50 protein-coding genes and 2 tRNA genes (1 of these 52 running past the window's edge) are annotated in these 57,671 nt (G+C 40.4%); 47 read left to right on the forward strand and 5 right to left on the reverse strand.

Translation table 11 applies throughout. The features are described from left to right. The first annotated feature begins 393 nt into the window (after nucleotides 1-393). The 14 genes from Q0H92_RS11060 to Q0H92_RS11125 all read left to right on the forward strand — a co-directional run bounded on the left by Q0H92_RS11060 (nucleotide 394) and on the right by Q0H92_RS11125 (nucleotide 13,509). Nucleotides 394-1,158, forward strand: a complete 765-nt coding sequence (locus tag Q0H92_RS11060; RefSeq protein WP_296015020.1) for a hypothetical protein — start codon at nucleotides 394-396, stop codon at nucleotides 1,156-1,158. Continuing rightward, complete coding sequence (locus tag Q0H92_RS11065) at nucleotides 1,159-1,764, forward strand: penicillin-binding protein activator LpoB (RefSeq protein ID WP_296015022.1); 606 nt, start codon at nucleotides 1,159-1,161, stop codon at nucleotides 1,762-1,764. Nucleotides 1,765-1,831: 67 nt separating this feature from the next. Continuing rightward, the gene (locus Q0H92_RS11070) at nucleotides 1,832-3,238 is read left to right on the forward strand and encodes a hypothetical protein (protein WP_296015024.1); all 1,407 of its coding nucleotides are present in this window, start codon (nucleotides 1,832-1,834) and stop codon (nucleotides 3,236-3,238) included. Continuing rightward, on the forward strand, nucleotides 3,226-4,260 hold the full coding sequence (locus Q0H92_RS11075; RefSeq protein ID WP_296015027.1) for a hypothetical protein: 1,035 nt from the start codon (nucleotides 3,226-3,228) through the stop codon (nucleotides 4,258-4,260). Before Q0H92_RS11070 ends, Q0H92_RS11075 begins: the two co-directional genes overlap by 13 nt. A gap of 47 nt (nucleotides 4,261-4,307) precedes the next feature. Then, nucleotides 4,308-4,380, forward strand: a tRNA-Asn gene (locus Q0H92_RS11080). A gap of 180 nt (nucleotides 4,381-4,560) precedes the next feature. After that, nucleotides 4,561-6,531 carry a molecular chaperone HtpG gene (gene htpG, locus Q0H92_RS11085; protein WP_296015031.1) on the forward strand — a complete coding sequence of 657 codons (1,971 nt, stop codon included), beginning with the start codon at nucleotides 4,561-4,563 and terminating at the stop codon, nucleotides 6,529-6,531. A 99-nt stretch (nucleotides 6,532-6,630) separates the two neighbouring features. Beyond that, nucleotides 6,631-7,362, forward strand: a complete 732-nt coding sequence (locus tag Q0H92_RS11090) for a GTP pyrophosphokinase family protein (protein ID WP_296015034.1) — start codon at nucleotides 6,631-6,633, stop codon at nucleotides 7,360-7,362. 189 nt (nucleotides 7,363-7,551) lie between these two features. Continuing rightward, nucleotides 7,552-7,926, forward strand: coding sequence for a metal-dependent transcriptional regulator (locus tag Q0H92_RS11095; protein WP_013700694.1), 375 nt, complete (start codon nucleotides 7,552-7,554; stop codon nucleotides 7,924-7,926). 1 nt (nucleotide 7,927) lies between these two features. Next, a complete protein-coding gene (gene argH / locus Q0H92_RS11100) occupies nucleotides 7,928-9,367 on the forward strand; it encodes an argininosuccinate lyase (RefSeq protein WP_296015037.1) in 1,440 nt (479 codons plus the stop codon). Nucleotides 9,368-9,389: 22 nt separating this feature from the next. Continuing rightward, nucleotides 9,390-10,160, forward strand: a complete 771-nt coding sequence (locus Q0H92_RS11105) for an amino acid ABC transporter substrate-binding protein (RefSeq protein WP_296015040.1) — start codon at nucleotides 9,390-9,392, stop codon at nucleotides 10,158-10,160. Between the two features lie 68 nt (nucleotides 10,161-10,228). Further along, nucleotides 10,229-10,903, forward strand: coding sequence for an amino acid ABC transporter permease (locus Q0H92_RS11110; RefSeq protein WP_296015041.1), 675 nt, complete (start codon nucleotides 10,229-10,231; stop codon nucleotides 10,901-10,903). Continuing rightward, nucleotides 10,887-11,645: an amino acid ABC transporter ATP-binding protein gene (locus Q0H92_RS11115; RefSeq protein ID WP_296015044.1), complete on the forward strand. Its 759-nt coding sequence runs from the start codon at nucleotides 10,887-10,889 to the stop codon at nucleotides 11,643-11,645. Before Q0H92_RS11110 ends, Q0H92_RS11115 begins: the two co-directional genes overlap by 17 nt. 69 nt (nucleotides 11,646-11,714) lie before the next feature. Further along, nucleotides 11,715-11,788, forward strand: a tRNA-Asp gene (locus Q0H92_RS11120). Nucleotides 11,789-11,859: 71 nt separating this feature from the next. Then, entirely contained in the window at nucleotides 11,860-13,509 is a 1,650-nt protein-coding gene (locus Q0H92_RS11125; RefSeq protein WP_296015048.1) for a putative manganese-dependent inorganic diphosphatase, read from the forward strand. Between the two features lie 6 nt (nucleotides 13,510-13,515). Here the strand turns inward: Q0H92_RS11125 and Q0H92_RS11130 are convergent, their stop codons facing one another. Then, nucleotides 13,516-13,869 carry a hypothetical protein gene (locus Q0H92_RS11130; protein ID WP_296015053.1) on the reverse strand — a complete coding sequence of 118 codons (354 nt, stop codon included), beginning with the start codon at nucleotides 13,867-13,869 and terminating at the stop codon, nucleotides 13,516-13,518. Nucleotides 13,870-14,015: 146 nt separating this feature from the next. Between Q0H92_RS11130 and Q0H92_RS11135 the strand changes: the two genes are divergently transcribed. The 4 genes from Q0H92_RS11135 to Q0H92_RS11150 are packed head-to-tail and all read left to right on the forward strand — an operon-like array spanning nucleotide 14,016 to nucleotide 18,311. Further along, nucleotides 14,016-14,969, forward strand: a complete 954-nt coding sequence (locus Q0H92_RS11135; RefSeq protein WP_296015054.1) for an ATP-binding cassette domain-containing protein — start codon at nucleotides 14,016-14,018, stop codon at nucleotides 14,967-14,969. Beyond that, nucleotides 14,959-15,681, forward strand: coding sequence for an ABC transporter permease subunit (locus Q0H92_RS11140; protein ID WP_296015058.1), 723 nt, complete (start codon nucleotides 14,959-14,961; stop codon nucleotides 15,679-15,681). The genes Q0H92_RS11135 and Q0H92_RS11140 overlap by 11 nt, the downstream gene beginning before the upstream one ends. A 3-nt stretch (nucleotides 15,682-15,684) precedes the next feature. Continuing rightward, the gene (locus tag Q0H92_RS11145) at nucleotides 15,685-17,748 is read left to right on the forward strand and encodes a Gldg family protein (RefSeq protein WP_296015062.1); all 2,064 of its coding nucleotides are present in this window, start codon (nucleotides 15,685-15,687) and stop codon (nucleotides 17,746-17,748) included. A gap of 20 nt (nucleotides 17,749-17,768) precedes the next feature. Beyond that, a complete protein-coding gene (locus Q0H92_RS11150) occupies nucleotides 17,769-18,311 on the forward strand; it encodes a DUF4340 domain-containing protein (protein WP_296015065.1) in 543 nt (180 codons plus the stop codon). 7 nt (nucleotides 18,312-18,318) lie between these two features. Here the strand turns inward: Q0H92_RS11150 and Q0H92_RS11155 are convergent, their stop codons facing one another. Then, the gene (locus tag Q0H92_RS11155) at nucleotides 18,319-19,086 is read right to left on the reverse strand and encodes an RNA pseudouridine synthase (protein ID WP_296015069.1); all 768 of its coding nucleotides are present in this window, start codon (nucleotides 19,084-19,086) and stop codon (nucleotides 18,319-18,321) included. A gap of 121 nt (nucleotides 19,087-19,207) precedes the next feature. Between Q0H92_RS11155 and Q0H92_RS11160 the strand changes: the two genes are divergently transcribed. The 24 genes from Q0H92_RS11160 (at nucleotide 19,208) to Q0H92_RS11275 (ending at nucleotide 43,228) form a co-directional block, all read left to right on the forward strand. Next, nucleotides 19,208-19,819 (forward strand): Dam family site-specific DNA-(adenine-N6)-methyltransferase, encoded by a 612-nt coding sequence (locus Q0H92_RS11160; RefSeq protein ID WP_296015072.1) that lies wholly within the window; start codon nucleotides 19,208-19,210, stop codon nucleotides 19,817-19,819. Between the two features lie 15 nt (nucleotides 19,820-19,834). Beyond that, nucleotides 19,835-20,578, forward strand: coding sequence for a hypothetical protein (locus tag Q0H92_RS11165; RefSeq protein ID WP_296015075.1), 744 nt, complete (start codon nucleotides 19,835-19,837; stop codon nucleotides 20,576-20,578). 34 nt (nucleotides 20,579-20,612) lie between these two features. Continuing rightward, nucleotides 20,613-21,230 carry a hypothetical protein gene (locus Q0H92_RS11170; protein ID WP_296015077.1) on the forward strand — a complete coding sequence of 206 codons (618 nt, stop codon included), beginning with the start codon at nucleotides 20,613-20,615 and terminating at the stop codon, nucleotides 21,228-21,230. Between the two features lie 162 nt (nucleotides 21,231-21,392). Then, complete coding sequence (locus Q0H92_RS11175; RefSeq protein WP_296015078.1) at nucleotides 21,393-22,112, forward strand: site-specific DNA-methyltransferase; 720 nt, start codon at nucleotides 21,393-21,395, stop codon at nucleotides 22,110-22,112. A 384-nt stretch (nucleotides 22,113-22,496) separates the two neighbouring features. Beyond that, complete coding sequence (gene polA / locus Q0H92_RS11180) at nucleotides 22,497-25,289, forward strand: DNA polymerase I (RefSeq protein WP_296015081.1); 2,793 nt, start codon at nucleotides 22,497-22,499, stop codon at nucleotides 25,287-25,289. Beyond that, the gene (gene coaE, locus Q0H92_RS11185) at nucleotides 25,289-25,885 is read left to right on the forward strand and encodes a dephospho-CoA kinase (RefSeq protein ID WP_296015082.1); all 597 of its coding nucleotides are present in this window, start codon (nucleotides 25,289-25,291) and stop codon (nucleotides 25,883-25,885) included. The genes polA and coaE overlap by 1 nt, the downstream gene beginning before the upstream one ends. A gap of 113 nt (nucleotides 25,886-25,998) precedes the next feature. Continuing rightward, on the forward strand, nucleotides 25,999-26,937 hold the full coding sequence (locus Q0H92_RS11190; RefSeq protein ID WP_296015084.1) for an SPOR domain-containing protein: 939 nt from the start codon (nucleotides 25,999-26,001) through the stop codon (nucleotides 26,935-26,937). A gap of 3 nt (nucleotides 26,938-26,940) precedes the next feature. After that, nucleotides 26,941-27,423, forward strand: coding sequence for a Cys-tRNA(Pro) deacylase (ybaK, locus tag Q0H92_RS11195; protein WP_295796217.1), 483 nt, complete (start codon nucleotides 26,941-26,943; stop codon nucleotides 27,421-27,423). 99 nt (nucleotides 27,424-27,522) lie between these two features. After that, a complete protein-coding gene (rsxC, locus tag Q0H92_RS11200) occupies nucleotides 27,523-28,872 on the forward strand; it encodes an electron transport complex subunit RsxC (protein ID WP_296015085.1) in 1,350 nt (449 codons plus the stop codon). Continuing rightward, nucleotides 28,869-29,900 (forward strand): RnfABCDGE type electron transport complex subunit D, encoded by a 1,032-nt coding sequence (locus Q0H92_RS11205; protein WP_296015088.1) that lies wholly within the window; start codon nucleotides 28,869-28,871, stop codon nucleotides 29,898-29,900. Before rsxC ends, Q0H92_RS11205 begins: the two co-directional genes overlap by 4 nt. Next, complete coding sequence (locus Q0H92_RS11210; protein WP_296015091.1) at nucleotides 29,897-30,499, forward strand: FMN-binding protein; 603 nt, start codon at nucleotides 29,897-29,899, stop codon at nucleotides 30,497-30,499. The genes Q0H92_RS11205 and Q0H92_RS11210 overlap by 4 nt, the downstream gene beginning before the upstream one ends. A 1-nt stretch (nucleotide 30,500) precedes the next feature. Next, nucleotides 30,501-31,118: an electron transport complex subunit RsxE gene (rsxE, locus tag Q0H92_RS11215; protein ID WP_296015092.1), complete on the forward strand. Its 618-nt coding sequence runs from the start codon at nucleotides 30,501-30,503 to the stop codon at nucleotides 31,116-31,118. Beyond that, the gene (locus Q0H92_RS11220; RefSeq protein WP_013700714.1) at nucleotides 31,115-31,693 is read left to right on the forward strand and encodes an RnfABCDGE type electron transport complex subunit A; all 579 of its coding nucleotides are present in this window, start codon (nucleotides 31,115-31,117) and stop codon (nucleotides 31,691-31,693) included. Before rsxE ends, Q0H92_RS11220 begins: the two co-directional genes overlap by 4 nt. Before the next feature lie 17 nt (nucleotides 31,694-31,710). After that, on the forward strand, nucleotides 31,711-32,532 hold the full coding sequence (locus tag Q0H92_RS11225; protein WP_296015098.1) for an RnfABCDGE type electron transport complex subunit B: 822 nt from the start codon (nucleotides 31,711-31,713) through the stop codon (nucleotides 32,530-32,532). 27 nt (nucleotides 32,533-32,559) lie between these two features. Beyond that, nucleotides 32,560-32,724 (forward strand): hypothetical protein, encoded by a 165-nt coding sequence (locus Q0H92_RS11230; protein WP_013700716.1) that lies wholly within the window; start codon nucleotides 32,560-32,562, stop codon nucleotides 32,722-32,724. Next, complete coding sequence (locus tag Q0H92_RS11235) at nucleotides 32,721-34,214, forward strand: Na+/H+ antiporter NhaC family protein (RefSeq protein WP_296015104.1); 1,494 nt, start codon at nucleotides 32,721-32,723, stop codon at nucleotides 34,212-34,214. Before Q0H92_RS11230 ends, Q0H92_RS11235 begins: the two co-directional genes overlap by 4 nt. Before the next feature lie 169 nt (nucleotides 34,215-34,383). Next, the gene (locus tag Q0H92_RS11240) at nucleotides 34,384-35,679 is read left to right on the forward strand and encodes a uracil-xanthine permease family protein (RefSeq protein WP_296015107.1); all 1,296 of its coding nucleotides are present in this window, start codon (nucleotides 34,384-34,386) and stop codon (nucleotides 35,677-35,679) included. Between the two features lie 3 nt (nucleotides 35,680-35,682). Continuing rightward, entirely contained in the window at nucleotides 35,683-36,318 is a 636-nt protein-coding gene (gene upp, locus Q0H92_RS11245) for a uracil phosphoribosyltransferase (RefSeq protein ID WP_013700719.1), read from the forward strand. Between the two features lie 98 nt (nucleotides 36,319-36,416). Then, the gene (locus tag Q0H92_RS11250) at nucleotides 36,417-38,234 is read left to right on the forward strand and encodes an alanine--tRNA ligase (protein ID WP_296015114.1); all 1,818 of its coding nucleotides are present in this window, start codon (nucleotides 36,417-36,419) and stop codon (nucleotides 38,232-38,234) included. 61 nt (nucleotides 38,235-38,295) lie between these two features. Beyond that, nucleotides 38,296-39,375, forward strand: a complete 1,080-nt coding sequence (locus tag Q0H92_RS11255; protein ID WP_296015118.1) for a SurA N-terminal domain-containing protein — start codon at nucleotides 38,296-38,298, stop codon at nucleotides 39,373-39,375. 9 nt (nucleotides 39,376-39,384) lie between these two features. Continuing rightward, nucleotides 39,385-39,870, forward strand: a complete 486-nt coding sequence (gene nusB / locus Q0H92_RS11260; protein WP_296015123.1) for a transcription antitermination factor NusB — start codon at nucleotides 39,385-39,387, stop codon at nucleotides 39,868-39,870. Further along, nucleotides 39,867-41,729 carry a tetratricopeptide repeat protein gene (locus tag Q0H92_RS11265; RefSeq protein WP_296015128.1) on the forward strand — a complete coding sequence of 621 codons (1,863 nt, stop codon included), beginning with the start codon at nucleotides 39,867-39,869 and terminating at the stop codon, nucleotides 41,727-41,729. Before nusB ends, Q0H92_RS11265 begins: the two co-directional genes overlap by 4 nt. A gap of 133 nt (nucleotides 41,730-41,862) precedes the next feature. After that, nucleotides 41,863-42,135, forward strand: a complete 273-nt coding sequence (locus Q0H92_RS11270) for a co-chaperone GroES (RefSeq protein WP_013700724.1) — start codon at nucleotides 41,863-41,865, stop codon at nucleotides 42,133-42,135. Nucleotides 42,136-42,376: 241 nt separating this feature from the next. Further along, complete coding sequence (locus tag Q0H92_RS11275) at nucleotides 42,377-43,228, forward strand: RNA polymerase sigma factor RpoD/SigA (protein WP_296015132.1); 852 nt, start codon at nucleotides 42,377-42,379, stop codon at nucleotides 43,226-43,228. Here the strand turns inward: Q0H92_RS11275 and recG are convergent. Genes recG through dnaE form a run of 3 tightly spaced genes read right to left on the reverse strand, consistent with a single transcriptional unit; the run spans nucleotide 43,209 to nucleotide 49,641 of the window. After that, nucleotides 43,209-45,395: an ATP-dependent DNA helicase RecG gene (gene recG, locus Q0H92_RS11280; RefSeq protein WP_296015134.1), complete on the reverse strand. Its 2,187-nt coding sequence runs from the start codon at nucleotides 45,393-45,395 to the stop codon at nucleotides 43,209-43,211. The genes Q0H92_RS11275 and recG overlap by 20 nt on opposite strands. Then, nucleotides 45,396-45,977, reverse strand: coding sequence for a YggT family protein (locus tag Q0H92_RS11285; protein WP_296015139.1), 582 nt, complete (start codon nucleotides 45,975-45,977; stop codon nucleotides 45,396-45,398). A gap of 22 nt (nucleotides 45,978-45,999) precedes the next feature. Continuing rightward, nucleotides 46,000-49,641: a DNA polymerase III subunit alpha gene (gene dnaE / locus Q0H92_RS11290; RefSeq protein WP_296015144.1), complete on the reverse strand. Its 3,642-nt coding sequence runs from the start codon at nucleotides 49,639-49,641 to the stop codon at nucleotides 46,000-46,002. A gap of 733 nt (nucleotides 49,642-50,374) precedes the next feature. Between dnaE and Q0H92_RS11295 the strand changes: the two genes are divergently transcribed. The 5 genes from Q0H92_RS11295 to murD form a co-directional block, all read left to right on the forward strand. Beyond that, nucleotides 50,375-51,529 (forward strand): formylglycine-generating enzyme family protein, encoded by a 1,155-nt coding sequence (locus tag Q0H92_RS11295; RefSeq protein ID WP_296015148.1) that lies wholly within the window; start codon nucleotides 50,375-50,377, stop codon nucleotides 51,527-51,529. 29 nt (nucleotides 51,530-51,558) lie between these two features. Beyond that, on the forward strand, nucleotides 51,559-53,505 hold the full coding sequence (locus Q0H92_RS11300; protein WP_296015154.1) for an S-layer homology domain-containing protein: 1,947 nt from the start codon (nucleotides 51,559-51,561) through the stop codon (nucleotides 53,503-53,505). Nucleotides 53,506-53,809: 304 nt separating this feature from the next. After that, on the forward strand, nucleotides 53,810-55,516 hold the full coding sequence (gene murE, locus Q0H92_RS11305) for a UDP-N-acetylmuramyl-tripeptide synthetase (RefSeq protein ID WP_296015157.1): 1,707 nt from the start codon (nucleotides 53,810-53,812) through the stop codon (nucleotides 55,514-55,516). Beyond that, nucleotides 55,513-56,643 carry a D-alanine--D-alanine ligase family protein gene (locus Q0H92_RS11310; protein WP_296015163.1) on the forward strand — a complete coding sequence of 377 codons (1,131 nt, stop codon included), beginning with the start codon at nucleotides 55,513-55,515 and terminating at the stop codon, nucleotides 56,641-56,643. The genes murE and Q0H92_RS11310 overlap by 4 nt, the downstream gene beginning before the upstream one ends. Nucleotides 56,644-56,667: 24 nt before the next feature. After that, nucleotides 56,668-57,671, forward strand: the 5' portion of a protein-coding gene (murD, locus tag Q0H92_RS11315; protein ID WP_296015169.1) for a UDP-N-acetylmuramoyl-L-alanine--D-glutamate ligase. 598 nt of this gene lie beyond the right edge of the window; 1,004 of the gene's 1,602 nt are visible here — the first part of the coding sequence; the start codon lies at nucleotides 56,668-56,670; the stop codon falls past the right edge of the window.

Here is a 57,671-nt window from a genome sequence, read left to right on the forward strand (position 1 = left end):
AGCTCCCCTGCGCCGATGATACTGCCAACCGGCGGGAAACTAGGACGCGGCCGGCTTTTTCCATACTCTCTTCATAGAGCCTCCCGCCAAGCGCGGGTGGCTCTTCTTTTTGCTAAGGCATCCTCCTGCACGGAAATCCCTGCCGGATAGAAATGACGCCTTGCTTTCCTATGATAAAGCGGAGTCTCCAGGCGGTTCCTTCGATAAAATAGAGAGGTTCTTGCAAATTTCCATGCGCTATTTGAGCTTCTTTATGAGCTCCTCGATTTCCTTTTCTGTTTTTACTTCAAAGAAAAAAATAGTTTCTATAACTTTTAATCCGTGTTTTACTGTTTTTTTTGATTGACAATATTTCAGTATTTACAGTATTATCTTTAAATTGGAGGTTTTAAATTGAAAAACTTAGTTAAATGTGTAGCTGTTGCTTTTTCAGTAATAGCACTTGCTTCATGCGGAACAACAAAAGAATCTGTAAAAGTTGTAACAGGAGCCTATGAGCGTTTGGATTGGCAGGGAAGAGCTACAGGCGCAGAAGTGCCGAATTGGGTTGTTGCTGTAGGCGACAATAACAAGAGACAAATTGTAAAAGAACTTGATCTTGACGGTTATATGGTTTGGACTTTCAATTCAAATGGACCAGATTTGGATTTTCTCCAGAACTGGACAGACAAAGTTGACCTTCAGAGCAATGTTGCACAGTCAATCAGCACTTCAATTGGACGTGCTACAGAAGCTTCTTTGAAAGCAGAACAGAGCATTGATACAACAAAAAGCGACAAGGCTCTCAAAGATGTTACAACAGTTCTTTCAAATGTACGTGTAAACGGTCTTGAAAAAATTGCTTCATACTGGATTAAGAGCCGCTTCTCTGAATCTGCAAAACCAAAGGCTGATTCTGATTACAAAACAATGTATACATACTATTCAGTATGGGCTTTGAAGAGCGACTTGTATCAGAGACAGATTAATGCAGCAATGCAGGATCTTCCTGAAAACACAGCACAGGATCCTCTTCTTATGAAACTCATCACAAGATCAATCGAAAAGACTATTCTTAATGAGGATTCAGGTTCAGATGCAAATGTAAGTTCTATATCTTATGATGCAGAAACAGACACAGTAAAATATGATGATGAAGAACCTGGAGCTGAATTCTAAATGAAGAAGTTTGCTTTTTTGTTTGCAGCTGTTTTTAGTGGTCTTATGATGGTTTCATGCGGAAGCACAAAGGTTTCCCGCGTTGATGCTGATGAGGTCATTGATTTAGACGGCTACTGGAACGAATCTGATGTCCGCATCGTTTGTGATTCTCTTATTGAAGAATGTATAAATTCTCCTAGAATTGCAAAATTTGAAGGACAGCAGGGACACGCTCCAGTTGTTATAATTGATTCTATACGCAATCAGAGCAGCGAGCATATTGACACTTCAATTGTTGAAAAGAAATTTCAGACTGCGATAATTAATTCTGGTGTTATGGAATTTGTTTCTAGCAGCACAGAAAGACAGGCTCTTAGAGAAGAAAAGGCTGACCAGGCTGACCATTCAACTTACGATACTGCAAAGGAAATGGATCAGGAAACTGGAGCTGACTTCATGCTTAAAGGCTCTGTTAAGACAATTGTGCAGTCCGCTGACGACAAAACAGTAAGAACTTACTATGTTTATGCAGAGTTGCATGACATTAAAACAAATAAAATTGTTTGGATGGCAGAAAACGACAGCATAAAGAAAGTTATTAAACGTCAGAAAGCAAAGCTCTAATTTGCACAAAAAAGGCATCTTCAGAATTTTCTGAGGATGCCATTTACTTTAAATCGGAGACGTTTTTATGAAAAAGCTCTCGCTTCTTTCTTTGCTTTTTGTATTTTTTTTTCTAGTTGGATGCGCTTCTACAAAAGTTGACTTGGAAGCTGAAAAATATTTTTCTGAAGGAAATTATTCAGCGTCTGCATCCGTTATTCAAAAATCAATAAATAAAAAAAATCCGCCGATAGACAAAGCTCTTGATGTGGCGATTCTAAATCATTATTCAAAAAATTATTTGCAGTCTTCAAAGGACTTTAACCAGACTGACCGCCAAATTGAAGATGCTTACACGAAAAGCATTTCAAAGACGACCGGCGCCGCTTCTTTAAATGAAAATATTTCCGATTATACTGGAAATGTTTATGAATATCTTTTGCTAAACGCATTTAATTCCTTGAATTACTACAACTTGGGCGAATTTGATGAAGCTCTTGTTGAAATCAGAAAAATCGAAAATAAACAAAAGGAATATATTTCAAAATACGGCGAACTTGCTTTGCAGGATTTGGATGTAGATACTGAAACTCTTGCCGACTCTGCAAAGACAATGAATGTAAATATGCGTGAAGTTTATAGGCAGACTCCGCGCAAACCTACGGAAAATGACATCTACAAAGATTCTGCGTTTGCGCATTATCTTGCGGCGTTAATGTATATTCAGGATAAAAGCGGAACTCCAGAACTTCATGTCCGAGAGTATGAAGCGATAAACCGCGGTGTAAAATGCGCTTCTTTGCGTGATGACTTAAAAATTCCTTCTGGAATGGGAAGGCTGGATTTTGTTTCGTTAGCTGGAAAAATTATTTGCCGTAAAGAAGGAACTGTTTATTTTCCGAGTTTTGCGGCGAATGGAACTCCAATTTTTTTAACTTCTGTAACGATTGCTGGCATTACAATTCCGGCTTTCAGGCTGAAATATGTTTATCCTTATGTTGAAGCGGATAAAAACGGCAATCTTGTAAAGCCGAGCGATTCAATTTCTTCTATAAAAGCTACGCTTTCTGACGGAAGCACTGCGCGCCTTAACCTTATTGAATGGTTTGATGAGGCTGTTCAAAAAGATGTTGCTTTAAAAGCCCGCAAAGATTTTATAAGAAGTATATTCCGCAGCACAACAAAAAAAGCTGCTGCTGTAACTTCTGCCGCTGTCGCTATACGAGCTACTCCTGAAAAGTTCCGGTCAATTACAGAAATTGCAGTTACAAAAGCTCTTGATGCTGTGGATTTTGCTGAAACTGCGGATATTCGCCAATGCCGTTATTTTCCGAGTTTTGCGGCTGGCGGAGGTTTTACGTTGAAGCCTGGAATTTATTCAGCGAAGGTTGAATATTTTGATACAAATGAAAATCTTGTCGGAACAGAGACTTTTGAGAATTTAGAAGTAACTGCTGGTCGTCCGACTATTGTGGAGTCAATATGTATAAAATAACTAATTTTTTTGTTTTGCTTGTTTGCGGAATTTCAGTTTGTTTTGCTGCCCGTGTAAAAGAGCCTGCCTGGGTAAGTGTTCCGAAGAAAGTTTATGATCCTGAAAAATATATTTCTTATGTTGGAAAAGCAAAAGATAAATCTCAGGCAGAACTCCTTGCGGTTGAAGGAATCGCCTCTGTCTTTGAGCAGAATGTTGCTTCGGCTTCTGTGTCGTCTTCAAGAATGGAACAGGCGAGCAATGAAGGAAAAGTTGCAATTGCAAAGGCTCAGAATTTCAATTCAAAGATAATGCGAAAAGTCGATGTTGATTCTCTTGTTGGCATTGAAATCAAAGAATATTGGACTGATGCTGAAAAAAACATTTATGTTATTGCGGTTCTTGACAAGCCGAAAACTTCGCTTCTTTATTCTAATATGATTGAAAAAAACAATGCGGAAATCAAAAAACTTTTGAATGCCAAAACAGACGATGAATTTTCTTTTGAAAATTATGCGCGGATTGACTTTGCACGCGAAATTTCTGTTTTAAATGAAAAATATCTTTCACGCCTTTCTGTTATAGATTTTGATAAGGCTTCCGAATTAGAAAAACAGACTGAGAGTGCCGCTGATATAAATGCGATGCTTCTTCAGATTGCAAAACAAATTCCTGTTTATGTTTATTTTCAGAATGATCCTGACGGCAGGGCTCGTTCCGCTTATGCAAAAATGCTGAATTCGTTTGGATTCAGAACTTCGCAGGAAAAAAATGAGCGGTATTCATTTACAGGAAGCATGAGTTTTGAACAGAATATTCCAAAGGACAAAAGTTCAGTTCAATGCAGATATACTTTTAAAGCCGATTTGAGGGACTCTGCATTTGTGCAAAATCTTTTTACGCTTTCATTTGACGGAAGAAATTCCAGCAATTCTTATTCTGATGCCCAGAACCGTGCTATGCGTGCTATTGAAGCTCGTGCGGCAGGAAATTCCACAGAAGAATTTAGAAAATTTTTGCAGAATATTGTAGTTCATTATTGACAAATAAATACATTTTCTGTAATATATTTATATATTCGTAACTGAATGCTCCCTTAGCTCAGTCGGTAGAGCAATGGACTGTTAATCCATGTGTCGCTGGTTCAAGCCCAGCAGGGGGCGCATATAAGGCAGCTGTTTTGGCTGTCTTTTTTGTTTTAAATTTGCAGTTAAAATTTGTTTTTTTCTTGAATTTTTATTATATTTATTGGCAATCAAAAAATTTTAAAATGTAGAACTTTTTTCGCTTGATTTCTTATTTTTATTGAAGATTTTCAGCTTGAAAAGTTTTGGAGTAAAATCATGGCAAAGTATCAGTTTCAGACGGAAGTTAATCAGCTTTTAAAACTTATCATCCATTCAATGTATTCAAACAAAGATATTTTTCTGCGTGAAATTGTTTCGAACGCTTCGGATGCGCTGGACAAATTAAAATATCTTACGGTTTCCGATGATAAATATAAGGATGTTGCTTTTAATCCGCGCATAGACATTTCATTTGATGAAGAAAAAAAGATTCTTTCAGTTCAGGATTCAGGAATCGGAATGGACGAAGAGGATCTTACGAATAATTTGGGAACAATCGCGCGTTCTGGAACAAAAGCTTTTATCGATATGCTTTCTGAAAATGGAAGCGGCTCGTCAGATTTGATTGGACAGTTTGGCGTTGGTTTTTACAGCGCATTTATGGCGGCAAGCAAAATTGATGTTTACACAAGAAAGGCTGCCGGCGACGGAAAAGTTTTGCATTGGTCAAGCGACGGAACAAATTCCTATGAAATTGAAGAGCTTACAGAAAAATCAGAAGCCTACTGCCAGTATGGATTTGACAAAGCTGAAACTGTTGGTTCTGTTATTGAAATTCATTTGAACGATGATTCCAAAGATTACGCTTCAAGATGGAAAATTGACGAGCTTATAAAAAAATATTCAAATCATATTGCTTTCCCGATTTATCTTCATTATGTTCAGACAAAATACAACAAGGACGGAAAGGCTGAAGGAACTGAAAATAAAGTTGAGCAGGTGAATTCTGCCAGCGCGCTTTGGAAGCGGAACAAGAGCGAGCTTAAAAAAGAAGATTACAACGATTTTTATAAGACAATCAGCCATGACGGAACAGATCCGCTGATGTATGTTCACACTCATGCGGAAGGAACTCAGGAATACACGACTTTGTTTTACGTTCCACGCACTGCGCCGTTCGATATGTATCAGGCTGATTATAAAAGCGGTGTTAAACTTTATGTAAAGCGCGTTTTTATAACTGACGATGACCGTGAGCTTTTGCCGTCTTATTTGCGTTTTATCCGCGGCGTTATTGATTCAGAAGACTTGCCTTTGAATGTGAGCCGTGAAATTCTTCAGCAAAACAGGATTCTTGAAACTATAAAAACTCAGTCTGTAAAAAAACTTCTAAGTGAATTCAAAAAACTTGGTGACGAGGCAAAAAAACTTGAGGCAAAAACTGACCTTTCTGATGATGAAAAAGAAACTGTTGAAAAATGGCACGATTTTGTAAAGTTGTATAACCGTCCTTTGAAGGAAGGCCTTTATTCTGATTTTGCAAACCGAGATGAAATTGCAGAAATAATCCGTTTCAAGTCAACTGCGGATGAAGGCAATGGCGAAAACAAATGGACAAGTTTTGCAGATTATGTTCAGCGCATGAAACCTGATCAGAAATCAATTTACTATATCAGCGGAAGTGATGAAAAAAATCTACGCTCTTCTCCGTTGCTTGAGGCTTATAAAAAGAAAGGATTTGAAGTTCTTATTATGGCGGATGACATAGACGATATTGTTATTCCTGCATACGGAAAATACAAAGACTTTGAGCTGAAAGCAGTGAACCGTGCCGGAAGTGATGAAGAGCTTGGAGTCGATAAGGAAGAGGCTAAGAAAAAAGAGGAAGCGTTCAAACCTGTTCAGGAAAAAATAAAGAAAGCTCTTGAAGGCCGTGTAAAGGATGTTGTTCTCTCAAAGCGTCTTTCCGATAGTCCGAGCTGCATTGTTGTGGACGAAAATGATCCGAGCCTTCAGATGGAACGCATGATGAAAGCGATGGGACAGGGCGGCGGAGATTTTGTAAAGCCGATTCTTGAAATAAATGCGGATCACGCAATTGTAAAAAAACTGGAAGGTCCTGTTTCAGAAGACTTTGTAAAAAATGTAAGCGAAGTTCTTCTTGACCAGGCGCTTCTTGTAAGCGGCGCGGAATTAAAAGATCCTGCTGATTTTGTAAAATCGCTGAATTCTTTGCTCGCTGAATAAAATTGTATGCAAAAGGCTTTCCGGTTTTTCTGGAAGGCTTTTTGCTTTTTTGCTGAAAAAACATTTGTAACGATAATCGCGCATTTTTATTTTTTAGATATGGAAAAAATTGAAACTCCAGATGAGTATTTAGTGGAACACGACAACGATCATTTGCAGGGAAAAGAACTTGCAAAAATTTCATCATTGAACGAAATCAATTCGATGAATCCCAATGATTTTATAAAGATGGCTTTTGAATTTCAGAAGCTTATGATGATTTACGAAAGCGCGATAAAGCAGGTTGTTACAAAACTTGAAATTTTAAACAAAGAATATAAAGTTTCAGGCAGAAGAAATCCGATTGAAACAATAAAATCCAGAATAAAATCTCCAGAAAGCATTGCTGAAAAACTCGAAAAGCGGAAGCTTCCGTTTACATTTGAATCTATGACGGAAAATCTTACGGATGTTGCCGGCGTTCGTGTAATCTGCCCTTACATTTCAGATATTTACACAATAAGGGACATTCTTTTAAAGCAGCCGGATATAAAACTTCTGAAGGAAAAAGATTACATAAAAGAACCAAAAGAATCCGGCTACAGAAGTCTGCACATTGTTGTTGAGACGATTGTTTACCTTTCGAATACCGAGCACAGAGTTCCAGTTGAAATTCAGCTTAGAACAATTGCCATGGATTTTTGGGCGAGCCTTGAGCATGAGCTTAGATATAAAACTGAATCGCATATTCCAGCAGGAATTCGCCGTGAGCTTTTAAGATGCGCGGAAACAATCGCAATGACCGACCGCGAAATGGAAGAAATTGCAATTGAGCTTCAGGCTTTGGATTGATTCGCCTGCGTTTTTGAATTCTTGATATTACTAGAAAACTTTTTTTTTCTATAGTATGATGTGTTTATCTTAGAAATTTCCGTTTGGTGATTTTTAGATGAAAAATCTTATATCAACTGCGCATCTTCATTTGATTGCGGATGTGCTTAAAAAGTCAAGATTTTTTCGTTGGCTTTTTGGGAGATTCAATTGTCAGAATTACACGAGTCCGGTGAAGACTATCTTGAGGCAATTCTTAGATTAAAAGAAGAAAATGGAGTTGCAAGATCCGTTGATGTTGCAAAGCGTCTTGGTGTTTCCAAGCCTAGTGTAAGCCGGGCGATGAGCATTTTGGGCGAAAACGGATATATTACGACTGGCCACATCGGTTCTCTTGAACTGACTGAAAAAGGTCAGAAAAAAGCCGAGTCCGTTTATGCGCGCCATGTTCTTCTAACAGATTTCCTTGTAAAAATTACTGGCGTTGACAAAGCTCATGCTGAAGAAAATGCGTGCAGAATTGAACATGACATTGATGAAGATATAAAAGACGGAATTCAAAAATGGATGGAGCAAAATAAATAAAATGTCAGACGTAAATGAAAAAAATCACGGCACATTGACTGGCGACAATCACGCTGCTCTTTGGAGCGGAAGATTTGCAGAAGGTCCTGATGCCGCTGCGGTTGAGTTTGAAACTTCTATCCGTGTTGATGAAAGAATGGCTCTTGATGATATTCACGGTTCGATTGCCCATGCGCAAATGCTTGGCGAGCAGAAAATAATTTCAAAATCAGAAAGTTCTGAAATTGTAAAAGGTTTAAAATCAATTGAAAAGGATTTGCTTTCCGGCGAGTTGAAAATTGATTATAGCGCGGAAGATATTCATTCATTTGTTGAAGCCGTTCTCACAGACCGCATTGGTGAGCCTGGAAAAAAACTTCATACAGGACGCAGCCGAAATGATCAGATTGCGCTGGACGAGCGTCTTTATTTGCGCCGCATGATTCCTTGCATTCAGAATGAAATTTTAACTCTTATAAAAACTCTTTCTGAAATTGCTTCAAAAAATAAAAAATCCTTGTTGACAGGTTATACTCACATGCAGCATGCCCAGCCTGGAACTTTGGCGCAGCATCTTTTGGCGTGGGCTTCTATGCTTGTGCGCGATTGGGAACGTCTTGAAGATTCACTTAAGCGCATTGAAAAATCTCCACTTGGCTCTGGAGCTTTGCAGGGAAGCACTTTGCCTCTTGACCGTGAGCTTGTTGCAAAGAAACTTGGATTTTCTGGAGTTACAGAAAATTCCTTGGACACAGTTTCTGACAGAGATTACTGCATAGAATTCACTTCGGACTTTGCGCTGCTTCAAAGCCACTTAAGCCGTATGTGCGAAGAAATTGTTTTGTGGTCAACAACTGAATTTTCATTTGTTGAGCTAAGTGAAAAATGGTCAACTGGCTCTTCAATTATGCCGCAGAAAAAAAATCCCGACTTTGCTGAATTAATCCGCGGAAGAACAGGAAAAGTTTACGGCGATTTGATAAATCTTCTTACAATGGTAAAAGGTCTTCCGCTTGCCTATGACCGGGATTTGCAGGAAGACAAAGAGCCTTTGTTTGACGCCTTTGACACTGTTGAAGCGAACTTAAAAGTTTTTACAGCGATGATTTCTTCTGCAAAATGGAATCTTGAAAAAATGGCGGCGAGCTGCGAAGGTGGTTTTGCGAATGCCACGGATTTGGCTGAATATCTTGTGCGCAAAGGACTTCCGTTTAGAACAGCGCATGGAGTTTCGGCAAAAGCTGTCCGCATGGCAATTGATGCTGGACTTTCAAAAATTGAAGATTTATGCGTGGAGGAATTTAAAAAATGCTCACCGTTAATTGAAGATGACGTTTATGAAATTCTTTCGCCTGAAGCCTGCGTGGAAAACAGAAAGACAATCGGTGCGCCTTCTTCTGAATCAACTTCAGTTCAAATAAAAGCTTTGCTTGCGTTCTGTAAAAAAAGCTTGAAAAAATAATTTTATAAAAGGAGTTTTCAAAATGAAAAAAATTGTTGCAGTTATTTGCGGACTTATGGTTTGCCTTTCAATGGCGAGCGCAAAAAAGAAATCGTCTGGAAAATTTATTCTTGGACTTGACGATTCGTTTCCGCCGCTTGGATTCCGCGATGAAAATAATGAAATTGTAGGCTACGACATTGACCTTGCCCGCGAAGTTGCTTCCCGCCTTGGACTTGAGCTTGTTTGCCAGCCGATTGACTGGTCTACAAAAGAAATGGAGCTTAACACTGGAAAAATCGACTGCATTTGGAACGGACTTACTTTGACTGAAGAAAGAAAACGCGCCATGGCTTGCTCTGAGCCTTATCTTGCAAATGCCCAGGTTGTTGTTGTCCGCAATAATGGTGAAATAAAGTCGCTTGCAGATTTAAAAGGAAAAAAAGTCGGAGTTCAGGCTGGCTCTTCTGCGCAGGAAGCGATTGACGGCGCGCCTGATTTCAAGAAAAGCCTAAAAGAAATTGTTGAGTTCAAGGAAAATGTTACAGCTCTTAACGACCTTGAAGTTGGAAATCTTGACGGCGTTGTAATGGATTTGGTTGTTGCAGGTTATAGCATTACGCAGGGAAAAAAGCCGCTCGTTATTCTTGATGAAACTCTTGCTCCGGAAGAATACGGAATTGCGTTCAGCAGAAAAAATAAATCTCTCCGCGACAAAGTTCAGAAAACACTTTTGGAAATGCAGGCTGATGGAACTGTTGCAAAAATTTCAACAAAGTGGTTCGGCTCCGATATTTCAACAATTGGAAAATAATTATATTTTGTAAAATGCTTTTGCGTCTGGAAAAATTCCGGGCGCATTTTTTCTAAAGTAAAATTTAAATGATTGAATTTTTATCTGAATATTTTCTAAGAATCAAAATCGGAAAACTTCTTGCTGTAATGCTTCAAAGCACTTGCGTCAGCTTGGAAGTTTTTTTTCTTACTCTGATTTTTTCTGTTCCGCTTGCGCTTTTTATTTGCTTTGGAAGAATGTCGGCTGTAAAAATTGTGGCTGGAATTACAAATATTTTTCTGCTGATAATCCGCGGAACGCCTCTGATGCTTCAGCTTATTTTTGTTTATTTTGCGCCCCAGATGATTTTTGGAATTGGCTTTGACAGATTTACGGCTGCGATTGTGGCGATGGTTATAAATTACGCGGCGTATTTTGCGGAAATTTACCGTGGAGGAATTCAGTCCATTCCGCTTGGCCAATACGAGGCTGCAAAAGTTCTGGGCTTTACAAAAAATCAGACTTTCTTTCGCATTATAATTCCGCAGGTTGTAAAACGGATAATTCCGCCGATGGGAAACGAAGTTATCACTCTTGTAAAAGACACTGCGCTTGTTCAGGTTTTGGGCGTGGCGGAGCTTTTTCACGTTGCGCAGACTCAGAGCGGACGGCTTGTTAGCGTTATGCCGCTTTTTATCGCAGGCGTTTTTTATTTTATAATGAACTGGGCTGTTTCTAAAGCATTTGACTTTACGGAGAAAAAACTTGACTACTACAAATAGTGAAATCATAAAAGTTGAAAATCTGAAAAAAAATTTCAGCGGACTTGAAGTTTTAAAAGGCGTTTCGTTTTCTTTGCACAAAGGCGAAGTTCTTGGAATTATTGGTCCGAGCGGAAGCGGAAAATCCACGTTGCTTCGTTGTGTTTGCCAGCTTGAAAAAATTACGGATGGCTCGATTTCTATCTGCGGACAAAACATGGTTAAAGACGGCGTTTATGTCGATAAAAAAACTTTGAGAAAAATCGGCTTGAACGTTGGACTTGTGTTTCAGAATTTCAACCTTTTTCCGCATTTTTCAGTTTTAAAAAATATTACCGAAGCTCAAAGAGTTGTCCTTGGAAAAGAAAAATCAGAGGCGGAAGAAACTGCGATTTCACTTTTAAAGAAAATGAACCTTGAGCAAAAAGCGTTGTGTTATCCTTGCGAACTTTCTGGCGGACAGCAGCAGCGTGTTTCCATTGCGCGTGCATTGGCGCTCAAGCCGGAAGTTTTGTTTTTTGACGAGCCGACTTCTGCATTGGATCCGGAATTGACTGGAGAAATTCTTGCTGTAATCCGCGAGCTTGCCGAAGAAAAAATGACGATGGTCGTAGTTACGCATGAAATGTCTTTTGCCCGGGACACAAGCGACACAATTATTTTTATGGACGGCGGAATTATTGTTGAGCAGGGAAAAGAAGTCATTGAAAATCCAAAGGAAGAGCGCACAAGACTTTTCTTGAAGCGTTTTAATGAAAAATAAGTTTTTGCAGTTTTTAAGAAAATCTATTGACAATATAAACTGCTTTTTGATATAATATTATCACCTTTTGGGGTGTTAGCGAAGTTGGTTATCGCGCTGGCCTGTCACGCCGGAGACCACGAGTTCGAGTCTCGTACATCCCGAAGCAAAGCATCTGTTTTTATACAGGTGCTTTTTTTTTGCCTTGGTGCTATCATATTGTTGAGAGGAATTTATGACAAATAAAGTTTACATAATCGGACACAGAAATCCCGATACTGATTCAGTTGTTGCCGCTGCCGCCTATGCAAGGCTCAAGCATCTTCTGGGGAAAAAAGAATACGTTGCTGCCCGCGCTGGAAAATTAGCTCCGCAGACAGAATATATTTTCAAGAGATTTAAAGTTGAGCCGCCTGAATATATTCCAGATTTGATTCCTAAAACTGAATATTACATGAGCGGCGAATATTCTTCTGTGGATCAGGATGTTCCGCTTTGGAATGCTGTGGACAAAATGATAAGCACAAATTCTTCTGTTCTTCCGATTGTAAATGTGGACGGAACTTATCAGGGACTTTTGAACTACAATGCGTTCGCCTTGAATTCGTTTAAAATTCTAAGTCCGAAAAAAGACGACATTTTTTTAACGAGCATAAAGCTTATAGAAAAAACTTTGGGCGCAGTTCCGATTGTGGAATTCGATGCGGAAGATTATTTTAAATGTTCCTTAATGGTTGGCGATGACGATGCCGATTCATTCAAGAGTCTTCTTTCCGAGCATAAAAGCGAAAACATTGTTGTGATTACAGGCGACCGTGAAGATATTCAGAAAATGTCAATTGAAGCAAAAGTGCGCGCTGTAATTGTTACAAAAGATTACGTTGTAAAAAAAGAACTTAGAGAGCTTGCCCGCACAAATAAAGTTTCAATTATTTCAGGACATGACAGCACTGTTGCAACCGCGATGCTTGTAGAATATTCTTCGCCGGTAAGTTCCATGGCCGACACAAAAATTCTTCCAGTGAAGGCAAGTGATACAGTGCAAAAAATCCGCGCCCAGCTTGCGCAAAGTCCTGCCCGGTGCTTGCCTGTTGTTGACGATGATTTTAAAGTTATCGGAATAATCAGTGAAAGCGATTTGCTGCACGAAGCGAATATTCAGGTTATTTTGGTTGACCACAACGAACCGCAGCAGGCAGTTGAAGGAATTGAAAATTACATAATTCAGGAAATCATCGACCATCACAAAATAAATACGTTTGCAACTCGAATTCCAATCAACTTTATAAACAAAGCTGTCGGCTCAACAAGCACAATCATTGCGAATCTTTACCGCGAAAACAGAATTTCAATTCCAAAAGACATGGCTTCAATTCTTTTGTGCGGAATTCTTAGCGACACTTTGATTCTTCAATCTGCGACGACAACCGAATACGATGTTCTTACCGCTGAATATTTGAGCAACATTACAGAGCTGGACATAAAAACTTTGGGAAACGACATTATAAAAAGCGGAAGCCACATAGACGGACGTTCTGCGGAAGAAGTTGTGCATCAGGATATGAAAGAATATTCTGAAAACAAATTTAAATATTCTGTGAGCCAGATTGAAGTTGACAGCACACGTGAAATTGTTGAGCGTAAAAAAGAATTCCTTGATTGCCTTGAGCAGGAAAGAAAATTAAAAGGAGCTTTGTTCAGCGCGCTTCTTGTAACGGACATAACAAAATTAAGCTCGATAATGTTTTTAGCAAGCGATCCGAAATTTGAAGCCGTCATAAATTTCCCGAAACGCGACGAGCACATTTATTACATGAAAGACATTGTTTCGAGAAAAAAGCAGCTGATTCCTTTGCTTTCTGAATTGACTGCAAAAGTAAATTAAAAGTTTTTACAGAAATTTTTTTATTGTTTCTACAATTTTATTCTGAACCGGAAGAATTTCCTGAAGTCTTGCGTGGGCTTCTGGAATTTTTTCTTGGCGCAGAAAATCTGTAATTTCCGTGTAAGCTTTGTAAAGCGGAGTTACAGAAAGATTTCCTGTATTTCCTTTTAATGTGTGCGCCTTGGAAATTGCATTGCTAAGATTTCCGTTTGCAATGTCGCATTCGATTTCGCTGTTCTGTTCAATTGAATCGGGAAGTTTTTTCAGCATCATTTCTAAAAGCTGGCTGTTGCCCATAAATCGTTCGAGCGCAGAATCCATGTCGGCTCCAAGATTTTTCAGTTCGTTTATCAAATACACAAAATCCCTCCAAAGAAAAATAAAATTATTTTATTATATATCAATTTTTCATTATTTCAAATTTTTTTTGCACGGTTTTCCGGCGGAATATAACCTTGTGAACTTTAGTTTGTTTTATTATATTAGTAAAAATTAATGAGGTGGTTATGATTGAAGTTGAAAATGTGTCGAAGCTGTTTGGAAATTTCCGGGCGGTGGACGGCATAAGTTTTTCTATTCAGACTGGAGAAATTGTTGGGCTGCTTGGTCCGAACGGAGCTGGAAAAACGACAACGATGCGAATGATTTCCGGTTTTCTTGAGCCTGATTCTGGAACTGTAAAAATTGACGGGCTTGATGTTTTAAAAAATCCGGTTGAGACAAAAAGAAAAATTGGATATATGCCAGAAAGCGCGCCGATGTATTCCGACATGATTGTTGCCGACTATTTAAAATACATTGCTGAAATTGAAGGTCAGAATCCTGCGGAAAAATGCCAGGAGCTTGCAGAAGTCTGCGGACTAAAAGAAGTCATGCACAAAAATATTGGAGAGCTTAGCCGCGGAAACAGACAGCGCGTTGGGCTTGCTCATGCTCTTATGGGAAATCCTGAAATTCTTATTCTTGACGAGCCGACAAGTGGACTTGATCCAAACCAAGTTTTGGAAGTGCGCAATTTGATTAAGCAGATTGGAAAAACTCACACTGTAATTATTTCAACGCATATTCTTAGCGAAGTTGAAATGCTTTGCGGCAGAGTTATTATTATTTCCGGCGGAAAAAAAGTTGCCGATAGTCCGACAGAAGAACTTCGCGAGCATTTTGGAAATTCGTCTGAAGTTCAGCTTTGTGTTTCCGGGGCTTCTGCAGAAGATGCTGAAAAAATATTCCACGGAATAAATGGCGTTTCAAAAATTCATTCAATTTTAAATGATGGAAAAATTGAATTTAGAATTTCCGTTGAAAAAAATATTGAAGTCAGACCGGAACTCGCAAAGGCGTGCGTGCAGAACGGCTTGGAGCTTTTTGAAATGCAGCAGAAAAAGAACAGCCTTGAAGATGTGTTTAGAAGCTTGACTTCTGCGCATGATTCTGAAAATGGAGTAGAAAATGAAAAATAAATCTTGGGCAGTTATTATGAAACGGGAACTTTGCTCGTATTTTACAAGTCCTGTTGCTTACATTGTTGGCGCGCTGTTTCTTTTGTTCAGCGGATTTTTATTTTTTTCTACATTCTTTTTGGTGAACCGACCTGAGCTTAGAAATTTTTTTGAGCTGCTTCCGATATTGTTCAGTTTTTTTATTCCGGCAATGACGATGCGAATTTTCAGCGAGGAAAAAAAGAGCGGAACAATGGAAACTTTGGTTACGTTGCCTGTTACAAATTTCGATATTGTTGCAGGAAAATATCTTGCGAGTTTTGTTTCTAGTATTGTGCTTTTGATTCCGACTTTTTTTTATGTTGCAGCTTGCGCAATTTTTGCTTCTTCGCGAATTGATTTTGGTCCTGTTGTCGGCGGATATTTGGGAGCTGTGCTTTTGGCTTCGGCTTTTTGCGCGATTGGAATTTTTGCTTCGTCTGTTACAAAAAATCAGATTATCGCATTTTTCCTTGCGTTTGCAATTTGCATTTTCCTTACGATGATTACAGTTTTTTCTGTTTTGCTTCCGGGAATTTTCGTTGGCTTCGCTTCGTTCATTTCTTCCACGAGCCACTTTATGTCGATTTCGAGAGGCATAATTGATTCGCGCGATATTTTGTATTTTGTTTCTTTGACAGCAGTTTTTGTTTCTCTGACAGTCTGCGTAATTTCAAATCAAAGGAAAGGTTGAAAAATGAAAAAGGAAAATAAATTTATTTCATGGATAAAAAATCCTTCCGCGGACATCTGGCTTTTTATAGTTGCCGTTGTTCTTTTGAATCTTGTTGCTTCCCGCGCTTTTTTTAGAATCGACTTGACGGAATCAAAATCATATTCGCTTTCATCTTCGAGCAAAGAAGTTGTAAAAAATCTTGAGGAGCCGCTGAACGTAAAAGTTTTCTTTTCAGCAAATCTTCCGTCGCCTTATTCGAACGTTGAGCAGTATGTGAAAGATATTTTGGCTGAATACGGAAATTCCGCGAATAAAAATTTCAGCTGCGAATTTTTTGACATGGAAGATTACGACAATCAGAGAATTGCAAGAGGCTACGGGCTGAATCAAATTCAAATCCGCGAGCTAAAGAATAATGAAGTCGGCTTGAAAAATGTGTTCATGGGAATTGTTATTTCTTATGCGGACCAAATAGAAAAAATTGACGGCATTTCTTCAAGCGACGGATTGGAATACAAAATTACTTCCGCCATTGGAAAAATTATTTCCAGCACAAATATTCTTGCGGGACTTTCCGACAATGTAAAAGTTTCGCTTTACAAATCTGAATCGCTTGAGCAGTTTAATATTTCCGGCTTTGAAAAAATTGACGATGAAGTTGGAAAAGCTTTTTCTGCGGCGAACAAAAAATTTAAAGGTCGGCTTGATTTTAAATCTGAAAATCCTGATTCTGAAACTTCTCTTGCGCTCGGAAAAAAATATGGAATCCAGTCAGTGTCTTGGAAAAATCCTGATGGAAAAATTGAATACGGAACAATCGGGCTTGTTGTTGAATATGGTCAGAAAGTTCAGCTTGTTCCGCTTAGACTTACAAACGCAATTTTTCAATATGTGGTTTCGGGACTTGACGACTTGGAAGAAAATATTGAAGAGTGCGTGAAAACTGTTGTTTCAAAAACTGATGTGATTGTTTATGTTGCAGGACACGGCGAGCATTCTCTTGCGGACAAAAACGATTCAATGTATTTGAAAAGTCTTCTTGCCGACACTTATGATTTGCAGGAAGTAAATCTTTTGGAAAATGAAATTCCGATTTCTGCGCAGTTGCTGATTGTAAACGGTCCGAAAGAAAAATTTTCAGATGCTGAGCTTTATAAAATTGATCAGTTTGTTTTGCGCGGCGGAAATGCAATTTTCTTTGTTGATTCAGTTGACGAGATTATGCCTTATGGCGAAATGGCTTATTACAGCCAGCCTGAATATGTTCCTGTTGAAAACGGACTTGAAAAACTTTTTGACAGCTACGGAATAAAAATCGGCAATGAATATGTTATGGATGAAAAATGTTTTTCTCAGTTGACCCAGCAATATGGAAAACTTGACTTTTATTATACGCCGCTGATTCAAAAAAATTGCCTTGACCAAAAAAATCTTATATCAAAAAATCTTGGCAACATTTTCTTTCCGCAGACTTTTGAAATTGATATTTCTGGCGCAAAAGAAAACAAAGATGCAAAAGTTTCTGTCATTGCAAAAACTTCTGAAAAATCTTGGACTGTTCCTGTCGCAGAAAATTTTGTTTTAAGTCCTATGTCGATTTTTCCGCCGAAGGAAGAAGACAAGTTCAGCTCTAAAAATGTCGCGGTTTTGATTGAAGGAAAATTTAAAAGCGCATTTGACAACTCTCCTTTTGAAAGCGAAGCTGAAAATGTCTTGGCGGCAAAAAATCATTTGGATTCAAGCATTCAAAATTCAAAAATCTTCATCGCTTCAACATCTTGCATTGCAACCGCAAAGTTCGGTCTGCTTCAGGAAGATTCACAAACTCCGAATTCTTATTTTGTCCGCAATGCAGTTGACTACATGAACGGCAAGGAAGATTTCTGCTCAATGCGCACAAAGAACCTTTCGCTTAACACGCTCAAAATGTCTTCTGGAAAATTTGCGCTTGCTGTGAAATATTTTAATCAGGTTGGGCTTGCGGTTCTTGTTGCTTTAGGCGGACTTTGTGTATTTGTTTTGCGCCGTCAGCACAGGGAAAAAATCCGAATGACTTACGATCCGGAAGATCCGCGGCAAAAATAATAATTTAAATGGAGCTAGAAATGAAAAATATTTATACAAGAAAAATAGTTCTTCTTTCATCGATTGCAATTCTGTTCGTGATTTATATTCTCCAAATTTCTTTTTTGGGCAGGTCGAAAGTAAAAACCGTTTACACGAATGAAGAAATTGATTCTGTTGAAATAACAAAAAACGGCGGACACATTCTTTCGCTTAAAAAAGAAAATGAAAAATGGCTCGTGGAAAATTTTCCTGCAATGGAAAACCGCGCGAACAGAATTGTAAATTCAGTCAATGAAATAAAAATTCTTTCAACTGTATCTTACGATTTGAACGACTTGGAACGCTACGGTTTGACTGACGAGAATGCTGTAAAAGTTGTGGCTTCTTCAGGCGGAAAAGTTGAACGCACTTTGTACGTTGGAAAAGATTCTGTTGCGGGAAGCCAGTGCTATGTGCGCCTCGATGATGAAAAGAAAATCTATCTTGCGCAAGGCTCGTTAAAATCAACATTTGAAGTTTCCGCAGATGAAATAAAAGAAAAGCCAAAAACGGAAAATTCACAAGGCGCAGAAACAGAATAAAACTTTTTCACTTGAACAGCAGGGAAAGTTCTTCGCTTGAAAGTTCTCTGCTGTCTCCCGGCGCGAGCTTTTCATCCAGCGCAAGGCTTCCGATTGAAATTCTTTTTAAGAATACAACTCTGTTTCCTTGCGCGCTGAACATCCGTTTTACCTGATGAAATTTTCCTTCTGTAATTGTGAGGCGGCAGGAACTTGCGCTGTTCCATTCCAGAATTGCCGGCCTTGAAATAAATTCTCTTTCATTTTTTTCAGACGGAATAAAAAATCCTTCGCTGAATTTTTCTTCAAGAAATTTTCTTTGTGCTTCTGATTCATTTTTTTCAAGTTCAACGTAGTAAGTTTTTTTCACATGGAAAAGCGGATTTGCGAGGCTGTACGAAAAATCTCCGTTCGTTGTAAAAATCAAAAGCCCTTCCGTGTCTGTGTCCAGCCGTCCAACAGTATGAATTTTTTGCAGCGAATTTTCTTTTGCATAGTCAAAGTATTTTTGCGGAACAAAACTATAGACCGTTTTGTAAAGTCCGTCGTCTTTTGTGGAGCAGATAGCGTCCGTCTGTTTGTTCATCATAAGATAGATGTCCGGCGCAAGATTTTTTTTGATTCCGTCTATGGAAATTTCATCCGATGCAAGGTTCAGCCTGAATCCGCTTTCAAGAACCCTTGAGCCGTTCACGCATACATTGTGCTTTTGCAAAAGCCTGCGCACTCTTCTGTGCGTGCTGATTCCCCGCCGGATAAAAATAGTGTCCAGCCGCTCCTTAAAAAGTCCGTCCATTTGCGAAAGTATATATGCACGCTTCCAAAAAATCAACTTTGCCAAAGTTTATCATTCGAAAAATTGCTATGTAAATTTTATCTAGTAGAAAATTTGACAAATTTACAGTACACTATGTTCTATGTCGCAGATTCCACATCCTTTTGTAAAATGGGCAGGCGGAAAAACTCAGCTCTTGCCGGAAATCAGAAAACATTATCCTCAAGAAATCAAAAAATACTGCGAGCCGTTTGTGGGCGGCGGCGCGGTTCTGTTCGATGTGCTTCAAAAATGCCACCCGGAAGAAGTGCTGATAAACGACATGAATTCGGAGCTGATAAACACATATTTGCAGATAAAAAACAACTGCGATAATCTGTTGAAACAGCTTTCAGAAATTCAAAATAAATATAAAAATCAAACTTTGGAAGAAAACAAAATTCTTTTTTACGAAAAGCGCCTTCGCTACAACGAGCTAAAAATCAACAGAAACGACGCTGAAAATCTTGAAAAAGCCGCGCTCTTTATTTTTCTGAACAAAACCTGCTTCAACGGACTTTACCGCGTGAACAAAAAAGGCGAATTCAACGTTCCGTTTAACAATGCAAAAAATCCGCTGATTTGCGATAACGAAAATCAGTACGTGCCGGCTAAAGCCGTCGGGCTTTCCGCACTTCGCTACTGCTCATTCCGCCGCAACTTTCAGTTGCTCTGGAACTTCGGTGCTCCAATCCCTCACGCGAGAATAGCATAAATAAAGGAAGATTTTATGAAACAATATGAAGCAGTAATTCAAACTTTAGAAAAACTTGGCGGTGCTGCAACTTTAGGACAATTAAATCAGGAAGTATTTAAAATAAAAGATTGCGAATGGAAATCAAAAACTCCTTTTGCCTCAATCCGCCGGATTGTTCAAGAAAATCCAAACATTTATAAAATCAAACCTGGACTTTGGGCTTTAAAATCTTATCAAAAAGAACTTGAACAAAAAGGAATTGTCGTTGAAACCGAAAAAAATAAAAATTCAAAAATTGTTCAAGAATTTACACATTCATATTATCAGGGACTTTTGGTGACTATCGGCAATTTGAGAAACAAGAAAACTTTTGTTCCTAATCAAGATAAGTCAAAAATGTTTCTTAATGAAAGGCTTGGTGATTTGCGAACATTGCAGGAACAACCGGCATATTCTTATGAAAAGTTTACGCAAAGAAGCTCGACAATTGATGTAATTTGGTTTAACGAAAGAGAAATGCCGGAAGATTTTTTTGAAGTGGAACATTCTACAGACATTCAAAACTCCCTTACAAAATTTTCAGATTTGCAGGATTTTTATACAAATATGTATATTGTTGCAGATGAAAAGCGTCATGCTGAATATGATAAGAAGTTGGGCTATACAGCATTTGATAAGATTAGAAAAGATAAAAGAGTAAAATTTTTAAGCTATGACAAAATTGAAAAACTGTACAAGCTCGAAATAGAAAAAAAAGAACTGGATTTAATTTTGTAGTTGATCAAAATAAAAATTCGATCAATATTTTGGTATGAACGAATATATGTTTTATACCCTTGAAGGATTTACACAATCTCCAAATAAAACTGACTGTGAGAATTTGCAGATACTTGGTTTTGAGAAAGCGGAAAACTTGGAAGCCGCAAAAGAGCATCTTCTTGTAAATAATGACTGGATTTTTAAATATGGTTTTGACGCAGAAAAAATTCTTTCAAAGAAAATTTTAACAGAAGAATCTTTAGCTTCCATAAAAACCGTTGTTGATTATCTTTGGGAAGATGAAGAAAAAGACTATGAAGAATGTTTTGCGTCAGATGGAAATATTGACAACCATATTTTTAAGCATTTGAGAAAATTGAAATTGTTGACAGAAGAAAATAGGAAAACTTCTGAATTTTATTCAATTGAAGATAAAATTTCTTTTTTATTTAAAAAATATAATTCGGACAATAAAGACCCTAGAATCATCTTGAAATCAGTTCTCTTAGATATAGGGTTAGAAGAAGAGAAATCAAGCTTAATTTCAATAGAAGCAGGTGGTTCTCAATGCAAAGTGACAAGCGAATATTTGAAAAATATTTTTATTCCTGAAAATATTTTTGAAGAAGTCCTTGCTGCTATTAGATATTTTTACTATGAGTTTGAATAATTTCAAAGAATAAAACAGCGTTAGGGATAGTAGTGGCGGCGTAGCCGTTGCGGAACGTAGTGCAGCAATGTAGCGATAGCGTAACCACGAATAGCCCGACCCGAACAGAGTGAGGGAAACGCCCAGCTTATAATCTCTGTTCAGTCCGGGAAGCAGGTGAGCGTGAACAAGGGCGACTGGGATAAATCTCAGGGTTTTGAAAAGGACAACGACTTTAACCGCGAATGGCTTTCTGCTTGCCGCTCGCATTTGAAGGACGACGGAACAATCTGGATTTCGGGAACGTATCACAATATTTTTTCAGTTGCGCAGATGCTGAACGAGCTGGACTTCCGCATTTTGAACTGCGTCACTTGGGCAAAGACGAATCCGCCGCCGAATCTTTCGTGCCGTTTTTTCACCCATTCAACTGAGTTTATCTTATGGGCAAGAAAAAGCAAGAAAGTTCCGCATTATTTTAACTATGAGCTGATGAAGGAAATCAACGGAGGAACTCAGATGCGCGACCTGTGGAGCTTGCCTGCAATCGCGAAGTGGGAAAAATCCTGCGGAAAGCATCCGACCCAAAAGCCTCTTCCGCTCCTTGCGCGGATTATCCTTGCTTCCACAAAAGAAAACGCATGGATTTTAGATCCGTTCACGGGAAGCTCCACGACAGGAATCGCCGCCTCGCTCCTGAACCGCCGTTTTTTGGGAATCGACCGAGAGACAGAATTTTTGGAACTTTCAAAAGCTCGGCGTGAGGAAATCGAAAATCCGCAGGTTCGCAAGGCTTACCACGATAAAATCCTGAAATATTCCGACAAGCCTATTCGCGGAATTGCGGAGCTTTGCGAGATTCACGAGGACGAGCCGTATTTTGGCGTGGACTTGCCGTTTTAGGTTATTTGCAAATGAAATTATTTCACGACTTGCCCAATGCGTTTTTCGTCTATGCGGAAAATTTCACGACCTGCCCAACGCGTTTTTTGCTCATTCGAAAACTTTCGCGCTCTCCCCAACGCATTTTTGGCTCGTGCAAAAACTTTAACGCTTTGCCCAACGAAATTTCAATCCGTTCGAAAATCTTAATACGTCGCCCAACACAATTTCACCTTGTTCGAAAATTTTAATGCTTTGCCCAATGCGCTTTTTAGTCGTGTGAAAATTTTTATTCACTGCCCAAACTGTTTCCGGCTTAAAAAATTTAGATTTTTATAATCCGTGTGGCAATTTAAAGCTGCGGCGTATCTTTTTTTTAGTTTCAAGCTGTGGTAAAATCATTTCATGGCAGAAGAAAAAATCGAAGATAAGACTGTATATATTCTTGATTCCTACGGCTTGATTTACAGGGCGTACTTTGCGCTTTTGAATCATCCTCTTACAAATCCCGGCGGAGACAATATTAGCGCGCTGGTTATTTTCTTTAAGAATCTGAGGGCGCTTATTTCAAAATACAATCCGTGTTATCTTGCGGCGGCGTTTGATTCGCGTGTCAAGACATTTCGGCATGAACTTTATGCGGAGTACAAGGCTAACCGTGCCAAGACTCCGGAAGATTTGCATGCGCAGGTTCCTTGGATAGAAGAAATTCTTGAAGCATTGGAAATTCCTGTTCTTCGCTACGACGGATTTGAAGCTGATGATATTATTGCGACTGTTGCAAAAAAATGCGCACAGGAAAACCGGCCGTGCAGAATTCTTAGCGGCGACAAGGATTTGCTTCAGCTTGTTACGGACTCTTGCTTGGAAATGCAGCCGGACAGAGCCAACGGCGGCTGGGAAGTTATCGGCGCGCAGGAAGTTCTTGAAAAGTGGGGAATTCCGCCTGAAAAGATTCTGGACTACCTTTCGCTTGTGGGCGATGCTTCTGACAATGTTCCGGGCGTGAAGGGCGTGGGCGACAAAACCGCAATAAAACTTCTGACACAGTACGGAACTCTCGATGAGATTTATGCTCACGCTTCTGAAATAAAAGGCGCGCTTGGAGAAAAAATTAGGAACGACAAGGATAATGCTTATTTTTCAAAGCAGCTTATAACTTTAAGGTACGATGTTCCTATTGAAATTGATTTTGAATCTTTCTGCACAAAAAATATAAATTTTAAGTCTGGCGCGGAACTCCTTGAAAAATACGGAGCCTATGCGATTGCAAAAAGTTTCGCTTCGGAAACTGCGGCGGAAATTCATTCAGAGGAAAAATCAGTTTTGCAGGAAAAAGAGCCGGAAGAAAAAATCGCGCTGTCTGTAAAGCAAAATGAAGGCGACTACAAGCCTTGCACAAATCTTGACGAGCTGAAAAATTTTGCACAGAACATTTTAGATTCCGCAGAAAAAGTTGTGGCGTTCGATACAGAAACTGACAGCTTGAACACACATGAGGCGAATCTTGTAGGCTTTAGTTTGAGCGTTGAAAAAGGAAAAGGAATTTATGTTCCTGTTATTTTAAGCGGCGGAATGTTTGCTCCCGAAACGATCTCTAAAAAAGATTGCCTTTCTGTTCTTGAAAAACTTTTTGCGGAAAAAGAACTCACTCTTGTAATGCACAACGGAAAATTCGATCTTGAAGTTCTTGCCGCAAACGGAATGAGTTCAAAAACTGAATGTAAAATTTTTGACACGATGATTGCCGCCTGGCTTTTGAATCCTGCCGCTTCTGGAAAATCTCCGTACAGTCTTGAGTATCTTGCGGAAACGAAGCTTGGGCTTAAAGGAATTGAGTTCAAGGACATTGTTCAGAAAAATCAGACTTTTGCGGATATTCCTTTGGAGAAGGCTTTTAAATACGGCGCGGAAGATTCTGATTTTACATTGCAGCTTTATTATCTTTTAAAAGATGAAATTAAAAAATCAAATCTTGAAAAACTTTTTTATGAAATGGAAATGAAAGTTCTTCCGATTCTTGTTTCCATGGAAATTCAAGGAATTCATTTGGACAAGAAAAAACTGAACGAGTATAAAGATGAACTTGCAGTTTTGATTTCAGAAAAAGAAAAAGAAATTTACAAAGAGGCAGATTGCGAATTTAACATTGCGTCTCCAAAGCAGCTTCAGGAAATTTTGTTTGAAAAACGCAATCTTCCTCATGGCAAAAAAACAAAAACTGGTTACAGCACAGACACTGCTGTTCTTGAAGAACTTGTGTTTTCTACAAACGACCCTCTTCCAAAAATGATTCTTGATTACAGGTCGTACACAAAACTTCAAAGCACTTATGTGGAGGCACTGCCTTTGCTTGCAGACAAGAATGGAAGAATCCATACTTCTTTTTTGCAGACGGGAACTGCCACAGGCCGCCTTTCAAGTCGAGATCCAAATTTGCAGAACATTCCTGTGCGCGATGAATCTGGAAGAAGAATTCGTTCTGCGTTTACTGCTGTGCCGGGAACAGTTCTTATTTCTGCAGACTACTCTCAAATTGAACTTGTTGTGCTTGCGCATTTGAGCGGCGATAAAAATCTTTGCTCTGCCTTTATAAATGGAATTGATGTTCATAAATCCACAGCCGCTTTGATTTACGGAATTTCTCCAGAGCAGGTGAAGCCAGAACAGCGTCGCTTTGCAAAGACCGTGAACTTTGGGGTTATGTACGGAATGAGCGCGTTTCGACTTGCAAATGAATTGAACATAAGCCGGACAGAAGCAAAAAATTTTATTGACCAATATTTTTCAACGTATTCCGATGTTAAAAAATTTCTTGATGAAACAAAACGTATGGCAAGAGAAACCGGTTATGTTGAAACAATTACTGGACGCAGACGTTATATTCCAGAAATAAAAAGCTCAAGCAAGATTGTGCTTCAGGGCGCTGAAAGAATTGCAATAAACACTCCGATTCAAGGTAGCGCGGCTGATATTGTAAAAACTGCAATGATAAAAGTTCAGTCTGCCTTGGAAAAATCCAGTACAGGCGCAAAGATGCTTTTGCAGGTTCATGACGAATTGATTTTTGAATGCCCGGAAGACAATGCGGAAAATGCAATTTCAATTATTCAGCGCGAAATGGAAAATGCTGTTCAGCTGAGAATTCCTCTGCGTGTGAGTGTTGAGCGCGGAAAAAACTGGGGAGAATTCCACTGATGGTTTTGTGCGTAACAGGTCCGATGGCGGTAGGAAAAAATGCGGCAAGTTCAATTCTTGAAAAACTGGGATTTGTTTCTATTGACGCGGATTTGATTGGTCATGACGCAGTTGAAATTTGCAAGGAAAAAATTCTTGAGGAATTTTCTTCTTTGGCTCAGAAAAATAAAATTCAGCTTTTGAATCCAGATGGAAAAATAAACAGAAAAAATCTTGGTCAGCTTATATTTAAAAATGAAAGGCTTGTAAAAAAGCAGGAGGAAATTGTTTTTCCGTATATAAATTCAGTCTTGGAAAAATTCATAGATGAAAATTCTGAAAAAAATATTGCGGTCAATGCAACTGTTTTGTACAAAGTGAATGCAATGAAAAAAGTTGAAAAAATTCTTTTTATTGATAGTCCGGTTTTTGTTAGATTTTTGCGCGCTAAAAAAAGAGACAGAATGAAGCCGCTTCAAATTATTGAAAGATTTTTTTCTCAAAGATTTTTGTTCAGCCAATATAAAGAAACTGGAATTGAAATTTTCAGAATTGTAAACTGCGGAAATCTTTCTTCACTTCAGAAAAAAATTGAGCGCGTAGTTTTCAAGCAATAACAGGCTTTTTAAACTTGAATTTTCCTCTAAATATCTTTTTTTTAATGCCGATATTCTTTGTATGGAATACCGGCTTTTTGTTTTATTTTTGAAAGCTGGCAGGGGATAAAATTATGGAACAGAAAAGAACTATTTGGATTGTACTTGCGGCTGGAATTTTTTTGTCAGTTGTGCTTGGCGCTGCTGTAATTCTTTATGCGTCTGAAGCTAAAAAAAATACAACTGCTCTTTATCAGCGTTCGGCTGGCTCGGTTTGGATGTCTCCAGAAACTGCCCAGCAAAAGCACGCTGAATCATTTTCAAATGGAATTGATTTTCCGAGCGAGCCTCCTGCTCAAGAAACCAGCATAAATCCTGCGGAAGTGAATAATTCTTCTGTAACTTCAAATATTGAATCTCCTGCGGAAGGAAAAACTTCTATTGAAAATTCCGATTCAAAAATTGCGCAGACAGACAACGTTACTGTTATTTCTACAGGAAACACAAGCGTTTACAATGTTGGCGACACTTCAACTACAACAATTGACTTGAACGCATTGAAGAACACTGCTTCTGCGTCTAGCAATGTTACAGCTCAGAACAAGGCTGCCGAAACTGCAATCAGAGAAACAAATGCTGTTCACCGCAATGTTGAAAAAAAATCTCCTGTAGTCGAAAAGCAAGTTTCTTCTCCAAAGGCTTCTGCGTCTAGCAATAAAAATTCAGCTTCTTCAAAAAGTTCTTCGCAAGTTTCTTCAGTTCCAAAAAAATCAGCTCAAGTTTCTGCTTCAAAATCTGCTTTGGCAAAAAAAGTTTCAGACAGATTCTGGGTTCAGGCTGGTTCTTACACAACAACAAAAAATGCTGACGAAGCCAGAGGAATTCTTGAGTCGAATAAAATTCCATGCGAAGTCTTTACATTTACAGATGCGAAAGGCGTGCTTCATTACCGCGTAAGAGTCGGACCTTATACAACAAAAAGTGAAGCCGAATACTGGAAGCAAAGAATCGATACAATTTCTTTGTTTGCAAAAAACGGAACTTATGTTACAAATACTAGCGCGGCAAAATAAAAAATGAAAAAAACAAATGCAATGCGCATTTTAGACAGCTTGGAAATTCCTTACGAAACAAAAGAGTACGATGACGACGGAGAACATTTGCTTCATAAGGGAGCTGCTTTGGAACTTTCTGAAAAACTTGGAATAAATCCTGAATGCGTTTTTAAAACAATAGTCATGCGCACGGATTCAAAAGAGACTGTTGTTTTTTGCCAGAGCGCGGTTTATGAAATCAATTTGAAAAAAGCCAGAGCTGCTTGTGGAGCAAAAGAAGTTCATCCTGTTAAGCCGGAAGAACTTTTGTCGCTTACAGGATATATTCGCGGCGGCTGTTCTCCCATCGGAATGAAACGGAAATACAGAACTTTTATTGATGAGACAGTTTTGCTTTATGACAAAGTTTATGTCAGTGCAGGAATCCGCGGACTTCAGCTTGTGCTTTCTCCTTCAGATTTGATAAAAGCTAGCGACGCCCAGCCAGTTGATTTGATTCTTTAGCCAAAATTTTTGCCGGATATATTTTCAGCGGATTTCAAAATTGGAATTCGTTGTTTGAAATTATCGACTTTTTGCGATTTCTATAGTAAAATTATTTCCATGAAAACACACACTTTTAAAGGCGGAATCTTTCCGTTGGAAATGAAGGAGCTTACAAATAAATGCCCGATAAAAGAGGCGTTTCCTTCTTCTAAAACGGTTACGATTCCAATCACCATGGGCGGCGCTCCAAACACTCCGCTCGTAAAAGTCGGAGATTCTGTTGCAAAAGGACAGAAAATTGCTTCGGGTGAAAAATTCATGTCAGTGCCCGTTCATTCTTCTATTTCAGGAAAAGTAAAGAAGATTCAGAATTTTACTGTTACTGGCGGAATGACTGCGCCTTGCATTGTGATTGAGGCTGACGGTTCGGATAATGTTGAATTTATGGATCCGCTAGATCCGTTTACATGCGGAAAAGAAAAAGTTCTTGAGCGGATAAAAGAAGCTGGAATTGTCGGAATGGGCGGCGCGTCTTTTCCTGCGCACGTAAAATTAAATCCTCCAGAAGATAAAGAAATCGATTATGTTCTTGTCAACGCCGCTGAATGCGAGCCTTATCTTACTTGCGATGAGCGGACAATGATTGAAACTCCGGAAAAACTCATAGACGGACTTGCGATAATTTTGAATCTTGTTGGCGCGGCTGGAATAATTGCGCTTGAAGACAACAAGGCCTACATAAAACCTTCTCTTGAAAAAATCATAGTTGAAAAAGGCTACGCAGACGATATGCGCGTTATGCTCGTCAAAACAAAATATCCGCAGGGCTCTGAAAAATTTATAGTTTCGTCTTGCCTTGGCGTTGAAATTCCTTCTGGAAAACTCCCTGCCGATGCTGGCGTGATTATTTCAAATGTTGGAACTGTCTGCGCGATAAGCGATGCTTTCAGGCTCGGAAAACCTTTGATTGAACGCAGCCTTACAATTTCCGGCGGCGCAGTAGAAAATCCGTGCAATTTAAAAGTTCCAGTCGGAACAATGATTTCAGATTTGTCTCCTGAATATTTTTCTTTAAAAGAAAATTCGGCTGTGAAAATTATTTCCGGCGGCCCGATGATGGGCTTTGCGATGCCTGATATGAATTTTCCAGTTGCAAAAGGAACAAGCGGAATTACTTTCCTCACAAAAGATGAAACTTATCTTGTTGACGAAGAGCAGTGCATTGGCTGCGGAATGTGTGTGTCTGTCTGCGCAATGCATTTAAGTCCGGTTCTTATGGTTCGTGAGCTTAAGGCTGAAAATATTTCAAATGCAAAAAAACTTGGTCTTATGGACTGCATTGAATGCGGATGCTGCGCTTATGCTTGCCCGGCGAATGTTAGACTTGTTCAGCGTTTCAGAATTGGAAAGTCGATTGTAAGAGAACAGATTGCGGCGGCAAAAGCAAAGGAGGCTGTAAAAAAATGAACTCTGAAAATAAAATGTTTCTTTCTTCTAGCCCGCATTTTACAGCTGGGCTTTCAACTCAAAAAATAATGCTTGCGGTTTTGATTTCGCTGCTTCCTGAATGTGTTTATGGCGTTATTGTTTTTGGACTTCCTGCCTTGGCGACAATTCTTGTTTCTGTTGCTTCATGCTTTGTTTTTGAATTTTTGTTTCAGAAAATCACCCGTCAAAAAATTGTTGTTTCAAATTTATCTTGCTGTGTGACTGGCGTTTTGCTTGCTCTTGTAATTCCGTCTACAACGCCTTTGTGGATGACAGTTCTTGGCGCGTTGGTTGCGATTGTTATTGCGAAGGGACTTTTCGGAGGAATCGGAAGCAACGTTTTTAATCCGGCGCTTACTGGACGAGCTTTTGTGTTTATAAGTTTTCCGGTTGCTTTGGGCGCGTCTTGGTTTAATCCGGCGACTGATGCAATTTCAAGCGCGACAGTTTTGAGCCAAGTTAAGGCAGGCTCTTTTGTTGCTGACAGTTCAGTTTATCTTCAGTATTTTTTTGGAAACCGCGCTGGCTGTACTGGCGAAACTTCAATTCTTTTGATTTTGCTTTCCTTTGCTTTCCTTGCTTTTACAAAGATAATCGACTGGAGAGCGCCTGTTGCGATGGTCGGAACTGTTGCTGTCTGCACATTGATTTCCGGCGGAGATGTTCTCTTTGCGCTTTTGAGCGGAGGACTTTTGTTCGGGGCAACTTTTATGGTTACTGACTATTCGACTGCTCCTGTTACAAAAAAAGGCCGGCTTGTGTTTGGCTTTGGCTGCGGACTTATAACTTTCCTGATAAGAAAATTCGGCGGATACCCGGAAGGTGTAATGTTCAGCATTTTGATTATGAATGCAGTTGCTCCGTTCCTGAATAATCTTTCCGCAAGAAAATATGGCTACGGAAAAAAAGGAAACAGAAAACCTGCTCCAAAAAAAATAATTCAGGATTTTGATGTTTCAAATGCAGTTCCTTTAGAACAGAAAAAAAATGCGGAGGCTGAAAAATGAGCCAGAAAAATTCAGTCTTGGAAATGCTTGGACTTGGAATTGTCCTTGCGATTTATGCGATGGCGGCTTGCACAGTTCTTGCTGTTGTAAATAATTTTACTTACGGGCGGATTGCGCAGAATAAACTTAACAAAGCGAATGCCGCAATGAAAGCTGTTGTAAAAGACGCTGATTCTTTTGAAGCCGTTGATTCATTTCCTGCAGCTTCAAATTCTTCTATTACAATACAAAATATTTTTATTGCAAAACAAGGTGAAAACGTAATTGGCGGAGTTGCCCAAGTTTCAGGTCCGACTTATGACAAAGGTACAATCATGGTTGGAATGAGAGCCGACGGAACTGTTACAGGCTTGCAGTTTTTGGAGCTTACTGATTCTCCGGGATTCGGCTTGAAGGCAAATGATCCGACATTTACGCTTGCCAACGGAAAAACATTTTACGGACAATTTGAAGGAAAAAATGCCAAAGACGGATTTGTTGCCGGTCAGACTTTTGACTCTATTTCCGGGGCGACAATAACTAGCGTTGGCATTGGCAATCTTATTTCCGCAGGAACAGAATGTCTTTTAAAAGTTCTTGACGGACAGGAGTTGAATTAATATGAACAAGCAGCTTCAAATTTTTACAAACGGTTTCTTAAAGGAAAATCCGCTTTTGGTTTTAAATATCGGCTTGTGTTCTTCGCTTGGAGTTACAACAAGTATTTTTAACGGACTTGGAATGGGAATGAGCATGACGTTCGTTCTTTTTATGAGCGAGCTTGTAATCAGCATTTTTAGAAAATGTATTCCCAACGCAATCCGTCTTCCAATTTTTATAATTATTATCGCGGCGTTTACAACTATTGTTCAGTTTGTGCTTCAGGCTTATGTTGAATCTTTGTACGATGCGCTGGGAGTTTTTCTTCCGCTGATTGTTGTAAACTGCATTATCATGGGACGCGTTGAATCTTTTGCTTCAAAGAACAATGTCGGAAATTCTATTCTTGATGCGCTCGGAATGGGAATTGGCTACACTTGCGTTCTCGTTGTGATTTCGCTTGTGCGTGAATTTTTTGGCGGCGGAACTTTGATGGCTGGAACTTCTGTAAAACTTGAGCTTATTCCTGAAGCATACAGAATTGGAATTTTAAACAGCGCGCCGGGCGGCTTCATTGTTTTTGGACTTCTTGGAGCGGCAGTTCAGGCTTTGAAAAATAAAAAGGAGGCTGCAAAATGACTGATATGATTCAGCTTTTTATAAAGTCAGCAATTGTTGACAACGTTGTTTTTATTCAGTATTTGGCAATCTGTCCTTTTATTGGAATGACCGCCGAAACTGGCAAAGCTTCTGGAATGGGACTTGCTACAACTTTTGTTATCATTCTTGCAACTGTTGTTACTTGGCCTTTGTATAAATTTGTGATGATTCCGCTTGGACTGGAATTTTTGCAGACATTGTTTTTCATTCTTGTAATTGCCTCTCTTGTTCAGCTTGTTGAATTTTATCTGAAAAAATCTGCGCCGGGACTTTACTCTTCAATGGGCGTTTATCTTGCGCTGATTACAACAAACTGCGCGGTTCTTGGCGTTACAATAAACTGCATAAGCAAAGACTACAATTATATTCAGAGCATTGTTTACGCTTTTGGAACAGCCTGCGGATTTCTTTTGAGCATGGTGATTATGTCGGGCGTAAGAAGCAGAATTAAAATTGCGAAAATTCCTGAAGCTTTTAAGGGAACTCCAATTCTTTATGTTGCTGCCGGACTTTTGAGCCTTGCGTTTTTAGGCTTTAAAGGTCTTATAAAATAATTCAGCGGAGGAACTTTATGAATACGATTATTTTAACAGTTGTTGTTGCTCTGCTGATTGGTTTTATTCTTGGCACGCTTCTGGGACTTTTTAAAAAAATATTTTCAGTTGAAGTTGATCCAAAAGTTTCCCAAGCAAGAGAAGCTCTTCCCGGAGCTAACTGCGGAGGCTGCGGATATGCCGGCTGCGATTCGTTTGCTGTGGCTGTCGTAAAAGGTGAAGCTCCTGCGAACGGTTGTGTTGCGGGCGGACCATCAGTTTCAGCGGCGTTAAATAAAATTTTGGGCTTGTCAGGCGATGAATCTGATTCTGCAAAAAAGGCTGCGGTTCTTGCTTGCCACGGAACAAATGAATGCGCCGGAACAAAAGGAATTTACAACGGCGTTCAGACTTGCAAAGCCGCTCAGCTTTCAGTGAATGGAACAAAACTTTGCGCTTTTGGCTGCATCGGTCTTGGCGACTGCGTTTCGTCTTGTCCGTTCGGCGCATTGTCAATGGGAAATGACGGGCTTCCTCATGTTGATTATTCAAAATGCGTTGGCTGCGGAAAATGTGCAAAGGCTTGTCCGAAAAAACTTTTCAGCATTACAAACATTGAAGTAAAAGGTCCTGTCGCGCTTTGTTCTTGCCATAACGACAACAAGCCTCAGATTAGAAAAGATTGTTCTGCCGGATGCTTTAAATGCGGAATCTGCGCAAAAAAATGTCCTGAACAGTGCATCGATCTTTCTTCTGGAATTCCTGCGATTGATTATTCAAAATGTACAAGCTGCGGAACTTGCGTTTCCTCTTGTCCTGACAAAGTTTTGAAATTCATGCAGGAACTTACTGCTGTATAAAATTTGTTTTATAGATAGGAGGTTTCTATGACAAATGTTCAGGTCATAAAAGAACTGACAAATTTAAAAACTTATTGTTCTGCAACTTCTTTGGATGTTGTTGAGTATGCAATAAAAGTTTTTCAGAAACTTGAAAGCTGCGGAATTTCAGAACCGCTGGAAACTGAATTTAAGAAAGAGGAAGAAAAATGATAGGAACATTTTGGTCTTTAGTTCCGCCGGTCGTGGCGATTTGTCTGGCACTTATAACAAAGGAAGTTTATTCTTCTTTATTCATCGGAATTTTAATTGGCGGTCTTTTTTATTCAGGATTCAGTTTTGCAGGAACAATAAATCACGTTTTTAAAGACGGATTCGTAGGTTCCCTTTCTGATTCTTACAATGTCGGAATTTTGATTTTCCTTGTCATTCTTGGAATAATGGTTGCGCTTATGAACAAGGCTGGCGGTTCTGCGGCTTTTGGTGAATGGGCAAAAAAACGCATAAAGTCAAAAAAAAACGCGCAGATTGCAACTATTTTTCTTGGAATAATTGTTTTCATTGACGACTATTTTAACTGCCTCACAGTCGGAAGCGTAATGCGCCCTATTACAGACAGATATAAAGTTTCAAAAGAAAAACTTGCTTATCTTATTGATTCGACTGCGGCTCCAGTTTGCATTATTGCGCCTATCAGTTCTTGGGCTGCGGCGGTAACAGGATTTGTTGAAGGCGAAGACGGATTTCAGCTTTTTATAAAAGCGATTCCTTATAATTTTTACGCGCTTCTTACAATTTTTGCTCTTTTTGCGATTGTCATTTCCGGCGTTGATTTTGGTCCTATGAAAGGCTTTGAGGCTTTGGCATCTTCATCTTCTTCCAATGAACTTGAAGAGGAAAAACTTCCGACTGCAAAAGGAAAAGTTTTGGATCTTGTGTTCCCGATTATTTCGCTTATTATTTTCTGCGTAATCGGAATGATTTATACAGGCGGATTTTTTGCTTCAGGCGAAGAGCACCGCGGATTTGTTGCAGCTTTTTCTGGCTGTGATGCTTCCGTCGGACTTATGTACGGTTCTTTCGGCGCGCTGATTTTGACTTTGATTGTTTTTGTTCTGCGCCGCGTTTTGAGCTTTAAAGACTGCATGTCTTGTATTCCGGACGGATTTAAAGCAATGGTTCCTGCAATTTTGATTTTGACGCTTGCCTGGACTTTGAAATCCATGACGGATAGCCTTGGCTCAAAAGAATTTGTTTCATCATTTGTTCAGACTTATGCTTCCGGAATGCTGAATTTCCTTCCTGCGATTGTATTTGTAATCGGCGCGTTCCTTGCATTTGCGACTGGAACTTCTTGGGGAACTTTTGGAATTCTTATTCCGATTGTAGTCGCCGTTTTCAATGGAAGTGATTACAATCTGATGATTATTTCAATTTCAGCGTGCATGGCTGGAGCTGTTTGCGGAGACCACTGCTCGCCGATTTCTGACACAACTATAATGGCAAGTGCTGGCGCGGAATGTGTTCACGTGAACCACGTTAATTCGCAGCTTCCTTACGCGCTTTCTGTTGCAGGCGTTTCTTTTGTCTGCTACTTGATTGCCGGACTTGTAAAAAATCCGATTCTTCCTATTTTATTCGGAATGGTTGTAATTGCCGGATTTTTGTTTTTCCTTAAAAAACATCAGAAAGCAGAAGCTTAAACTCAGGAGTGTAACAAAAACTTTGACTGAAATAGCGTCAAAGTTTTTGTTCACAAGTTTGCGTTGCAAACTTCCTTTATCAAGTGCATATTCTCATTTCATTGCGAATATGCTTAAAAAGCCAAATCGGAAATTGAAATTTCCTCATTGACTTTTTATTGGAGTAAAAATGTCTAATGATAATTTAAATGCGGTTTATGATGCGCGTACTTTGGGAAAGCCTAGAATGCTTGCGCTTGGTGTTCAGCATATGTTTGCAATGTTTGGCGCAACAGTTCTTGTTCCGCAGCTTACGGGGCTTAGCGTTTCTTCTACGCTTTTGTTTGCTGGAATCGGAACTCTTATATTTCACTTTTTTACAAAAGGAAAAGTTCCTGCTTTCTTAGGCTCGTCATTTGCATTCCTTGCAGGCTACATGACAATTGCCCCGAACGGTGAAAAACATCTTTTGCCTTATGCGTGCCTTGGTGTTGCTTGTTCTGCGGCTTTGTATTTTCTGCTTGCTGTTCTTGTAAAAGTTTTCGGTGTAAAAAAAGTAATGCGCTTCTTTCCGCCGGTTGTTACAGGTCCGATTATAATTTCGATTGGACTTACACTTTCACAGTCGGCAGTAGACAATTGCTCAAGAAACTGGCTTGTTGCTTTTTCTGCTGTTCTTGTAATTGTTGCCTGCGTTATCTGGGGAAAGGGAATGATAAAAATTATTCCGATTCTTCTTGCGGCTGTTGTTTCTTATGTCTTTGCTGGAATCCTTGGCGAAGTTGATTTCACTTCTGTAAAAAACGCAGCTTGGATTGGACTTCCGGTTCTTAAAGAAAACACAGTTTTTGCAATTTTTGAAAATCCAGACACTTCATTGATTATAACTTCTATAGTTACAATTGTTCCGATTGCGATTGCAACAATGATGGAACACATCGGAGACATTGCCGCAATTTCTTCAACTGTAAACAGAAATTATTTTGAAAATCCCGGACTTCACAGAACACTTTTCGGCGACGGACTTGCAACTCTTGTAGCCTCACTTTTCGGCGCGCCTGCGAACACAACTTACGGCGAAAACACCGGCGTTCTTACTTTGTCAAGAGTTTACGATCCGCGTGTAATCAGAATTGCTGCGGTTATTGCGATTTTGTTTTCATTCTCTCCAAAGTTTGCGGCGTTAATAAGCGCGATGCCAGCTGCGACTTGCGGCGGAATTTCAATTGTTCTATATGGAATGATTTCCGCAGTCGGCGTAAGAAACATTGTTGAAAGCCAAGTTGATTTCAAGGATTCACGCAACGTAATTATTGCGGCGTTGATTCTCGTTCTTTCAATCGGAATAAAATATAGTTCCGCTGGCGCTGTAAATATTCACATCGGCGGACTGACTCTCGGACTTTCCGGCTTGGCGACTGGAGCTTTGGTTGGAATCATTTTGAATATGCTTTTGCCTGAAAAAAAGGCTTCGGAAAAAGAGTAATTTATGGAAAATAAAAATGTAGTTTTTTTAAATCATCCGCTGATTCAGCATAAAATTTCAATGCTCCGTGATGAAAAAACTGGAACAAATGAGTTCAGAAAACTTGTTGAAGAAATTGCAGTTTTGATGGGCTACGAAGCTTTGCGCGATCTTCCAGTTGAAGATGTTGAAGTAAAAACTCCGATTGAAACTTGCAAAACTCCGATGCTTTCTGGAAAAAAACTTGTTGTTGTTCCGATTCTTCGCGCCGGACTTGGAATGATGAACGGAATGCTGACTCTTGTTCCTTCCGCAAAAGTCGGGCACATCGGTTTGAGCCGCAACGAAAAAACTCATCAGGCTGAAGAATATTACTGCAAAATGCCGGATTCTCTTGATCAGCGTCAGATTGTAATTGTTGATCCGATGCTTGCAACTGGAGGCTCGGCAGTTTCCGCAGTTGATTTTATAAAAAAGCGCGGAGGAAAAAACATAAAATTCATGTGCATAATCGCAGCTCCAGAAGGCGTTGAAGTTTTAACGAAAGCGCATCCCGATGTAAAACTTTTCATTGGACATCTTGACCGCTGCCTGAATGAAAACGCATATATTTGTCCTGGCCTTGGAGATGCCGGCGACAGAATTTTTGGAACAAATTGATTCCTATTAAAAAACGAAAATTTCATGCTTCGTTGATTTTTGGCGGAGCATGAATCCACAATTGACTATTTAAGTATTTAGTTTTACTATAGATTGTTATGACTGCAAACGAGTTACGTTCAAAATATATTGAATTTTTTAAATCAAAGAACCATGTTGAAATTTCTGGTCAGTCTTTGATTCCAGAAAATGATCCATCAGTTTTGTTTACAACCGCCGGAATGCATCCGCTTGTTCCGTATCTTTTGGGAGAAAAACATCCGGCCGGAACACGTCTTACAGATTACCAGAAATGCATCCGCACAGGTGATATTGATGAAGTTGGCGATCCAAGCCATCTTACTTGTTTTGAAATGCTTGGAAACTGGTCTTTGGGCGATTATTTTAAAAAAGAATCAATCGGATTTTCTTACGAATTCCTTACAAGCCCAAAATGGCTCGGTCTTGATCCGCGTAAAATTTCTGTTACAGTTTTTGCCGGTGATGAAAATGCTCCGCGCGACGAAGAAGCTGCAACTTACTGGAAAGAAAACGGAATGCCACAAGACAAAATTGCATATCTTCCTGCAAGCGACAACTGGTGGGCAGCAGGTCCGACAGGTCCGTGCGGTCCTGATACTGAAATTTTCTACTGGGTTGGTGAAGGTCTTCCGCCGGCCGGCTCAAACAAAGGCACAGACAGCGAAAACTGGATGGAAATCTGGAACAACGTTTTTATGCAGTACAACCGCATTGATGAAAAGACTCTTGTGCCGCTTCCAAAGAAAAACGTTGACACGGGAATGGGACTTGAACGCACAAACTGTATTCTGCAGGGAAAAACATCTGTTTATCTTACAGAAGTTTTCCAGCCAATCATTGCAAAAATTGAGGAACTTTCTTTCTATAAATACGGCACGGATGAGGAAAAGGACAGAAGCGTCCGCATTATCGCAGACCATTCACGCTCGGCAGTTTTTATTCTTGGCGACCAGAAAGGAGTTTCTCCTTCAAATGTCGGCGCGGGCTACGTTCTTCGCCGCTTGATTCGCCGTGCAGTCCGCCACGGAATGAAGCTTGGAATCGAAAAGAATTTTCTTGCGGAAATCGCGCAGGCGGTAATCGAAAATTTCAAGTGCGCATATCCGGAACTTGAGCAGAACAAGGAAAAGATTTTCACGGAGCTTTCCGCGGAAGAGAACAAATTCCGCGACACGTTGCGCAAGGGCGAGGCGGAATTCCAGAAGCTTCTTCCGAACCTGATGAAAAATCCCAAGAGGGAAATTTCAGGAAAAATCGCATTCAGGCTTTACGACACATTCGGATTCCCGCTTGAACTTACTCAGGAACTCGGAGCGGAAAACGGATTCACCGTTGATGTCGAGGGATTCAAGGAAGCGGAGCGCAAGCATCAGGAGGCTTCAAAAACTCAGGATGCAGGAGCCGCAAAGGGCGGACTTGCCGAACAGTCGGACACAACCACAAAATATCATACGGCGACCCACCTGCTCCAGCAGGCGCTTGTCAATGTCCTTGGAGACAAAGTCGCGCAGAAAGGCTCGAACATCACAAATGAGCGTATGCGCTTTGACTTCACGTTTGACCGTCCGATGACGAAAGAGGAAATCCAGAAAGTCGAGGACATTGTGAACGAGCAGATAAAAAAAGATTTGCCGGTTACAATGGAAGTCATGCCGCTTGAAAAGGCGAAGGCAGAAGGAGCACGCGCCCTGTTCACGAACAAATACGGCGAGGACGTAAAAGTCTACACAATCGGTGAAAAAGACAACTGGTTCAGCAAGGAAGTCTGCGGAGGTCCGCACGTTCAGCATACAGCCCAGATTGGAGAATTCAAAATCCAGAAGGAGCAGTCATCTTCCGCAGGAGTGCGCAGAATCAGAGCTGTAATTTCCGGTGGACTTCCGCTTGAAAAATAGTTTTGTAACCGAACTGAATAATAACTGTTTATTAATAAATGAATTAAAAGGATGAATCTTCATGAAAAAATTTTCTATTGGATTATTGATTTTATTTGCTGCATTTGGAGCTTTTGCCCAAAGTGATTTGCAGCCTCTTGCAGTTGTAAAACTTAATAAATCAGAAACAATTACTGTAAAGCAGTTGAAGACGCGCGCAAGTTTCATTCAGAAGCAGTACGGAATGGAATCTCTTCCTATTGAACAGAAGCAGGCTCTCTTGGAAAATCTTATCGCTGAAAAACTGATTACTCAGGCAGCGGCAAAAGAAGGGCTTTCTGTTACAGACAGTCAGGTTGATGACGCTTTCTTGAATACTTTTAGCCAGCAGCTTGGAACTCGTGTTTCAGAAGCTCAGCTTGAAGACTTGATTAAAAAGCAGGCTGGAAAATCCTTGGATGAATATATAAAAGAATACAGCGGAATGTCAAAGTCTGAATACAAGGCTTACTTGAAAAATCAGCTTATAATTCAACAGTATGTATTTTCAAAAAAGCAGTCTGAAATTCAGGCGGTAGCTGCAACTGATGAAGAAATCCGCAACGCTTACGAAATGAACAAGTCAACTTTTGTTTGGAACGACATGATGAAGCTTTTCCTTGTTATGGTTCCAAAGGGAAGCAATGATATGGCTGCCCGCGCTTTGGCAACAGACTTGAGAAACAAATACAAAGGCGATTCAAAAAAATCCGAAGAAATTAAAAATTCAAATGAAAACGGAACTAATTACAGAGCAGGCGACATTACAGTTGCAAAAACAGCTCAGCAGGCTCAGCAGCTTGGATGGTCAATTGACAAGCTTAATGAGCTTTTTGGAAAATCCGCAGGTTATCTTTCTGAAGTTACAGAAACTGCTTCTGACTTCCAGTTTTACGCTGTTCTAAAAAAGTACGATGCAAAAATGCTTTCAATCAGCGATGTTGTTCAGCCGGAAACAACTGTAACTGTTTACGATTATTTGAAGCGCAACATTACTTCTCAAAAACAGAGCCAGTATTTTACAGAAGCCGCTCAGGAAATTTCAAAGTCGCTTGACATTCCTTCAAATGTTGACCGCAAAAAAACAGGCGATGCTCTTAAAAAGCTCCTTAATTGGCAATAGGAGTTTGCTGTGTCCAGAAGAAATGGTCGTATTTTTGCGGTTCAGGCTTTGTATTCCTATGATGTCGGCAAGGCGTCTCTTGAAGATTTGCTGAAGCTTGAATGGCTGAAAGAAGATTCTGAAAATAATCCAAACGGAAAATTTGTTCTGCCCGAAACTGTAACGGAAAATCCTGAAAGTGAAGATTTTTCCCAGTCGCGGGCTGAATCTTATGATTTTGCGCGTTTGCTGATTTCAGGAACAATAAATCATATTCAGGAAATTGATGAAAAAATAAAGGCGCATTTGACTGCGAATTGGAATTTTGACCGCTTGAACAGAGTTACACTTTCAATTTTGCGTATCAGCGTTTTTGCCTTGCTTTATCAAAAGGAGCTTAAGCCAACAATAATTATTGATGAAGCCATTGCAATTTCAAAAGAATTTGGAACAGACGATTCTTTTAGATTTATAAATGCAATTCTTGATACAATCAGCAAAGAAGAGGTAGCGTGAGCAAAAAATCAATCTGCATTGCGGCGTTTTGCTGCTTGGCTGCAGTTTTAGTTTGTTCGTGCTCTTCTCATTCTGAAGGTTCATCTTTTACTTCTGCGCTGGATTCTGTTGATGCTGCTGTTTCTCAGAATTCCGCGGAAGACGCTTTAAAATCCTTAAAAAAACTTGAAAAAAAAGCTTATGCTTCTTATGAATTTCTTGGAATTGCAAAACGCTATTTTTTCCTTGGCGAAGCAAAATCAGCGGAACGGGTTTTAAAAAAAGGCCTTAAAAAAAATCCCAAAAATCCTGAGCTTTCCGCTGTGTACGCAAATTTTCTTTTAAGAGAAAATCGGCTTGAAGAAGCTTTTCAAATTTCACTTTGCTTAAAAGATTCCAGATATTCTTCGATTTATGCGGAATGCGTTTTAAAAAAAGCCTTGCTTGCGATAGAAAATGGCGAGCCTGTTTTGAAATCTGCATTCAATCCTGTTTCCAAAAAAAAGAAAAATAAATCCGCGGAAATAAAAACTTCGGAAGAAATAAAAGAAATTTTTTGCAGTCCGGATTTTATTTCTGTGTACAAAAATGCTTTTGATGGTTCGGATGAAAGCATTTGGATTTTTAATGCCGCTTCAATTTTTATGCGCAGCGGTGAATTTAAAAATGCCGTGGCTTTGTATCCAAAGAAAATTTCAAGCAGCAAGGAAAGTCTTTTTTGGGGCTGCATTTTTTTTGATTCAGGACTTTACGCGGAAAGCATTGCAGCTTTGGAAGCCAGCTCAAAACTTGCCTCGTTCGCAGAAAAAACTGATTTGCCCACAAAAATTGAAATTCTTTCTCTTGAGTCGGACGGATTTTATATTGAAGGCGAGGAAAATTCTTCCGAGAAAATTCGTCAAAATCTTATTCAGAATTTTCCAAATATTCCGCCGCAGATATACATGAACAGCGCAATGTTTGCCAAGCGGAACAACGATTTTGAAAAAGAACAAAAACTTCTCGATTTTCTTTCTGTTGATTTTCCAGATTATTTGCCGGGACTTGCGGCTCTTGGCGAATTTTCACTTGATCAGATAAAAAATCAGCATGAGGATTTTCTTTCGCAAAAAATTAGAAACGCCGGATTAAAAACTTTGAGCATGGAAAAAAAAGACAAAGTTCCGGTTGTGTCGTTTGATTCCGTTCTTGAAAAACTTGATTCTCTTATTGCGTCCAAAAATTCGGAAGCCTTGGTTTTAAAGGATGCGCTTGTTGCTCAAAAAAATAAAATTGATAAAACTGAAAAGCCTGTTTCTGACATTTGGCTGATGCTTGAAAAAAATGTTTCCGCGGAAAATATTTATCCTGAATCTGTTTTAAAGCACTGCGTTTTTTCTCTTTTAAATGAAAATTCCGAGCCGGATGCGGAAGCTCTTTTTGATTCATATTACAAGTCTAAGTATGATTTTTTGCCTGAAGATTCGCCTGAAAACCTTGAGCTTTGGGAATGTGAACTTTGCGCCTGGTTTGCCTGCAAAAAAGGAAATTTCAAATCTGGAATTTCTCTTTACAATTTTATCGCGGAAAATTATGGAAACCGGATTGCCGCGTTGAATTCTTCTTCAAAAAATTCTTCAATTATAAACGCGTTTGTCAATCTTGGCGTTTTGTATGCTAGCGTTGACCGTCTGCCAGAAGCTTTGGATTCGCTTAACATGGCTTCTGCAAAATCGTCTGAAGGAAAAGAAAAGGCTGAAATTTTGTTTAGAATTGCACAGCTTGAATGGAAGCAGGGAAATTTGTACGGAGCTTCAAGAGCTTTAAAATATGCGCTTTCGTTGGATTCAGAAAATAACAAGGCGCGTTTGCTTCAGAAAAAAATTCAGGCGGAAAAATGAAACTTATTTTCCATAGAATTTGACTTTCAGGGAAAAAATTTGTATTTTTATAGTATAAAAAAAGAGCGCAATCAATTTATGTTGCCCGCTCAAAATTTTAAAAAATTTTCAAATATAGATTTGGAGGATTTAAATGAAAGTAAAACCATTGGCAGACAGAGTTTTGGTAAAGCAGGTTGCCGCAGAAACAAAAACAGCTGGCGGACTTATTATTCCAGACACAGCGCAGGAAAAAACTCAGCAGGCTGTTGTTGAAGCTGTTGGTCCGGGAACTGAAAAGGAAAAAATCACTGTAAAGCCTGGTGAAAAAATTTTGTATGACAAGTACGCTGGAACAGGAATTAAGATTGACGGTGAAGACTATCTTATTCTTAAAAACTGCGACATTATTGCTGTTGTAGAGTAATTTTTTATTTTTGGTGGGTCATTTTGACTCGCTTTGAATCAACACTTTATGGGCTGTGTCATTTTGATACAGCCTTGTTTGTTTTAAATACTTTTAGAATCTGAAAAACCGCATTCAAATCAGCCTTTTTGCTATTGAAATCTAAAAATTTACTTATTTTTAAAATATTTCTTGTTTTTATACAACTTGGCACGTTTTATGCTGTTTATTAAGTAAATAAAAGCATACTGGAGGCAAGAAAATGACTAATGTTTCAGCAAAAGATTTGGACGTTGTGAGGATTCATCTTAATGAAATAAAGAAAATTCCTCTTCTTACAAATGACGAAGAAACTCAGCTTGCAACAAAAGCCGCTGCTGGAGACAAAGCCGCAAGAGACAAGCTTTTGACTTCCAATATGCGCTTTGTTATAAAAATTGCTTCACAGTATTTGAACAAAGGTCTTGAATACGAGGATTTGATAAGTGAAGGCTATCTTGGACTTATGAAGGCGCTCGACCATTTTGACGTAAGCAAAGGCTACCATTTTATATCTTATGCAGTTTGGTGGATTCGCCAGAGCATAATGAAAGCGATTGTTGATTTTGGCCGCCCGATTCGTTTGCCTGTAAATAAAGATGCTGAGCTTACTGAAATAAAAAGAGCGTGCCACAGCGTAAATCCGCATGGAAAAAAATCAGAGGAAGAGGAGCTTGAAGAAGTTGCGCTCAAACTCGGAATGACAAAACATCACATAAGAGAAATGCTTAATATTTCGCAGGAAATGATAAGCTTGGATTCTCCTATCAGCGGCGATTCCGATACTGCACTTGTTGACACAGTTTCTGCCGGAACTTTTACGCCGGAAGATGCAGCCATCGATGCTTCTTTGAAAACTGAAATTGACAAGGCTTTTGTGGGCTTGGACAAAAAATCGGTTGAAGTTCTTAATATGCGCTACGGTCTTAACGGTCAAGGCGAAAGAACATTGAAAGAAGTCGGCGAAAAAATGAATCTTTCAAGAGAACGTGTCCGCCAGATTGAAAAACATGCGATTGCAAAAATCCGTGCAAACAAAATCTGCGACATTTCCCTTAAGGATTATGTTGCTTAAGCTGGCATAAAGCGTCGTATCGTGCGGTCTTGAGAATTTCTTTATCACGGCTTAAGTCGGCTATGTTCAATGCAAAATATCCTGACTGGGCTGTTCCAAAGACTTCTCCAGGACCGCGCAATTTTAAATCTTCTTCCGCAATGAAAAATCCATCATTGCTTTGGTGCAGTGCCTTTAATCGTGAAATTCCAGTTTCGGTGATGTTCTTGCTGTAAGTTAAAAAACAGTATGACTGGAATTTTCCGCGCCCGACTCTTCCGCGCAGCTGATGAAGTTCCGCAAGTCCAAATCCTTCGGCGTGCTCAATTGCAATGCAAGTTGCGTTCGGAACATCGACACCGACTTCTACGACTGTTGTTGCAACGAGAATTTGAATTTTTCCGCTTGAAAAATTTTTGAGTATTTCAGCCTGCTGTTCGTCTTCAGTTTTTCCGTGGATAAGCGCGCATTTGAAATTCGGATAAACTTCCTTTGAAAGAAAATCGAACATTTCTTCCGCGGATTTTAACGAGGCTTTTTCTGTTTGCTCCGCCTGCGGATTTTCTGCGATTCTTGGATAAACGAAATATGCCTGATGCCCTGCGTTCAATTCCTTTCTTATGGCTTCGTAGACGTTGCGTTCATTTCCGAAAACCGTAAGATAAGTTTTTACAGGAAGCCTTCCTTTGGGCATGGTTTTTATTACGCTTATGTCAAGGTCGCCGAATGCAGTCAGCGCCAATGTCTGCGGAATCGGTGTTGCACTCATCATCAAAAGATCCGGGGAATGCGCCATGTGCTTGAACGAAATTCTTCCTTTTGAAATAATCGATTCTCTTTGCGTTACTCCGAATTTATGCTGCTCGTCTATTACCGCAAGCTGAAGATTTTTGTATTGCGTGTTTCTACTGAAAAGCGCGTGAGTTCCAATTACAATGTCAATGTTTCCGTCTCTAAGAGCATTTAAAAGAGGCTGCCTGCCGGAAGCTTTTAAATTTCCTGTGAGAAATGCTGTTCTTATTCCGGCTGGCTCTAAAAGTTTTGCGGCGTTTTCCGCGTGCTGGCGAGCAAGAAGTTCCGTGGGAGCAAGAATTGCGCATTGTCCGCCGTAATCAATTGTCCGCGCACAGACAAAAAAAGACACAAGAGTTTTTCCAGAACCGACATCGCCTTGCAAAAGCCGCTGCATGGAAAACGGAGGTTTTGAAAGTTTCTGCGGAGCATTCAGCATTGTGTTGCATTCAGTCTGGCTTTTGTCAATGTCGCGGTTCATTTCTAAAATTGAATTCATCTGATCCAATGTAAGCTCAAAATTCAGGCTGCTGAAAATTTGCTTTTGACGCGGTGAAAGGCTTTTTTGAAATTCACATTTTATCTGCTCAAGCCCCGTTTCTGAATCTGGCGTGGAAAAATACGGATATGCTTCCGGCGCAAAATCCTGCGAAGGCAAAGTTCCGCGGTGCGTAAGTGCGCGTTCGAGCATTTTGTATTCAAAAAGATAAAGCTCTTCGTAAATTAAAGTTTTTCTTGCTTCCTGCGCCTGAATTAAATTTTGCGGCTGATGAATAAAAAGAATCGCTTCGCTTTTATTTAAAAGATTCCGTTCTTTTATGATTTGTTCTGGAATTTCGTTGCTTATGTTTTTTGCGAATTGCCTTAATGCCTGCGCCACAGTTTTTCTGTAGATTTTTTGCGTGAGACCTTCTGTAAGCGGATAGATTGGAATTACCGTGCTGTCTGGAACTGGAACATTTTCAAAGTCCGATAAATTTCCGTCGAACGAAATTCTTGAAGCTTCAAAAGATGAAGACTGAAGCTCGTTGTATTTTGTTTCAAATTTTCCAGTTACGGCGATGATGCTTCCTTCTGGCAGAGATTTTGCAAGAAAGTCTCGGTTGAATACAACAAGCCAGGCGTTTGCGCTTCCGTCGGTTATTGCGATTTTCAAGGTTTTCATTTTTCCGTAGCCGAACCACTGGTGAGCCGTCACTTTGCAGATTGTGTGGACTTTTGGAAAATTTGCGTAATCTCTTAGCGGAATCCGTTTTGTTCTGTCTTCGTAGTCGCGCGGAAAAACAGAAAGCAAATCGGCTACTGTGAAAATATTCAGGCTGGCGAATTTTTTTGCCGCGGCAGGACCTACACCAGAAAGTGTTTCTACAGCGGCTCCAAGTTCAGAAAGAATCATTTACAAAATTATCGACAAAATAAGCGCGAGAAGAATTCTTAATGCAAACTGCAAAAATAAAAGGGCGATTATTGAAATTATCAAGGCGGCTTTGTAAGTTATGCGTTTGCCCATTGCGAATGTTCTTGCGATTCTATAGACAATCGGCGAAATTGAGTTGTCAATCTGGTTTGCCATGAATCCGCTTGTGTTGTACGAATCCTTGTTTATCATTATCAAAATTAATCGTATTGCAAAAAGAATTATCAGAAAGAAAATGAGCGATGACAGAATTGAAAAGAAAATTCCAAGAATCATTGCCAGAATCATCTGGAGATTTATGTAGCCTCCATTTGCAAGGCTTGAAAAAAGCTGCGAGCCTGCGCCCAAAATGCACAACGCAAGCGCAGGGCTAAAGTCAAAGCTTCCGAATCTAAGCCATTTTATTCCGCGGAAAAGATTCATGTACGGATCGCATATTTGTGCCAGAATGTCCGCCGGTTTGCTGTATGAATAATTTGGAATCCAAGTGATTATTATTCGCAAAAGACATAAAAGAGAATATAGTGATAAAAAAGCTGAAATTATTCTTAAGATAAACATGGCGTAAAAACCTCCTGTGCCATTATTCAGTCCAGACTTCCTGAACTCCGGAAATATCTTTTAGGCTGTCTATGTATTCCTTTGTGTTTGGAACGGTCAGCTGAGTGTTTGCCTTTACAACGTAAGTTTTTCCGTCTATTTCTATATGAAAATATACTAACAAAGTTCCCGTTCCGCCAAACAAAACATCTCTAAGCGGCGCGATTTCTTTTACGGAAGAAAAACCTTGCTCAAGCTGAATGTGGACGCTTGAAATTGCCTTTTGCTGCAAAGTTGCAATGTCTTCAATTGATTCTACAAGGAAACTCGGAACTTCCCTTGAGCCGTCAACTTTGCCTTTAAACGCATAAACTTTTTCGGCTTCAATCTGACTTGAATATTTTTCCCAAATAGCAGGAAAGAATGTTACGTCAATGAATCCCTTGTAGTCGGCGAGTTTTGCAAATGCCATCTGCTTGCCTTTTTTTGTCATTATGATTTTTAAATCCTGAAGCATTCCGATTGCAATGTATGTTTTGCCGGAATTTCTTGCCTGCCAAGATGACCTTCCGCTTGATTCCAGCGATGCTTTTTCCGCCTTGTCAATTTTTGCCCAGCGTCCGATATTTTCGCTGTTGCAGGTTGCGCAGGTTTCTATTGCGGTTTTGTAGTCGTCCAAAGGATGCCCGGAAACAAAGCAGCCTATGAGTTCTTTTTCCATATTAAGACGTTCCATTTTTGGAAGGTCTTCGCATTCTTCAAACTTAAAGTCTTCAAATTCTTTTATTCCGGCATCCTCAAAAAGGCTTGCCTGTCCGTATTCCTTGGAAGCGTTCTTTTTGTCTTCGTATTCAATTACGCGCTCAAAGTTCATGGTGAGAGTTGCGCGGTTTTGTCCCAAGTTGTCGAATGCGCCGGTTTTTATAAGAACTTCTATTGCTTTTTTGTTTACATCTTTGTTGCTCAGCCTTTCAATAAAATCCACGAAAGATTTGTAAGGTCCGTTTTTCTCGCGCTCTTCAACAATTGCTCTTGCAGCTCCTTCGCCCATTCCTTTTATTCCTTTAAGACCGAACACAATGTGTCCGTCGATAACATCAAAGATTGAGTCGGAACGGTTTACGTCCGGCGGATCAACTGGAATTCCCATTTTTCGCGCTTCTTCAATATATTCAGGAAGAGTGTCTGTGGAAGTGATTTCGTTGGTCAGGTTTGCCGCCATGAATTCAGCTTTTTTGTGGGTTTTAAGCCATCCTGTTCGGTAAGCAAGAACTGTATAAGCCGCCGCATGCGACTTGTTGAATCCGTAGCCTGCAAAAGGAACCATGATTTCAAAAATATCTGCGGCGTGTTTTTCAGTGAATCCCTGTTTTATCGCGCCTTCAATAAATTCCTTCTTTTTTCCCATCAAAACTTCTGGCTTCTTTTTACCCATCGCGCGCCGGAGCATATCTGCCGCACCAAGGGAAAATCCCGCGATTTTTTGGGAAACCTGCATAACCTGTTCCTGATAAACCATAACGCCGTAAGTTTCCTTTAGGATTCCTTCAAGGCACGGATCTGGATAGTGAACGGTTTCTGGCTTCCATTTGCCTTCGATGTACTGCGGAATATAGTCAAGCGGACCCGGACGGTAAAGCGCGTTCAAGGCAACAAGCTCTTCCACGCATCTTGGCTGGCACTGACGCAATATTTTCTGCATTCCCGGAGATTCAAACTGGAAGATTGCAACAGAGTCTCCGCGGCAGAACAAGTCGAATGTCTCGGAATCGGTTTCGCTTACGTTTTCTGTCCTGAATTCCGGCTCGTCTGGCTTTTTGTGCTTGTTGATTATGTTTTCGGCATAGCGGATTAAAGAAAGCGTTTTAAGTCCAAGGTAGTCGAACTTTACAAGTCCGCACGGCTCGATTATGTCCATTGTGTACTGAACCGCAACTTCGCCTGTCTTTGGATCTTTGAAAACCGGCGCCCAGTCTGGAAGAGCAGTAAGTCCGATTACCATTCCCGAAGCGTGAAGCCCAGTGTTTCTGATTAAGCCTTCAAGCTTTTTGCAAAGAGCAATCCAGCGGTCAAAAGTTTTTTTGTCAAGCCCGATTGTCGCCTCTGGATTTTCGCTGATTGGAATAAGCTGTCCGCCGTCTGGAAATTTGTCTGTGGGCGGCTCGAGCGCGTTTTTCAGTTTTGCCTTTGGATTGTCCGGAATGCAGGCTTTTACTTTTGTAACAATCGAAAGCGGAATGTTTAAAATTCGTCCAACATCGGCAAGGCAGTTCTTGGGCTTTAAAGTTCCGAACGTTACAATGTGTCCGACCTGCGGTTCTCCGTAAGTTTCCCTTGTATGCTGAATGATGTTTTGCCTAAAATCGAAGTCCATGTCTATATCAAAATCCGGCATGGAAACGCGCTCTGGATTTAAGAAACGCTCAAAAATCAGCTTGAATCTGAACGGATCAATGTCTGTGATTGTCATGCAGTACGCGACAAGAGAACCTGCTCCTGAACCGCGCCCCGGACCAATCGGAATGCCGTGTTCCTTTGCCCAGTTGATAAATTCCCAAACAATCAGAAAGTAGCCCGAAAATCCCATTTTAAAGATAATTCCAAGCTCGTATTCGCACCGCCGCCTTATTGCCTGCGTGATTTCCGGGTAGCGCACTCTAAGACCTTTTTCTACAAGGCAGCGCACATAGTCGTCCTGATTTTCCGTGTAGTCTTCATGCTTTTGAAATTCGATTGGAAGTGAAAAACGCGGAAGGCAGCCTTTTAGTTCGGGCGTTGTGTACTGATGAATTGTAAGGTTGCACATATTGGCGATTTTTATTGTGTTCGCCATTGCTTCCGGGTAGTTCGGAAAAAGAATCGACATTTCCTGTTCTGTCTTTAAGTACCATTCTTTTCTTCCGCCGCCCATTGTCTGATGAGGCTCGTCCAAAAGCTTCTTGAATCCAATGCACCTTAAAGCGTCCTGTGCTTCAGCGTCGTCCTTGTTGCAGTAATGAACATCGTTTGTAAGAACAAGCGGAATGTCCAAGTCTTTGGAAAGCTTTATGAGTTTGACTGCGACTTCTTTTTGCTCGTCAAGTCCGTGGTCTTGGATTTCTATGTAGTAGCGGTCCGGTCCGAAAAGCTCCTTGTATTCCTTTGCAACCCGGTACGCGTCTTCGTCCCTTCCGTTTAAAAGCAGCTGCGGAAGTTCGCCCTGAATGCACGCGCTCAGGCAGATAAGTCCTTCGTGGTATTTTTTTAGAAGCTCAAAGTCTATTCTTGGTTTTCCGTAGTAAAGCCCTTCCGTGTATGCGATTGAAGAAAGCCATGACATATTTTTGTAGCCTGTCTGATTTTCGCACAAAAGAATAAGGTGAAAGTAATGGCTGTTTTTTCCGTTGCGCCCGAACGGAACATCGTTGTGCTCTGTGTGGCTTCCCCAGGCGACATAAAATTCTTCGCCTACAATCGGGTTTATTCCGTTTACGTGGCAGAGCTTTTCAAAGTTGAGCGAGCCGAACATATTTCCGTGGTCAGTAAGAGCCAGCGCCGGCATATTAAGCTCTTTTGCCCTTGCAACAAGCGTGTCAATCTTGCTTGCGCCGTCCAGAATTGAATAGTCTGAATGGACGTGAAGGTGAACAAAATTGCTAACCGGAGTTCCTTCCGGGGCATCAGGAAATTTATGATAGTCAGCCAAGCCAAGCTCCTTGCAGTTTTTTAGCTGCCATCATTCTAATAGAAAAAGCCTCTTTTTGCTAGGCGAAGTTTTGCGATGGCAAGAATAGGACTGTTTGACGGAAATGTTTTTCTGTAGTATATTGAAATAAAGGAAATGCCCGATTTCCGTCGGTCGTCTCCACTGTTTAACTAAAAAGCCGTCCAGTGTGATCAAACGAATGGGCGGCTTTGCTTTTTAACTCTTCTTATTTTTAAGGTAAGAAAGGGTTGCGATAACTGCACTTGCAACAGCAGCGATACAATTTATGATTGCCACTACTGCCAAAACAAGCTCTAAAGTCATACGCAAGTCCTCCCGGCTTTCAAGATTCCAGCAAGCTGGTTTGAGTTCGGGAGACGCCGCCTTAGAAATCAGGCACTTCCAATAAAATTACTATATCATATTTTAATACTACTGTATATATGTAAAGTTTGGAAAGTTGATGTCATTATCCAGCTTGACTGGATAATCCCTTGCACAGACTGTATGTAAAATGCGTTAATATCTCTGTCTTTTGATGGTCGAAAGGGAGGTTTATTGACTGCTAATAATTACGCTTATCGGATTCCGAAAGGGAGGTTTATCGGGTGTCAAGAAAGGGAATGGCATAAATCTATTCATGCTGTAAAAAAAAACGTTAGGCTTTTCCAATCCGTGTGGCAATCTTTCTTTTCATTGTGCATTTTGTTTTTAGGTGGTAAAATGACACATTATGAAAGCAGCAATAAAACAATTAAAACTTTTTGCCGTGTTTTCGGCAATGTCGCTTGCGGGCAATGTGTATGCGCAGAATATAAGTCCTGACTTTGTGAGAGTTTCGGCTGTTACCCTTGAAAGAGATTTCTATATGTGCGACCACGAGGTAACGCAAAAGGAATATCAGGACATAATGGGAGCAAACCCAAGCAAATTCAAAACTAATCCGGACAAAGGCGAGATTCAGGAAAATCGCCCTGTAGAGCGGGTAAGCTGGTTTGATGCGATTGAATACTGCAACAAACGTTCCATAAAAGAAGGTCTTACGCCTTGCTACAAAGCCAACGACAGCACAGACACAAGCAAGTGGGGCATAGAACCCACGGCGGACACGAGCAAATGGGGCAAAAAACCCACAATGACATTCAGAAAAGAAGGATACATTTTTAACCAATCGACCTGGTTTGAAGTTGAGTGCGACTGGAACGCGAACGGCTACCGCCTGCCAACGAATCTGGAGTGGGAATATGCCGCAAGTGGAGGAAACAATTTAGATAAAGATGTCTACAGCGGAACGGACGATGAGTTAAAACTTGGTGATTACGCCTGGTACATCCGCAACAGCCGCAACAAGACTCACGAAGTAAAAAAGAAGAAGCCTAACGCTTTTGGACTTTATGACATGAGCGGCAATGTGGAGGAATGGTGCTGGGGAAACGAGGGTGGTGATTATGACAGCAATCTTCACGGCGGATACTGGGGCGTTAAAAATGGAAGATACTGGCATATTGGGAATGGGAAGGACGGCATTATAACTTGGCAGAGCACGAATCCTAGCTGGACAGTTCCTGAACAGTCTTATGTTCTATCTGTAAACTATCAATTACCATATAAATACGCAACCGCCTGCTTCGGATTCCGTGTAGTTCGCACAGACACAAGCACTGTTACCCAAAAGCAGAAAAAGCAAGTAGTAAATCAAAAAGAAGCAGAGAGAAAAGTTCACGAGGAAGAGCAGAAGCCGCAATCTAGGATAGCTTCTATGGAAGAAATAAGATTGAATACAGCAAAAAGTTATCTCTTAAACGGCATTCCTCCGAAAAAAGTTGCAAAGATAATGGGGATGGAGCTTTCTCAAGTTAAAGAACTTCAAAAATCTATTAAAAAATAGCTGATTTACTCTGTTCTAAGGAGATTTCTATGAAAAAGACTTTGAAAATTGCTACGCTTTCAACTTTGATTATGGGCTTTTTTGTGAGCGTGCTGCCGGCAAAAGATATTAGTACACAGATAAGTGATGCATTTAAAGAGATTATAAAAAATCAAATCTACAGCGAAAAGCAGGCGGATTCCTTGTGGTGGAAGACGAACGCGCGCGAAATGATTTTGAATCCAATTGAGGAATACGACGACCTTGGCGACAGATACTATGAATCAAAACTGTGGCAAGAAGATTCCCTTTATATCACAAGATTGCTTGTTGACTATCCTTCAGCTACTGCCAGCTATCTGCATCAGATATATATGGGAAGATATGACTGCCTTAGAAATGTCAGGGAGGTTTGGCTTAGTCCGCAAGTTGACGCTTGGGCTTTTATAGATGAGTTGCAGTCTGAATTTATTGAAGATGAATATCAGTCTGGAACTAAGGACGACTTTATAAAATACAATAATAGATTAATGTTTGACAGCGGCATGATGAACGGCTTCTGCACTATCTATGTGCCTGAAAGCGAATTGCCGAATGGACTTTTAAGCTACAGTTCAAAGCCTGTTTCGCCAGTATATTTTGTTAAAGTATATTCTGGAGACGTGTACGAGGCTTTCAAGAAAGGTGATTCCGCCGCAAGAGAATGGTGTCCCGGCCACGTCTACACTGGAAAATCCTACACTGCAAGCCGCATGAAGCAGCATATGACCTGCCAGCAGAAAAACGAGTGGTATTATTCGTGCAAATGGTGCGGCAAGTGCGAGTATAATCCAAATCATACTTTTTCGGACGAGGGAACGAAGTTTCCAGTGCACGACTTTGCAAGGTTTGACATTTCCGACAAGAATTTTGCCGGCACAAACAAGCAGGGCGAAAAAGTCTACTATCTTTCATGCAGATGGTGCGGTATTAACAAGCGCGACTCTGACTTGGCAGATTTTACTTATGAGTATTTTCGTTATGGTGCTGGACACAAGGATACCCCGGAAACTAGAGCGGTGTACAATATGTACATGGAACAGAAGAAGAAAGACTGGCAGAAAGGCGGCACAAGTTACGAACAGGCACTTGATGTTTCAACAAAAGTCAATTCAAATATGTGGTCTTTCGCAGTTCCAAAAAGCAAGGACGTAAAGGCAAAGATAAGCGAAAAAGCACAGGACGGAGTTTATTGGGCTGCCAGAAACGGCTTGTTGGACGAATCTGTTTTAGGCGACGACTTTACAAAGCCGCTTACACGTTTGCAGGCCAGCGCGATTGCTGTAACTCTTGCTGAAAAACTTTCGGGCAAGTCAATTTCCCCTGCAAAGTCAAAGACTTATTCCGACACAAAAAGCAAGTACGCGCTAAAGGCGGCTGGGGCTGGAATTTACGGCGGAGCTTCGGAAGGCAAATTTAACCCGGATGGCGCAGTTGACCGACAGCAGCTTGCAACTTTCCTTTATCAGGCCTTGATGTATGCAAAGAAAAATAAAAATGTCCGCTACTCGCCTTATGATTCAAAACTGTCTCGATATTCCGACAGCGAAAGCATTGCAGACTGGGCAAAAGAGGCTGTAGGTTTCATGGACGCTTTTGGACTTGTTGAAGGCGAAACCAGCACAAAATTCTCACCGGCAGAAAATGCTTACACCATTGAGCAGGCTTTGGCAATAGCGAACAACAGCCTTGACGCGCCTAACATCGGCTGGTATCAGAGCGGCCCGTCAGATACTAACAAGCTTGGACTTTCATTTAAAAATGACTTTCAATTGCAAAACGGCGTGGTGGGAACACTGCTTGAATACCGCAATTACGAACGCTTCTGGCGGCCATTTGCCATACCTGATGTTCCTGCTGCGGCTGGGGGACTCGAAAGATTTGCTGTCTTAGACCCATACACAAACGAGCGGGTCTACGCGCGGAAACTCAACTTTTTTGCAGTTAAGGCGGATTAGTTCGCAATCGCAATGATAGGGTGCTTATCATTCTAATGATAAGGTGTATATATCCGCATAATGATAGGATGTGTATCATTCTAATGGTGTTGTGTACTCCATTGGAATGACGCAGCTTGATACAGCATAATGTATCACTGTGGTACGCGGCAATGTATCAGGCTGATACAGTTTAATGGATTTGTGTGATACAAGAGAATGGCATAAATCTATTCATGCTGTAAAAAGCCGTTAGGCTTTTCCAATCCGTGTGGCAATTACTTTTCATTGTGCATTTCTTTTTAAAGTGGTAGAATGGCGCATTATGAAAAAGAATTTGTGCGAGCTTTTGAAGTCGCTTGGCTCTGAAGAAACTGATTATAAGATTGTGGCGGAAGACGGAATTTCTTCCCCAAAAAATACAGATGCTTGTGTAGAAGGTCTTGCTTTTGACAGCCGGGATGTAAAAGAAAACTATTTGTTTTTTGCCTTGCCCGGAACTCATACAACCGGCAACAAGTTTATAGCGCAGGCTGTTTCTTGCGGGGCTAGCGCAGTTGTTTTTCAGGATGAAATTACGCAGGAAGAGCAGTCGCAAATCAAGGCTGCTTTGGCTTCCTCTTCAAAAAATGTTGTGTTTGTAAAAGTTCCTTCATCACGGTTTGCAATGTCGCCTGTAAGCTCATGCTTTTATGACAATCCTTCTTCAAAGCTTGTTGTCTATGGAGTTACAGGAACGGAAGGCAAGTCTTCCACGGTTTCGTTTATATGGCAGTTTTTGCGCCTGAACGGAATCAAGGCGGGCTTTATTTCCACAGTGCAGTATTCTCTTGGAGGAGACGCTATAGACAATCCGCAGCACCAGACAACGCCGGAAGCTCCTATTGTTCAGCGCGAGCTTTACGAGATGGTTTGCAACGGATGCACTCACGCTGTTGTGGAATCTTCAAGCCACGGATTGAGTAAAAAGCTTAACAGGCTTGGCGATGTTCTTTTTGACTGCGCTGTTTTTATGAATGTTACGCTTGAGCATCTGGAATTCCACGGAACTTACGAGCAGTACAAAAGCGACAAGGCGAACTTGTTCCGCGCTTTGGATTTGCATAATCACGAAAAAACAATTGCCGGAGTTGCAACAAAAGTTCCTGCGTTCGGAGTTGTTAATTTGGAAGATCCTGCGGCATCTTATTTTGCTTCCTGCACCAAGCACAAAACCATAGGATTCACCACGGAAGGAAAGGCTGGCAAGCAGGCTGCTTTGGGACTTTCATCTCCTCCGCTTCCAGAAATTCCAAAAGATATGCCTTATTTTTCGTGCCGGAATATAGCTTCGGCAAGATTCGGGCTTGCGTTCAGCATTCACCGCTTTGAAACCCACGATTCTCTTAACAACGAAAATTCTGTTGTCCACGTAAAGGCTTCTGTTCCGGGAGCGTTCAATGCGTACAATATTACCGCCGCGATTTTGGCTGTGCATGGAACAACCGGAATTTCAATAGAAAAACTTGCTTTGTGCGCGCAAAAACTTACGAGCGTAAAAGGCCGCATGACCGTAATTGACGAAGGGCAGCCTTTTGAAGTTATTGTGGACTATGCACATACGCCTTCAAGTTTTGAGACAATTTTTCCGCCTGTAAAAAACCGAGCTATGGGCAAGATGATTTGCGTGTTCGGCTCTGGCGGTGAACGCGACACAACCAAGCGTCCTCTTCAAGGTGAAATTGCAGCTCGCTTCTGCGACACTGTTATTCTTACTGATGAAGATCCGCGCAAGGAAGACAGAATGGCGATTATTGAGCAGATTGCTTTGGGGGCAAGAAAAGAAGGCAAAAAAGACAATGTTGATTTGTTCCTTATTCCAGACCGTCCGCAGGCAATCAGAAAAGCATTCAGCATGGCAAAGGAAAACGACATTGTGCTTCTGCTTGGAAAAAGCCATGAAAATTCTATAATTTACGCCGACAATGCTATAAAGTACGATGAAATTTCAGAAGCAAAGAACGCTTTAAAAGAAATGGGGTTTGCAAAATGAATGTAGTTTTAATATACGGTGGAAAATCCGGCGAGCATGAAATTTCGCTTTTGTCATGCGCCTCGGTAATCAGGAATATCAGCGCAAAGCACAACGTTTCTCTTATTTCAATTTCCAAGGGCGGAAAATGGTATCTTGAAGATAATTCAGTTTTTGAGGAAGTAAGAAACAATCCTGAAGCCGCTCTTTGCGTGCATGAAGATGAAAGCCGCGAAGTTAAAGTTTCGTTTGGGCGCGGAAAAGACAACGTGTTTTTTGCCTGCGGAAACTACATTCCGTGCGATGTTGTGTTCCCGGTTCTGCATGGAACTTACGGCGAGGACGGAACTGTTCAGGGCGTGTTTGAAATGGCTGGCGTTCCGTTCGTTGGCTGCGGAGTTTTGGCTTCAAGCGCGGCAATGGACAAGGAAACTACAAAAATTCTTTTAAAGAACGCAGGAATTCCTGTTGTTCCGTATATGTGCCTTTCAAGAAGCCAGATAAATTCAAGCACTCTTTACGACAAGCTGATTGAAGAAGCAATTGAAAAACTTGAGTTTCCGCTTTTTGTAAAGCCATGCGCAGCAGGTTCAAGCGACGGAGCAAGCCTTGCGCGGAATAAAAAGGAGCTTTCGTTTGCGCTCATGGAGGCGTTCAGCTGGGACAACAAAGTTCTTATTGAAAAGGCGATTGACGCGCGCGAAGTTGAATGCTCTGTAACAGGAAATTCTGTAACGGCGACTTCGGAATCTGACTGCACGCTTTTAAAGGCTTACGGTCCGGGCGAAATCGTTCCAAAGCATGATTTTTATGATTACGATGCAAAATACAACGACCCGGACGGTGCTGAGCTAAAAATTCCGGCGCTTCTTTCAGATGACAAGCTTGAGTTCATAAGGGAAACTGCAAAGAAAGCGTATTCTGCAATAAACGCTTCGGGCTTGAGCCGCGTGGATTTTTTTGTAGACCGCAAGACTGGCGAAATTTACCTGAACGAAATAAACACAATTCCGGGCTTTACAAAAATCAGTATGTTCCCAAAAATGTGCGCTGCTGACGGATTGGAATATTCTGAGCTTATTGATTATCTTCTAAACGAAGGAATTGAAAATTTCAAGGCGAAACAGAGCCTTTGCACTTCAAGATAAAAAAGTTAAACCGGGAGGAGAAAAATGCCGCATATTTATCCGCATGGATGTTATTTTAATTCGCTTGATGAAATAAAGGGCAAAAAAATTACAATAATGGGGCTTGGTCTTAACGGCGGCGGAGAAGCCTGCGTCCGCTTTTTTTTAAGGCACGGAGCTTTTGTTACCGTTACCGACATGAAGACTGCCGAACAGCTTGCGCCAACTCTTGAATCTCTTGCAAAAGACAGATTCCTTGACAAGTCTAGGCTTCGCTTTGTTTTGGGCGGACATAAGATTGAAGATTTTTCCAATGCGGACTGCGTTATAAAAAATCCCGGCGTAAAAATTGAAGGCAATCAGTTTCTTGCGGCTGCAAAAGCAATTGAAACCGACATCAGCATTTTTCTGCGCTTTACAAAAGCTCCTATAATTGCGGTTACTGGAAGCAAGGGAAAATCCAGCACAGTTAGCGCGCTTTCCTACGGACTGAATCAGGCTGGCTTTAAATGCTTCTTGGGCGGAAACATTACCGTAAGCCCTCTTTCTTTCCTTGAAAAAACAGACGGAACTACTCCTGTTGTTCTTGAGCTTTCTAGCTGGCAGCTTGCGGATTTGCGCGGAAGAAAACTTTTAAAGCCAAAGATTTCTATAATCACAAAGATTGTTCCAGACCACCAGAACTGGTACGGCGACATGGATAGCTATGTGGAAGATAAAAAGCTGATTTTTGCTGACCAAGACAAGAATGATTTTACAATCCTTGACTTTGACGAAGACAACTACCTTAAAGAAACTGCTTCTCCAAAAAGAGGCTGCCGTTGCTGGGGCGATTTGTTTGCGAGCGAGACAAAAGCTAAAGTTCTTAGATACAGCAAGGCTCTTTTGCCAAAGGGAATTTTTGGAGCTTACTTGGAAAAAAATGGTTCTTCCTATAAAGGAGTTGCGCGTATTCCTTCAGAATTTGTAAAACCCGGCTTAAAGGAAAAGACTGTTCTTGAAGAAGTTGTAATGGAAAAACTTCAAGTTCCGGGTGAGCACATGAGAGC

It is taken from the genome of uncultured Treponema sp. (genome assembly GCF_934725225.1).
Taxonomy (GTDB): domain Bacteria; phylum Spirochaetota; class Spirochaetia; order Treponematales; family Treponemataceae; genus Treponema_D.

Excerpts from the sequence above, each read along its gene's own strand:
- Q0H92_RS11065 (WP_296015022.1), top strand. The coding sequence starts at position 1,159 with ATGAAGAAGTTTGCTTTTTTGTTTGCAGCTGTTTTTAGTGGTCTTATG.
- Q0H92_RS11070 (WP_296015024.1), top strand. The coding sequence starts at position 1,832 with ATGAAAAAGCTCTCGCTTCTTTCTTTGCTTTTTGTATTTTTTTTTCTA.
- Q0H92_RS11075 (WP_296015027.1), top strand. The coding sequence starts at position 3,226 with ATGTATAAAATAACTAATTTTTTTGTTTTGCTTGTTTGCGGAATTTCA.
- htpG (WP_296015031.1), top strand. The coding sequence starts at position 4,561 with ATGGCAAAGTATCAGTTTCAGACGGAAGTTAATCAGCTTTTAAAACTT.
- Q0H92_RS11090 (WP_296015034.1), top strand. The coding sequence starts at position 6,631 with ATGGAAAAAATTGAAACTCCAGATGAGTATTTAGTGGAACACGACAAC.
- argH (WP_296015037.1), top strand. The coding sequence starts at position 7,928 with ATGTCAGACGTAAATGAAAAAAATCACGGCACATTGACTGGCGACAAT.
- Q0H92_RS11105 (WP_296015040.1), top strand. The coding sequence starts at position 9,390 with ATGAAAAAAATTGTTGCAGTTATTTGCGGACTTATGGTTTGCCTTTCA.
- Q0H92_RS11110 (WP_296015041.1), top strand. The coding sequence starts at position 10,229 with ATGATTGAATTTTTATCTGAATATTTTCTAAGAATCAAAATCGGAAAA.
- Q0H92_RS11125 (WP_296015048.1), top strand. The coding sequence starts at position 11,860 with ATGACAAATAAAGTTTACATAATCGGACACAGAAATCCCGATACTGAT.
- Q0H92_RS11135 (WP_296015054.1), top strand. The coding sequence starts at position 14,016 with ATGATTGAAGTTGAAAATGTGTCGAAGCTGTTTGGAAATTTCCGGGCG.
- Q0H92_RS11140 (WP_296015058.1), top strand. The coding sequence starts at position 14,959 with ATGAAAAATAAATCTTGGGCAGTTATTATGAAACGGGAACTTTGCTCG.
- Q0H92_RS11145 (WP_296015062.1), top strand. The coding sequence starts at position 15,685 with ATGAAAAAGGAAAATAAATTTATTTCATGGATAAAAAATCCTTCCGCG.
- Q0H92_RS11150 (WP_296015065.1), top strand. The coding sequence starts at position 17,769 with ATGAAAAATATTTATACAAGAAAAATAGTTCTTCTTTCATCGATTGCA.
- Q0H92_RS11155 (WP_296015069.1), bottom strand. The coding sequence starts at position 19,086 with ATGGACGGACTTTTTAAGGAGCGGCTGGACACTATTTTTATCCGGCGG.
- Q0H92_RS11160 (WP_296015072.1), top strand. The coding sequence starts at position 19,208 with ATGTCGCAGATTCCACATCCTTTTGTAAAATGGGCAGGCGGAAAAACT.
- Q0H92_RS11165 (WP_296015075.1), top strand. The coding sequence starts at position 19,835 with ATGAAACAATATGAAGCAGTAATTCAAACTTTAGAAAAACTTGGCGGT.
- Q0H92_RS11170 (WP_296015077.1), top strand. The coding sequence starts at position 20,613 with ATGAACGAATATATGTTTTATACCCTTGAAGGATTTACACAATCTCCA.
- polA (WP_296015081.1), top strand. The coding sequence starts at position 22,497 with ATGGCAGAAGAAAAAATCGAAGATAAGACTGTATATATTCTTGATTCC.
- coaE (WP_296015082.1), top strand. The coding sequence starts at position 25,289 with ATGGTTTTGTGCGTAACAGGTCCGATGGCGGTAGGAAAAAATGCGGCA.
- Q0H92_RS11190 (WP_296015084.1), top strand. The coding sequence starts at position 25,999 with ATGGAACAGAAAAGAACTATTTGGATTGTACTTGCGGCTGGAATTTTT.
- ybaK (WP_295796217.1), top strand. The coding sequence starts at position 26,941 with ATGAAAAAAACAAATGCAATGCGCATTTTAGACAGCTTGGAAATTCCT.
- rsxC (WP_296015085.1), top strand. The coding sequence starts at position 27,523 with ATGAAAACACACACTTTTAAAGGCGGAATCTTTCCGTTGGAAATGAAG.
- Q0H92_RS11205 (WP_296015088.1), top strand. The coding sequence starts at position 28,869 with ATGAACTCTGAAAATAAAATGTTTCTTTCTTCTAGCCCGCATTTTACA.
- Q0H92_RS11210 (WP_296015091.1), top strand. The coding sequence starts at position 29,897 with ATGAGCCAGAAAAATTCAGTCTTGGAAATGCTTGGACTTGGAATTGTC.
- rsxE (WP_296015092.1), top strand. The coding sequence starts at position 30,501 with ATGAACAAGCAGCTTCAAATTTTTACAAACGGTTTCTTAAAGGAAAAT.
- Q0H92_RS11220 (WP_013700714.1), top strand. The coding sequence starts at position 31,115 with ATGACTGATATGATTCAGCTTTTTATAAAGTCAGCAATTGTTGACAAC.
- Q0H92_RS11225 (WP_296015098.1), top strand. The coding sequence starts at position 31,711 with ATGAATACGATTATTTTAACAGTTGTTGTTGCTCTGCTGATTGGTTTT.
- Q0H92_RS11230 (WP_013700716.1), top strand. The coding sequence starts at position 32,560 with ATGACAAATGTTCAGGTCATAAAAGAACTGACAAATTTAAAAACTTAT.
- Q0H92_RS11235 (WP_296015104.1), top strand. The coding sequence starts at position 32,721 with ATGATAGGAACATTTTGGTCTTTAGTTCCGCCGGTCGTGGCGATTTGT.
- Q0H92_RS11240 (WP_296015107.1), top strand. The coding sequence starts at position 34,384 with ATGTCTAATGATAATTTAAATGCGGTTTATGATGCGCGTACTTTGGGA.
- upp (WP_013700719.1), top strand. The coding sequence starts at position 35,683 with ATGGAAAATAAAAATGTAGTTTTTTTAAATCATCCGCTGATTCAGCAT.
- Q0H92_RS11250 (WP_296015114.1), top strand. The coding sequence starts at position 36,417 with ATGACTGCAAACGAGTTACGTTCAAAATATATTGAATTTTTTAAATCA.
- Q0H92_RS11255 (WP_296015118.1), top strand. The coding sequence starts at position 38,296 with ATGAAAAAATTTTCTATTGGATTATTGATTTTATTTGCTGCATTTGGA.
- Q0H92_RS11270 (WP_013700724.1), top strand. The coding sequence starts at position 41,863 with ATGAAAGTAAAACCATTGGCAGACAGAGTTTTGGTAAAGCAGGTTGCC.
- Q0H92_RS11275 (WP_296015132.1), top strand. The coding sequence starts at position 42,377 with ATGACTAATGTTTCAGCAAAAGATTTGGACGTTGTGAGGATTCATCTT.
- recG (WP_296015134.1), bottom strand. The coding sequence starts at position 45,395 with ATGATTCTTTCTGAACTTGGAGCCGCTGTAGAAACACTTTCTGGTGTA.
- Q0H92_RS11285 (WP_296015139.1), bottom strand. The coding sequence starts at position 45,977 with ATGTTTATCTTAAGAATAATTTCAGCTTTTTTATCACTATATTCTCTT.
- Q0H92_RS11295 (WP_296015148.1), top strand. The coding sequence starts at position 50,375 with ATGAAAGCAGCAATAAAACAATTAAAACTTTTTGCCGTGTTTTCGGCA.
- Q0H92_RS11300 (WP_296015154.1), top strand. The coding sequence starts at position 51,559 with ATGAAAAAGACTTTGAAAATTGCTACGCTTTCAACTTTGATTATGGGC.
- murE (WP_296015157.1), top strand. The coding sequence starts at position 53,810 with ATGAAAAAGAATTTGTGCGAGCTTTTGAAGTCGCTTGGCTCTGAAGAA.
- Q0H92_RS11310 (WP_296015163.1), top strand. The coding sequence starts at position 55,513 with ATGAATGTAGTTTTAATATACGGTGGAAAATCCGGCGAGCATGAAATT.